This window comes from Kiritimatiellia bacterium (assembly GCA_026417735.1).
Classification (GTDB): domain Bacteria; phylum Verrucomicrobiota; class Kiritimatiellia; order PWTM01; family PWTM01; genus CAACVY01.
In genome coordinates, this window is sequence record JAOACR010000019.1 from 1 (window position 1) to 57671 (window position 57671).

General features: G+C 68.0%; 44 protein-coding genes, 1 tRNA gene and 2 pseudogenes (1 of these 47 running past the window's edge). 28 read left to right on the forward strand and 19 right to left on the reverse strand.

The annotated features are described in order from the left end of the window. The first annotated feature begins 378 nt into the window (after positions 1–378). The 6 genes from N2652_09665 (at position 379) to N2652_09690 (ending at position 7213) form a co-directional block, all read left to right on the forward strand. Complete coding sequence (locus N2652_09665) at positions 379–1779, forward strand: Gfo/Idh/MocA family oxidoreductase (GenBank protein ID MCX7819454.1); 1401 nt, start codon at positions 379–381, stop codon at positions 1777–1779. Further along, positions 1776–3155, forward strand: coding sequence for an L-alanine-DL-glutamate epimerase (locus N2652_09670; protein MCX7819455.1), 1380 nt, complete (start codon positions 1776–1778; stop codon positions 3153–3155). The genes N2652_09665 and N2652_09670 overlap by 4 nt, the downstream gene beginning before the upstream one ends. Before the next feature lie 180 nt (positions 3156–3335). Further along, positions 3336–3680 carry a metal-sulfur cluster assembly factor gene (locus N2652_09675; protein MCX7819456.1) on the forward strand — a complete coding sequence of 115 codons (345 nt, stop codon included), beginning with the start codon at positions 3336–3338 and terminating at the stop codon, positions 3678–3680. Positions 3681–3689: 9 nt separating this feature from the next. After that, complete coding sequence (gene sufC / locus N2652_09680; protein ID MCX7819457.1) at positions 3690–4469, forward strand: Fe-S cluster assembly ATPase SufC; 780 nt, start codon at positions 3690–3692, stop codon at positions 4467–4469. 3 nt (positions 4470–4472) lie between these two features. Further along, entirely contained in the window at positions 4473–5903 is a 1431-nt protein-coding gene (gene sufB / locus N2652_09685) for a Fe-S cluster assembly protein SufB (protein ID MCX7819458.1), read from the forward strand. Further along, the gene (locus tag N2652_09690; protein MCX7819459.1) at positions 5900–7213 is read left to right on the forward strand and encodes a SufD family Fe-S cluster assembly protein; all 1314 of its coding nucleotides are present in this window, start codon (positions 5900–5902) and stop codon (positions 7211–7213) included. The genes sufB and N2652_09690 overlap by 4 nt, the downstream gene beginning before the upstream one ends. Before the next feature lie 9 nt (positions 7214–7222). Here N2652_09690 and hisS read toward each other — a convergent pair whose 3' ends face one another. Both hisS and N2652_09700 read right to left on the reverse strand, forming a co-directional pair. After that, on the reverse strand, positions 7223–8476 hold the full coding sequence (hisS, locus tag N2652_09695; GenBank protein ID MCX7819460.1) for a histidine--tRNA ligase: 1254 nt from the start codon (positions 8474–8476) through the stop codon (positions 7223–7225). A gap of 18 nt (positions 8477–8494) precedes the next feature. Further along, positions 8495–8776 (reverse strand): integration host factor subunit beta, encoded by a 282-nt coding sequence (locus N2652_09700; GenBank protein MCX7819461.1) that lies wholly within the window; start codon positions 8774–8776, stop codon positions 8495–8497. 855 nt (positions 8777–9631) lie between these two features. Here N2652_09700 and N2652_09705 point away from each other — a divergent pair. Further along, a pseudogene (locus N2652_09705) lies at positions 9632–9721 on the forward strand (cold-shock protein). A gap of 1380 nt (positions 9722–11101) precedes the next feature. On the opposite strand, the gene N2652_09710 reads toward N2652_09705, so the two are convergent. From N2652_09710 to N2652_09735, 6 genes are all read right to left on the reverse strand, one after another. Beyond that, a complete protein-coding gene (locus tag N2652_09710; GenBank protein ID MCX7819462.1) occupies positions 11102–11914 on the reverse strand; it encodes a serine protease in 813 nt (270 codons plus the stop codon). Continuing rightward, positions 11911–13944, reverse strand: a complete 2034-nt coding sequence (locus N2652_09715) for a PDZ domain-containing protein (GenBank protein MCX7819463.1) — start codon at positions 13942–13944, stop codon at positions 11911–11913. The genes N2652_09710 and N2652_09715 overlap by 4 nt, the downstream gene beginning before the upstream one ends. Before the next feature lie 107 nt (positions 13945–14051). Further along, positions 14052–16754, reverse strand: a complete 2703-nt coding sequence (locus N2652_09720) for a glycosyl hydrolase (GenBank protein ID MCX7819464.1) — start codon at positions 16752–16754, stop codon at positions 14052–14054. Beyond that, entirely contained in the window at positions 16751–17248 is a 498-nt protein-coding gene (gene smpB / locus N2652_09725; GenBank protein MCX7819465.1) for an SsrA-binding protein SmpB, read from the reverse strand. Before smpB ends, N2652_09720 begins: the two co-directional genes overlap by 4 nt. A 95-nt stretch (positions 17249–17343) precedes the next feature. After that, on the reverse strand, positions 17344–17601 hold the full coding sequence (gene rpoZ / locus N2652_09730) for a DNA-directed RNA polymerase subunit omega (GenBank protein MCX7819466.1): 258 nt from the start codon (positions 17599–17601) through the stop codon (positions 17344–17346). 78 nt (positions 17602–17679) lie between these two features. After that, positions 17680–18333 (reverse strand): queuosine precursor transporter, encoded by a 654-nt coding sequence (locus tag N2652_09735; protein MCX7819467.1) that lies wholly within the window; start codon positions 18331–18333, stop codon positions 17680–17682. Positions 18334–18751: 418 nt separating this feature from the next. Here N2652_09735 and N2652_09740 point away from each other — a divergent pair, with 418 nt between their 5' ends. After that, positions 18752–19207, forward strand: coding sequence for a L,D-transpeptidase (locus N2652_09740; protein ID MCX7819468.1), 456 nt, complete (start codon positions 18752–18754; stop codon positions 19205–19207). Positions 19208–19222: 15 nt separating this feature from the next. Here N2652_09740 and N2652_09745 read toward each other — a convergent pair whose 3' ends face one another. Next, positions 19223–20905 carry a hypothetical protein gene (locus tag N2652_09745; GenBank protein ID MCX7819469.1) on the reverse strand — a complete coding sequence of 561 codons (1683 nt, stop codon included), beginning with the start codon at positions 20903–20905 and terminating at the stop codon, positions 19223–19225. A gap of 380 nt (positions 20906–21285) precedes the next feature. Between N2652_09745 and N2652_09750 the strand changes: the two genes are divergently transcribed. The 4 genes from N2652_09750 to N2652_09765 are packed head-to-tail and all read left to right on the forward strand — an operon-like array spanning position 21286 to position 25110. Next, the gene (locus N2652_09750; protein ID MCX7819470.1) at positions 21286–22875 is read left to right on the forward strand and encodes a 2-isopropylmalate synthase; all 1590 of its coding nucleotides are present in this window, start codon (positions 21286–21288) and stop codon (positions 22873–22875) included. After that, positions 22872–23744, forward strand: coding sequence for a shikimate dehydrogenase (aroE, locus tag N2652_09755; GenBank protein ID MCX7819471.1), 873 nt, complete (start codon positions 22872–22874; stop codon positions 23742–23744). Before N2652_09750 ends, aroE begins: the two co-directional genes overlap by 4 nt. Beyond that, positions 23741–24568 carry a prepilin peptidase gene (locus tag N2652_09760; GenBank protein MCX7819472.1) on the forward strand — a complete coding sequence of 276 codons (828 nt, stop codon included), beginning with the start codon at positions 23741–23743 and terminating at the stop codon, positions 24566–24568. Before aroE ends, N2652_09760 begins: the two co-directional genes overlap by 4 nt. Further along, positions 24556–25110, forward strand: coding sequence for a shikimate kinase (locus N2652_09765; protein ID MCX7819473.1), 555 nt, complete (start codon positions 24556–24558; stop codon positions 25108–25110). Before N2652_09760 ends, N2652_09765 begins: the two co-directional genes overlap by 13 nt. A 99-nt stretch (positions 25111–25209) precedes the next feature. On the opposite strand, the gene N2652_09770 is transcribed toward N2652_09765, so the two are convergent. Continuing rightward, the gene (locus N2652_09770; protein MCX7819474.1) at positions 25210–26379 is read right to left on the reverse strand and encodes a Gfo/Idh/MocA family oxidoreductase; all 1170 of its coding nucleotides are present in this window, start codon (positions 26377–26379) and stop codon (positions 25210–25212) included. 64 nt (positions 26380–26443) lie between these two features. Between N2652_09770 and N2652_09775 the strand changes: the two genes are divergently transcribed. The 4 genes from N2652_09775 to N2652_09790 are packed head-to-tail and all read left to right on the forward strand — an operon-like array spanning position 26444 to position 30063. Next, entirely contained in the window at positions 26444–27373 is a 930-nt protein-coding gene (locus tag N2652_09775; protein MCX7819475.1) for an ABC transporter substrate-binding protein, read from the forward strand. Continuing rightward, on the forward strand, positions 27370–28848 hold the full coding sequence (locus N2652_09780; GenBank protein ID MCX7819476.1) for a hypothetical protein: 1479 nt from the start codon (positions 27370–27372) through the stop codon (positions 28846–28848). Before N2652_09775 ends, N2652_09780 begins: the two co-directional genes overlap by 4 nt. Positions 28849–28906: 58 nt before the next feature. Further along, positions 28907–29896, forward strand: coding sequence for an AmmeMemoRadiSam system radical SAM enzyme (gene amrS, locus N2652_09785; protein MCX7819477.1), 990 nt, complete (start codon positions 28907–28909; stop codon positions 29894–29896). Continuing rightward, complete coding sequence (locus N2652_09790; protein MCX7819478.1) at positions 29893–30063, forward strand: hypothetical protein; 171 nt, start codon at positions 29893–29895, stop codon at positions 30061–30063. Before amrS ends, N2652_09790 begins: the two co-directional genes overlap by 4 nt. 112 nt (positions 30064–30175) lie before the next feature. Here N2652_09790 and N2652_09795 read toward each other — a convergent pair whose 3' ends face one another. Both N2652_09795 and nadA read right to left on the reverse strand, forming a co-directional pair. Then, on the reverse strand, positions 30176–31135 hold the full coding sequence (locus tag N2652_09795; GenBank protein ID MCX7819479.1) for a hypothetical protein: 960 nt from the start codon (positions 31133–31135) through the stop codon (positions 30176–30178). After that, complete coding sequence (gene nadA, locus N2652_09800; GenBank protein ID MCX7819480.1) at positions 31132–32172, reverse strand: quinolinate synthase NadA; 1041 nt, start codon at positions 32170–32172, stop codon at positions 31132–31134. Before nadA ends, N2652_09795 begins: the two co-directional genes overlap by 4 nt. Positions 32173–32282: 110 nt before the next feature. Here nadA and N2652_09805 point away from each other — a divergent pair. Next, positions 32283–32359 (forward strand) — tRNA-Ala (locus N2652_09805). A gap of 22 nt (positions 32360–32381) precedes the next feature. Here the strand turns inward: N2652_09805 and N2652_09810 are convergent. Both N2652_09810 and fucP read right to left on the reverse strand, forming a co-directional pair. Further along, positions 32382–33941, reverse strand: a complete 1560-nt coding sequence (locus tag N2652_09810; protein ID MCX7819481.1) for a hypothetical protein — start codon at positions 33939–33941, stop codon at positions 32382–32384. Between the two features lie 237 nt (positions 33942–34178). Beyond that, complete coding sequence (fucP, locus tag N2652_09815) at positions 34179–35501, reverse strand: L-fucose:H+ symporter permease (GenBank protein MCX7819482.1); 1323 nt, start codon at positions 35499–35501, stop codon at positions 34179–34181. Between the two features lie 186 nt (positions 35502–35687). On the opposite strand from fucP, the gene aceE reads away from it, so the two are divergent. The 11 genes and pseudogenes from aceE (at position 35688) to N2652_09870 (ending at position 51307) form a co-directional block, all read left to right on the forward strand. Next, the gene (gene aceE / locus N2652_09820; protein ID MCX7819483.1) at positions 35688–38354 is read left to right on the forward strand and encodes a pyruvate dehydrogenase (acetyl-transferring), homodimeric type; all 2667 of its coding nucleotides are present in this window, start codon (positions 35688–35690) and stop codon (positions 38352–38354) included. Positions 38355–38390: 36 nt separating this feature from the next. Next, positions 38391–39974 carry a 2-oxo acid dehydrogenase subunit E2 gene (locus tag N2652_09825; protein MCX7819484.1) on the forward strand — a complete coding sequence of 528 codons (1584 nt, stop codon included), beginning with the start codon at positions 38391–38393 and terminating at the stop codon, positions 39972–39974. 64 nt (positions 39975–40038) lie between these two features. After that, a complete protein-coding gene (locus N2652_09830) occupies positions 40039–40434 on the forward strand; it encodes a hypothetical protein (protein MCX7819485.1) in 396 nt (131 codons plus the stop codon). 50 nt (positions 40435–40484) lie between these two features. Then, positions 40485–41687, forward strand: coding sequence for a glycosyltransferase family 4 protein (locus N2652_09835; GenBank protein ID MCX7819486.1), 1203 nt, complete (start codon positions 40485–40487; stop codon positions 41685–41687). Between the two features lie 106 nt (positions 41688–41793). After that, positions 41794–42474, forward strand: coding sequence for a hypothetical protein (locus N2652_09840; GenBank protein MCX7819487.1), 681 nt, complete (start codon positions 41794–41796; stop codon positions 42472–42474). Beyond that, a complete protein-coding gene (locus N2652_09845; GenBank protein ID MCX7819488.1) occupies positions 42474–46043 on the forward strand; it encodes a hypothetical protein in 3570 nt (1189 codons plus the stop codon). Before N2652_09840 ends, N2652_09845 begins: the two co-directional genes overlap by 1 nt. Beyond that, positions 46040–48244, forward strand: coding sequence for a hypothetical protein (locus N2652_09850; GenBank protein ID MCX7819489.1), 2205 nt, complete (start codon positions 46040–46042; stop codon positions 48242–48244). The genes N2652_09845 and N2652_09850 overlap by 4 nt, the downstream gene beginning before the upstream one ends. After that, positions 48241–48984: a hypothetical protein gene (locus N2652_09855; protein MCX7819490.1), complete on the forward strand. Its 744-nt coding sequence runs from the start codon at positions 48241–48243 to the stop codon at positions 48982–48984. Before N2652_09850 ends, N2652_09855 begins: the two co-directional genes overlap by 4 nt. Before the next feature lie 6 nt (positions 48985–48990). Continuing rightward, positions 48991–49266, forward strand: a pseudogene (locus N2652_09860) (FHA domain-containing protein). 123 nt (positions 49267–49389) lie between these two features. Continuing rightward, positions 49390–50385 (forward strand): MoxR family ATPase, encoded by a 996-nt coding sequence (locus tag N2652_09865; protein ID MCX7819491.1) that lies wholly within the window; start codon positions 49390–49392, stop codon positions 50383–50385. Further along, positions 50360–51307: a PmoA family protein gene (locus tag N2652_09870; GenBank protein MCX7819492.1), complete on the forward strand. Its 948-nt coding sequence runs from the start codon at positions 50360–50362 to the stop codon at positions 51305–51307. The genes N2652_09865 and N2652_09870 overlap by 26 nt, the downstream gene beginning before the upstream one ends. Positions 51308–51742: 435 nt before the next feature. On the opposite strand, the gene N2652_09875 is transcribed toward N2652_09870, so the two are convergent. From N2652_09875 to N2652_09895, 5 genes are all read right to left on the reverse strand, one after another. Beyond that, the gene (locus N2652_09875; protein MCX7819493.1) at positions 51743–52645 is read right to left on the reverse strand and encodes a glycosyltransferase; all 903 of its coding nucleotides are present in this window, start codon (positions 52643–52645) and stop codon (positions 51743–51745) included. Further along, positions 52642–53583, reverse strand: a complete 942-nt coding sequence (locus tag N2652_09880) for a glycosyltransferase (GenBank protein MCX7819494.1) — start codon at positions 53581–53583, stop codon at positions 52642–52644. Before N2652_09880 ends, N2652_09875 begins: the two co-directional genes overlap by 4 nt. A 41-nt stretch (positions 53584–53624) precedes the next feature. Beyond that, positions 53625–54797 (reverse strand): glycosyltransferase family 2 protein, encoded by a 1173-nt coding sequence (locus tag N2652_09885; protein MCX7819495.1) that lies wholly within the window; start codon positions 54795–54797, stop codon positions 53625–53627. 384 nt (positions 54798–55181) lie between these two features. Continuing rightward, positions 55182–57446 carry an NAD-dependent DNA ligase LigA gene (gene ligA, locus N2652_09890; GenBank protein MCX7819496.1) on the reverse strand — a complete coding sequence of 755 codons (2265 nt, stop codon included), beginning with the start codon at positions 57444–57446 and terminating at the stop codon, positions 55182–55184. A 72-nt stretch (positions 57447–57518) separates the two neighbouring features. After that, positions 57519–57671: the end of a glutamate synthase subunit beta gene (locus N2652_09895; GenBank protein MCX7819497.1), read on the reverse strand. 1314 nt of this gene lie beyond the right edge of the window; the window shows 153 of its 1467 coding nt (coding positions 1315–1467); its start codon lies beyond the right edge, outside the window — the gene reads right to left on this strand; it ends in the stop codon at positions 57519–57521.

Genomic DNA, 57671 nt, shown 5'->3' on the forward strand with positions numbered 1-57671 from the left:
AGAGCCGGTACCCGAGCTGGGCGTGCGGGGCCTCCGAGACCCCGCACGCCTCTGACCGCGATGTCAAAGAGCACCGCCGGTCGTCGTCAACCCCAGGGCGTCCGAAACCGACCCCCGAAAAGTCCGAACCGACGCTCCGAATGGAGGCGATCATAGTTTAGGTGGGCGCGGGTGTCAAGAGGGTGATTTCGGGCGAGGCGGGCGAGGGGGCCAGGGGGTTTAGGCGGTAGGGATGGACTCGAGGGAGAGGGAAGCCGAGCAGGCACTTTTCACGCGAGCGAAACCGGGTGATGGTTGTGCGTGTTCGAGGTGTGGGCGGTTGAGCGCATGCGGGCAATGCGGTTACCCTAAGAGTGTGTCGGAACCAGGAGGCGTGCAATGAAGCGGAGCTGCAGCGGCGAAGGGACGGGTGGGGGTGCGATCCGTGGGTTGGTGCGGCGTCGACAGTTTTTGAGATCGTGCGCGATCGGGTGGGCGGCGGGCTGTGCACCGCAGATTGTTCGAGCGGAGGTGGTGCGGTGGCCCGGACCGAACTCGCGAGTGGCGTTGGGTGTGATCGGGTGTGGAAATCAGGCTCCGGTCGATTTGGGGGAGTTTCTGCCGATTGAGCAGCTGCAGGTGGTGGTGGTGTGTGATGTGAATCGCGCCAGTCACGGCTACAAGACGCCGGACCAGTATTTGGGGCGTGAGCCGGTGCGGGATTTGGTGAATTCGTACTACGCGAAATCGACGCGGTCGGGGCAGTATCGCGGCTGTGACATGACGGGGGATTTTCGGGAGGTGCTGTCGCGCAAGGATGTGGATGCGGTGGCGATCATTACGCCGGATCACTGGCATGCGATCATGGCGATCCGGGCGGCGGCGGCGGGGAAGGACATTTACTGTCAGAAGCCACTGGGTCTGACGGTGCGGGACGGGCAGGAGATGATACGGGCGGTGCGTCGGCACCAGCGGATTTTTCAGACGGGGAGTCAGTGGAGGTCCACGCCGGTGATTCGGCGGTTTTGCGAGGCGGTGCGCAACGGAGCGGTGGGGCGGCCGTTGCGCGTTCGGACGCTGGTGGCGCCGAACAATTTCAAGGGGCCGGGGCCGGGGTGGAAGCCGGCGCCGGTGCCGGATGGGTTTGACTACGAGATGTGGTTGGGGCCAGCGCCGATGGCGCCGTATCATCCGGACCGGTGTCTGTATCGTTTCCGGTTCATCAGCGACTATTCGGGCGGACAGACGACAAACTTTGGGCATCATTCGAACGGTGTGGCTCTCTGGGCGCTGGGGCTGGATGATACCGGGCCGGTGGAGGTATGGAACCTGGGAGCGGAATGGCCGCCGACGGGTGATTTGTTCGACACGGCGACGAAGGTGCATTTTGGGTGTCGGTTTGAGAACGGTGTGGAGCTGGAATGCGTGACGGACCCGCGGCAGTTTGGTGTGCGGATTGAGGGGACGGAGGGATGGATTGAAACGGATGGGCGGCGGATCACGGCGTCGTCGCCGGCGATTGCGGAGTGGCGGCCGGGGCCGGATTCGATTCGTCTGTATGAGAGCGCGAATCACTACCGGAACTTCATCGAGTGCGTGTTGACGCGGAAGGAGCCGGTGGAGCCGGTGGAGGTGGGGCATCGGGTGACGACGGTATGCCATTTGGGGAACATTGCGATGAAGCTCGATCGGCGGCTGAAGTGGGATCCGAGGGCGGAGCGTTTCATCGGGGATGATGAGGCCAACGCGATGTTGAGCCGTCCTCATCGGGCGCCGTGGAGTTACGAGGTGCCGGCATGAAGCGGCGGGAGTTTCTGGGCGCGATGGCAGCGCTGGGGGGCGCGGGAGTGTTGGGCGGGACGCATTGGGGAGCGCTGAAGCCGATCCGTATTCGTGCGACGCGGTCGAACTTCGAGCGGTGCCCGTTGGTGCGTCCGTTTGGCTTCAAAGGCGGGTACATGTCGGAAATCTGGCAGGTCGTGGTTCGGATGGAGAGCGAGTCGGGGGCGTTCGCGACGGGGATCGGGACGCAGAGTGTGTTGTGGAGCGATGCGGCGGTATTTGAGGCGAACGCGGAGGCGGCGGGGAACGCGCTGATGTATGCGATGACGGAGCATGCGCTGCGGCTGGCGCGCGGGAGGGAGTTCCGTCGACCGGACGAGCTCATGGATCAGCTGTATCCGGAGGTGCTGGAGTATGGGCGGCGGATCACGGGCCGGGCGAATCTGCGGCCGACGTTTGCGCTGAACGCGCTGGTGGCGGTGGATCATGCGGCGTGGTTGCTGTTCGCGAAGGAGAACGGTTTGCGGTCGTTTGATGATTTCATTCCGCCGGAGCACCGCGAGGCGCTGGGGTGGCGGCATGAGCGGGTGGCAGCGATTCCGCTGATCTCGTATGGGCTGCCGGTCGAGGAGATCCGCGCGGCGGTCGAGCAAGGCTATTTCTTCCTGAAGATCAAGATTGGGCAGCCCGGCTCGCAGTCGGAGATGCTGGAGAAGGACAAGGCGCGGATCTCCGCGATTCATTCGGCGATCGGCGGGATGCGAACGCCCCACACGAAGGACGGGCGGCTGCCGTATTACTTTGATGCGAATGGGCGGTACGAGAAGAAGGAGACGTTTCTGCGGCTGCTGGATCATTTACAGGCGATTGGCGCGCTGGAGCAAGTGGCGGTGATGGAGGAGCCGTTTGCGGAGGAGTCAGAGATTGACGTGCGGGACATTCCGGTACGGCTGGCGGCGGACGAAACTGCGCACACGGATCGTCACGCGGTGGAGCGCATTGAGATGGGCTACCGCGCGATCGCGGTGAAGACGATCGCGAAGACGCTGAGCATGACGATGCGGATAGTGTCCGCGGCGCATGCGCGTGACGTGCCGTGTTTCTGTGCGGATTTGACGGTGCATCCGATTCTGGTGGACTGGCACAAGAATTTTGCGGCGAGGCTGGCGCCGTTTCCGGGGCTGGGGTTGGGGCTGTTGGAGAGCAATGGGCATCAGAACTACCGCGACTGGGCGGCGATGGTGTCGCAGCATCCGCGGGGAGAGGCGCCATGGACGCGGGTGCGGGGGGGCGTGTACGAGCTGGGGCCGGAGTTTTACGCGGAGAGCGGCGGTATTTTCGAGCCGTCTCCGCATTTTGAGCGGCTGGTGTCGCCGCCGGTGGCCGTCTCGTGAGCTGAGGGGTGGAGACCCGCCGGCGGCTTACTGGGAGCCGGCGGAGGGTCGGCGGTTCGGCCTTTGGGAGAGGGCGCGGGCGCCGGCGGTGGCAGGGGGATCATCGGCGTGGCCGCGCCGTTGATTTGCTTTTGGTGAGGGGTATTGTAGCGCTTACCGGATGCTGTGGGGTGTATGCGCGTGAGTGAAGCGGTGAATGGCCCAGCGGTGACCGATGCGGATGCGGCGACGGCGCAACGCATTTGGGAGGCGTTGACGCGTGTTCAGGATCCGGAGCTGCATGCGGACGTGGTGAACCTTGGGTTGGTGTATGGGGTTGAGGTGAAGGACGGGGTGGCACGGGTGCGGCTGACGTTCACCTCGCCGGGGTGTCCGTATGGGCCGTATTTGGCGCATCTGGTGCGGGAGGCGGTGCGGGGGGTGCCGGGGGTGCGGGAGGAGTCGCTGGAGCTGGTGTTTGAGCCGGCGTGGAGTCCGGCGATGATGAGCGAGGATCTGCGGTTGGAGCTGGGATTTGACGTGTGAGGGTGGGCAATGAGTGAACGCGATCCGATTCTAGAGATTGAGAATCTGGAGGCCGCGGTGGCGGGCCGGCCGATTCTGCGCGGGGTGTCGCTGACGGTGTGCGGCGGCGAGGTGCATGCGCTGATGGGGCCGAACGGATCGGGGAAGAGCACGTTGTCGAACGTGCTGATGGGTCATCCCGACTACGAGGTGACTGGCGGTACGGTGCGGTTGCGGGGGGAGGATGTGCTGGGGCTGGCGCCGGAGGAGCGGGCGCGGCGGGGGTTGTTCCTCGCGTTTCAGTATCCGGTGGCGATTCCGGGGGTAACGACGGTGCAGTTTCTGAAGGCGTGCATTGAGGCGGTTCGGGGGCGGGATGCGGCGAGGGCTGGGGTGTTTCTTCGTGAGCTGCGGGAGACGGCGCGGTTTTTGGAGATGGACGAGTCGTTTTTGAACCGGCCGATCAACGAGGGGTTTTCGGGCGGCGAGAAGAAGCGGATGGAAATTTTGCAGATGTTGATGCTGAAGCCGAAGATGGTGGTGTTGGACGAGACGGATTCGGGATTGGACATTGACGCGTTGAAGGTGGTGGCGCGGGGTGTGCAGCGGGTGGTGGGTCCGGAGGTGGGGGTGTTGATCATTACGCACTACGAGCGAATTTTGAACCATCTGCCGCCGGACCACGTGCACATTTTGGTGGACGGGCGGATTGCGCGGTCCGGCGGACCGGAGCTGGTGCGCGAGCTGGAAGCGCGAGGATACGACTGGCTGCGGGAGCCGGCGGGTGCAGAGGTGGCGGGGGAGGGCTGAGGGATGCCGACGCTACCGGACGACAACCGTTTGCTGCGCGAGTACGAGCACGGGTTTGTATCGGCGGTGGAAGAGGAGCTGGTGCCGCCGGGGCTGAACGAGGACATTGTTCGGCTGATTTCGCGCAAAAAGAACGAGCCCGAGTGGCTGTTGGAGTTTCGGCTGAACGCGCTGCGGGCCTGGCAAAAGAAGAGCGAGCCACGGTGGGCGCGGGTGCAGTATCCGCCGATTGACTATCAGGCGATTCGCTACTATGCGGCGCCGAAGCGGCTGCGGGCGGGGGAGGAGCTTGATCCGGAGATCGTCAAAACGTTTGAGCGGCTGGGGATTCCATTGGATGAGCGGCGGCGGTTGGAGGGGGTGGCGGTGGATGCGGTGTTCGACAGCGTTTCGGTGGCGACCACGCACCAGAAGTTGCTGGAGGAGCAAGGGATCGTGTTTTGTTCGTTTTCGGAGGCGGTGCAGCGGGTGCCGGAGCTGGTGCGGCAGCACCTGGGCAGCGTGGTGCCGCCGGCGGACAACTTTTTCGCGGCGTTGAACTCGGCGGTATTCAGCGATGGTTCGTTCTGCTACATCCCGCCCGGCGTGAAGTGTCCGGTGGACCTTTCGACTTATTTTCGGATCAACGCGGCGGGGACGGGTCAGTTTGAGCGCACGCTGTTGATTGCGGACCGGGGCAGCCAGGTGTCGTATCTGGAGGGCTGCACGGCGCCGATGCGGGATGAGAATCAGCTCCATGCGGCGGTGGTGGAGCTGATTGCGTACGAGGATGCGACGATCCGGTACTCGACCGTTCAGAACTGGTACCCGGGCGATGAGGAAGGGCGGGGTGGCATTTTCAACTTTGTGACGAAGCGAGGTGAGTGCCGTGGTGCGCGCTCGCGGATTTCATGGACCCAGGTGGAGGTGGGCTCGGCGATTACGTGGAAATATCCCTCGTGCGTGCTGCGGGGGGATGACAGCGTGGGAGAATTTTATTCGGTGGCGTTCACGAACCGACGGATGCAGGCGGACACCGGCACAAAGATGATTCACATTGGCCGCCGGACGCGCAGTACGATCGTGTCGAAGGGTATTTCGGCGGGCGAGTCGGTGAACACCTATCGAGGGCTGGTGCAGGTGCTGGCGAGTGCGGAGCGCGCGCGCAACCATTCGCAGTGCGACAGTCTGCTGATTGGCGACCGGTGCACGGCGAACACGTTCCCGGTGGTGGAGTCGGAGAACAGCACGGCGATCATCGAGCATGAGGCGACGACGTCGCGGATCAGTGAGGACCAGCTGTTTTACCTGCAGAGCCGCGGAGTGGAACCGGAAACGGCGAGGTCGCTGATTGTGAACGGATTTTGCCGGGAGGTCTTCAAACAGCTGCCGCTCGAGTTTGCGGTGGAGGCGGTGAAGTTGCTGGAGATCAAGATGGAGGGGAGCATTGGATGAGCGACGGCGTGGCGATGGTCGGTGCGCCGGCGGTGCTGGTCGAGGGGGTGGAGCGACTGGCTGCCGGGGAGCCGGCGGTGCTGCGCGGGTGGCGGCAGGGGGCGTTCGAGGCGGCGCTGGCCCGACCGATGCCGCGGCCGACGGACGAGGAGTGGCGGCGGACCGATCCGCGGCGGTTTGATCCGGAGCCGTGGCGGCCGGTGATCGCCGAGCCAGTGCCGGTGATGGAGGGGCGAGGGGGGGAGCCGGACGCGCTGGAGGAGCCGTTTGATGCGATTGTGACGGTGTGTGCTGGTGGTTGGAGGGTGACGGACCGCACGGGGGTTTTGGGTGGTGGCGGTTTGCGGGTTCGGCCATTGGCGGAGGTGGTGAGGACAGAGGAGGCGGGCGCAGCCGAGTTGTGGGAGTTAGCGCCGTCGGTGGGAACGCGTGACCGTCATGAGTTTTTTGGGATGGGGCTCGCATCGCCGGCGATTGTGGTGGAGGCGGCCGCGGGCGCGCGGTTTGAGCGGGGCGTGCTGATTCGGATGCGGATGCCAGCGGGGGTGGTGTGGTGTCCGTGGCTGGGCGTTCGGGTGGGTGCGGGGGCGATGTTGCACTTGACGGAGCGGGTGGAGGGGGTGCCGGACGCGGATGGGTTGCTGATCGAGACGGTGCGTTTTGTGGTTGCGGCGGAGGGGCGGCTGCGCTGGGCGCGTCTTCAGCGGCTGGGTGCGGGGGTCGCCGGGATGGACTACGTGTTCGGGCGGCTGGGGCGGGATGCGCAGGCGGAGCTGGCGAGCCTGCAGATTGGTGGTCGTGCGGTGCGCAGTCGCGTGGGTGCGGAGGCGGCCGAGCCGGGTGCAACCGTGAGGCTCGGGGGGCTATCGGTGGGCGTGGGCCGGCAGCATCTGGACCAGCAAACGGTACAGGTGCATTCGGCGCCGGATACGTCCAGCGATCTGCTCTTCAAGGTGGCGGTGCGTGATCGGGCACACTCGGTGTACCGCGGATTGATCGGCGCGCGTCGCGGTGCAGTGCGGATTTCAGCGTTACAGAGAAATCACAATCTGGTGTTGAACGACGGCGCGAGGGCGGATTCGCTTCCGGGTTTGCTGATTGACGCGGACGACCTGACCTGCACGCACGGCGCGACGATCGGGAGTTTGGATCCCGACCAGATCCACTATCTGCGGGCGCGCGGGTTGTCCGAGCCGGCGGCTCGGCGCCTGTTGCTGGAGGGGTTTTTCGAGGAGATTGTGGGGCGTCTTGCGTTGCCCGCGGTGCGTGCGGTGGCGCGGGAGGACCTGCGCACTCATCTCGCCAGCTGAGGTGGGGCGTTAGGACGCACCACGCGAGAGGATCGTGGGCAGTTCGCCCAACGCGACCGTTCGCTCTTCTCCGCTTTTCATATGTTTGAGGCGGCAGGTGCCGCCGGCCAACTCGTCGTCGCCGCGGATTGCCGCCCACGTTGCGCCGGCGCGGTGCGCGGCGCGCATCTGCGCTTTCACGCTGCGGCCGGACCAGTCGGCGCCGCAGCGGACGCCGGCGGACCGCAGGCGTTCGGCGAGCACGAGATTCTCGGCCGCAGCGCGGTCGCCCACGGAGACCAACCAGACGGCGGGGGGCGGATCGGCGGGGGTGGCGATACCCTTCGCCTGCATCGCGAGAACGACCCGCTCGAGCCCGATTGCGAAGCCGACGCCTTCGATTTGGCGGCCACCGGCCTCAATACGGTAGCGACCGCCGCCGGCGAGCGCATCCTGGGCGCCCAGCGCGGCATGGGTGGCTTCCCAGATGGTGTGCTCGTAGTAGTCCAGGCCGCGGACGAGACAGCCGTCGAGTTCGGCCTCAATGCCGAGCGCGGATAGCAGCGCGGCGACACGCTCCAGGTAGCGTCGAGAGTCTTCGCCGAGGAAGGAGGTCAGCGCTGGCAGCTTCGCGATCAGCGAGCGGCAACCGGGCTGCTTGCAGTCGAGCACGCGGAGCGGTTGGCGATCGCAGCGCCGTTGACAGTCCTCACAGAGCGAGTCGCGGACAGCGGCCAGGTGATGGCGGAGCCCCTCCCGCACGGCGGGCTGGTCGGCGGCGGTGCCGCGTGTATGGATGCGTAGCCGTGCGTCTCCCAGGCCCCAGGCCTCGAGCAATCTGCGCATCAGCGCGATGCATTCGGCATCGGTCTCCGGAGAGGGCGGGCCGAGCATTTCGACGCCGAGCTGGTGAAACTGCCGGCGGCGGCCGGCTTGCGGTCGCTCGGCACGGAACATCGGACCCAGGTAATAGAGTCGTGCGCCCGTATCTGCACCGGCGTTGCACAGCGCCCGGATGGCTCCGGCGGTGCCCTCGGGGCGAAGCGTCACCGAGCGTCCACCGCGATCCTCGAATGTGAACATTTCCTTTTGGACGACGTCGGTCTCCTCTCCAATCGCCCGGACAAAGAGGGACGTCCGTTCAAGGATCGGCGTGCGCAGTTCTTCGCAGCGGTAGAGGTGGAGGATGCGGCGAGCCTCGGATTCTAACTGCTGCCACAGACGAATTTCGGGAGGGCCGAGATCCGCCATCCCTGGCAGCGGCGACCATTCTGCGGAACTCATCCGAGGCACACGCGGCGCTTACCGTCCGGTAATGGTTTTCCGCATGATGCGGCCGGGCTTGAACTTCACGACCTTCCGACGCGGAATTTCGACGACCTGATCCGGCCGCTTTGGGTTGCGACCGATCCGGGGTTTGTGTTCCTTCACGCAAAAGACGCCGAAGTTTCGGAACTCAACAGTGTCGCCCTGCTGCAGCGCCTCGATGATGTGGTCCAGAGTTTTCTGGAGAACTTTCGCGACATCCAGTTGAGGCAGATTGGTCTCCTGCGCAATGCGAATGACCAGATCGCGTTTTGTCATGGCTACCTCTTTCTGGGTCCACCCACCGGAAATCAGTGGCTCCTTGACCCGCAATAATTAGAGCACATCGGGCGGTCCAAGGCGAGCCGGGTGCGACCGGCTTCGAGACGAGCAGTGCCGCCGGCCGGAGTGGGGCGAGAGGGCGGCGGGGTGGGCGGGAGGGAAGGAGGTGGGATCCGGTGCGGCTGCGTGCGGAAGACCGGAGGGCGCAGACGGAACCGGCTCTCCGCTTTCGCAAGAAAGATGATCAAAAATGGGGTTGTCATCGCTCGAGGAGACGGCGAGCGGATGAAACCTAGTACTTGGAAGGTGGCAGGGGTTGGACGGGGCGGAGTTTTTTGGGAGGGAAACAACGGCTCTGCGAAAGCGAACCGATTTCTCGCCGAGTGGTGGAGGACGGAGACAAGGGCGCTGGAGCTCATCGTGACGGGACGAGAATTCGCAAGATTGAAGAGATCGAAGAGTCTGGAATACTTCTTGCTCTGTTCGGAAGTTTGGCGTGAATGAACAACGAGCGATGAAAACGAGGCAAAGGGAGTGGGTGCTGGGGCTGGTGCTGGCCGTGGCGATTCCGATGGGGCGGGCGGGAGTGGTCGTGGCGCCGTATGCGAATGATTTCGGTGGTGGGGCAGAGGATTTTGACCGGCAGGCGTCGGCGCGGTGGTCCATTTCGCTCGGGCGACTGCGGTTTCAGGATACTGCGGTGGACACGACGAACGTCGTGGACTTTGCGACGGTGACGGTGACGAATCTGGGTGGTACGACGCCGACGAATTTTACGATCTCGGTGAAGTTTGAGGTGAGCGGGGCTTCCGAGGCACCGGCAGGCGCGGGTGAGCGGCTGAGCGTTGGACTGGTGGCGCTGGCGGATCCGGCGCTGACCTCGGGGTATTTTGCGGTGGTGGGGGTGGGGGAGGACATTCCGGGGTTCGAGGAGGGAATGGCGTTTTACAAGGATCGGCTATTTACGAACCAGACGGCGAACTTTTTCATTCAGGGGCCAGCTTCGGACGGCAGCGAGCGATGGAAGCTCACGCTGTTTGGCGAGTATTTGCCTGGCAACCAGCTCCGGCTGCGCTGCGTTGCGCAGAACCTCACCACCGCGGTAGCGGTGACGAATGAGTGGGTGGATGTCTCGGGCGAACTCCGAGCGGGACGCACGTTTGGGATTGTCGTGGCGCACGCGCGCTATGTGAGCACGGTTTTGTTCGACGATTTTCTGGTCTCACCCGGGCAGGGAGACGACTCGATCTTTCTGCCGGCGGGGGTGCGGTTCCGCGATGACTTCGATCTGCCCTTGGGGGTGAGCGGGTGGACGATTTCGGGCGGGCACTTCCCCATTTGGTACGGGGTGACGAACGGCCGGTGTTTTCTGCGTGCGCAAGCGGGCGACATGGCCGGTGCGGTGAACAATCATTTCAATCTCGTGCAGCGCGACCTGGCGGCGGTGTCCACGGGGGATGTCTGCTGGACGCTGGCGGTGGCCGCGTTTGAGCCAACGAATGATCACGCCCAGGTTGCGCTGCTGGTGGGGGATGATCCGGATAACTTTGTGCGGGCGGCGTACGGCCGCATGGATGGTGCCCGCCGCATTCGGCTGACGGAGGAAGCGGCCGGCGTGCCGGTGACGCGGGCGGACGAGCTGCGGGACTTCGGCGGACGAGCGTTCTGGTTGCGGTTGACGCGGCAGGGAGGAATCTACCGTGTGTACTGGAGCACGAACGGCGTATGGTTTCATCGGGTTGCCGGTGCCGCGACGCGTGACCCGGCGACGCCCGCGTGGTTTGGTTTCTGGGCGGGCGGGGACCTGACCTTCGTGGGGATGCCGCCGAACGTCGCCTGGGTGGAAAGCATCGAGGTGCGGGATTTTCCGGACATCCCGCGCATTGTGGGCGTGCCGGTTTCCGGTGTGGCGGCCGTGCAGGTTCGCAACCTTTATGAGGGTACCACTGCGGCGGTGGAGCGGTGTGTGCAGCTGGCGACCGGCATGTGGACCAACCTCGGCGAGTGGGTGGTTGGGAGTGATGCGACCAATTGGGTCGACGCCCTGCCGCCGGCAGGTTCGGGCCGTTACTACCGCGTTCGCGTGCGGCCCTGACTAGACTGGGCACGACGGCCCCCAAAGAGGGGCTCCCGCGGTGGGCCGGCGCCGAAACAAATTGGGTACAGCGGCCGCCGGGCAGCAGCGGCGGCGCCCGGCGGTCTTCGGCGACGATGAGGGCGGCGATCTGCGCGCCCATCCAGAGAGGTTGCTTCGAGCAAGCCTGATGCACTCCCGATCCGCGCGGCGGGCGGGAATTTTTGGGGAAGAGTTCCGGCTGGATTTTATCGGTCCGATTTCGGGCGGATGGCGGTCTCTTCAGCGCGGCGTGCGAGCAGGGCGACCTCGGCCGCCGGCACAATCACGGCGGCCTGGTTCATTGCGAAGCCGCGGCCGGCGCCGGCGGCCCGTTGCCGACGCATGACCACGAGGCCGAGCGGGCGGCCGTCGGCGGTGAAAGTCGGAGTGCCGACTCCGCCGACAAAGCCGGCGCTGAAGAGATAGAGGCGGCGGGGTTTTTCCACCCGCGCAATGATCCGGCAGGTGCCGACCGCCGGGGTCCAGTTGAACAGCTTGCCGGCGCGCCCCAGTCCGATGATCTCGTCCATCACCTCCGCCTCCGCGCCAGACGCAAAGTCCACGCCCTGCGGGAACGGGGGCGTTGAGGTGTTCGCGGCGGTGTCGGGGGCCAGAAATGCGAGGTCGAGATCGTCGTCGGTGAGAACCTGTCGCATGGTGACCTCGTCGCCGTCGGGCAGGCGCACGCGGATTTGGGAGACGGTGCCGCGCGGTGTGACACTTTGCACGCGGCCTCCGACCGGCAGCTCCATTGCGCCGAGTCCGCCGATCGGGTTCAGCGAGGTACTGGAGACGACCGTGAGCCCGTTGGTGGACAGCACGGTGCCGTAGGTTTCGATGGTTTGCTCCTGTGGGGGCGACTCCTCGCCGGGGACCTCGATTTTCAGCACTGCGGTGACCGGCACGATCGCGGCGGCGTGCTCGGCGAGAACGCGGCGAGCAACCGTTTCGAGTGTCCCGGCGGGCACGCGAGCACAAATCACCAGCCACAGCGCGGGCAGCAACGTGGTGCGTCTCATTGCGGTGTCTCCATGGGCGTGGGGGGCTCGGGCGGGGAATCGCGCCAGTCGGGTTCCAGTTCAATGAAGCGGGTGTGCACGCCGCGGCGGATGAGGAGCAATGCGAATCGGGGCCGGGCGGCGTGGAGCGCCTGCAGCGCGCGGCGGGCGGCGGCGACGTCGGGTGTGGGCGAGCCGTCCACGGAGAGAATCAGGTCGCCGGGACGCAGCTCGGCCAGCGCCGGCACACTCGCGGGCGCGACGCGGTCCACGAGTACGCCCGCCACATGGTCGGGGATCTTCAGCAGTGCGCGGTCGGTCATCGTAAGTTCGCGCACGGTGAAGTCGAGGTGCGGATCCTCGTAGCGTTCGGGCTCGTCGGCGGTGTCGGCGGCCTCCTCGAGGGTGAGGGTCAGCTCGATGCGCCCGCGGTCGCGCCAGACTTCGAGCGGGACGGTCCGGCCGATGGGGTACTGGCGCACCATCTGGACGAACTCGGTGACGTCTTCGGGGCGTGGGGCGCGGATGCGCTCGCCGTCGAACCGCAGCAGGATGTCGCCGGCGCGCAATCCGGCGCGTTCGGCCGCGCGGCCGGGGAACACATAGGCGATGCGGATGCCGTTGGTGCCGCGCAAGCCCAGCGCCTCGGCCAGCTCGTGGGAGACCGGCTGTAGCAGCGCGGGGAAGTCGGGCCGACGCGAGCGTTCCGGTGGCTGTGGCGGTGGCGGCAGGCCGACGCGCACCACCGTCAGGTAGCGGCCGCGACCGCGTTCAAAGGTGGTGACCACGGGGACCGGATCGGACCGGCCGTCGAGCCGCCGGCGCGTGTGGGCGCGCAGTTCGGCGACGGTGCGAACGGGTCGGCCATCGGCTTCGACGATGACATCGCCGGGGCGCAGCGCCGGCTCCGCACGCTCCGCCGGCCCGCCGGGGCGGACGCTTGTCACCCACACGCCGTCGCGGCTGTCGCGCAGCGCCTCGATCGCGGAGAAGAGCGTGAAGTCGCGCGCGGTGAGGCCCCATTCGCGGAACTCCTCGTCGCGGACAGTTGCCGGTTCCCGCGCGCGCGTGACGACCGTAAGCCGCTGCAGTGCGCCGTCGCGCAGCGCGATGAGCTCGACGCGTTTGCCCAGCGGCGTCGCCATCACCAGCGCGTTGAAGACCGGCAGATCTTCCGGCATGCGGCCTTGTACGGGGGTGCCGTCGAACTCCAGCAGCAGGTCGCCGGGTCGCAAGCCCGCCTCCGCGGCGGGAGAGCTCGGTAGCACCGAGGCGACCAGCGCGCCCTGGTCCACGCTGTAGCTTTTCGGACGGGGCTGCAGCGTCACCCCGATCCAGCTGCGTTCGACCGCACCGCGGCGGATGAGCTGATCGGCGACGGAGCGGGCGAGGTTGCCGGGGATCGCGCCGCCGAGGCCGGCAAAACCGATTTCGTTGATGCCGACGATGCGGCCGTCGAGCGAGACGAGTGGGCCGCCGCTGTTGCCGGGGTAGATGCGGGCGTCGTGGGCGATCCAGCGGACCAGCGCGCCGACGTCCTCGCCGTCGAGCTGAAGGCCGCCTGGCAGCAACAAGGCGGGGTTGCTGACCACACCGCGAGTGACCGACTGCGCGACGCCACCGGGGCTGCCCATCGCCAGCACCGGCATGCCGACGCGCAGGGCATCGGAGTCGCCGAACTCGGCGACCGGCAGTGGTTCGGTCGAGCGCCGCTGGTCGAGCCGCAGCCGGATCACCGCGATGTCGGACAGCGGGTCGCTGCCGACCAGATCGGCTTCGAGCTCTTCGCCGTCCGCGAGCCGGCACATCAGGCGGCGGGCGCGACCGGCAACGTGGTGGTTGCTGATGAGGTAGCCATCGCGCCGGATGATCACGCCGCTGCCGGCTGCGCGCAGCTTGTTTAGACGTCCACCTTCTGCCTCTTCGCGAATGACGTGGATGCGCACCAGTGCGGGGTACACCCGGCGGATCGCGGTGTCCAGATCGGAATCTTCGTGTGCGGCCGCGGCGACGGAAAGTGCGACGGCCAGCGCCGGCCAACGAGCGACCATGCTGCAGATGTTGGGGCGGGAACGCGAACAAGTCCAGCGCCTCGACAACCGTGGCCACGGGGTGAGGCGCCGGGGGAACGGCAGGGGCGGAAGCGGCGGCACGGTTTTCAGCGGGCGTTACTGGCGGGCGTTTCGCGAGCCAGCCACAGGCGTACCGGTCCCAGCAGCCCGGAGGTCTGCACGGGCCACTGGGAGGCGTCAAACGGCCGGTAGCGGATATTCACGAAATTGATGTCGTGAAAATTCTTCCAGCGCACGCCGCGCCGGTCGAGGTCCCGAATGCGGTTTGCGGCCAGGTTGGTCACCTCGATTTCGAGCGCGTTTTGGGCGGGGCGCAGCAGATCGGCGGGGAGGGTCCAGCGGTAGGGGCGTTGGAACCGCGCGCCGAGGTCGCGGCCGTTGAGCCGAACGCGGGCGATGTGGCGCACGTCGCCGAGGTCCAGCAGTACGGCGGCGCGATCTGCGCCGGTCCAAGCGTTGGAGGCGGTGGGAGCCTGGCGTTCCAAGCCTTGGAGATCGAAGAGCGTCGCATAGAGTGCGGTGCCGGCGAAGGCGTCGGCCGCCTCGTCACCGCGGCCGGTCCATGGCGCGGCGGATGCGGTTTCAAAGGGCGGGGGGATGGTGGGGCCGCCCGAGACGAACCGCACATGCCAACCCATCGGTTCCGCCAGCAAGCGATCCGGTTCGAGCCACTGCCATCGGGGCGCGGAGGAGGGGGCGTCGGCGCCGCGATCCCAGGTGCGCACGATGACCGAGTGACCGGGTTCGATACGGAGGCGGAGCCAAAGGACACCGTCGGGGTCGGACCGGCATTCGGTGATGCCGGACTCGCCGGTGAGGGGGTCGAGCACGCAGGCGACCGCGACGGGCGGTGGCAGTGCGATCTCGCGATCGAAGGGCGCGTGTCCGTGCCAGGCGAACCACAGCCAGCGCCCGTCCGAGACGCGACGACGAACAGACTGCAGGCCCTCACCGGCACCGACAGACGGGATGAAGATGGGGGCGGCGCGGAGAAGGACGTCGAGCGGTCCGGTGATGACGCGTCCTCTTCCTACGGCGCGTGTGACTGCGCCGGACGTGGGCGAGGGGGCGATGGGAGCCTGATCGAGCCGCGCGCGCAGCTCGACGAGCTGGCGGCGCCGGTCCTCGAGTTGGCCGAGGCCGGGCACATCCTGCGGCAGCGGTGTCTCCCAGAGTACGGTGGCGCCATCGGCGGCCAGATCAAGGAGGCGCGCCGCTGCGGTTGGGGGCAGGTAGCGGGTGGCCGGCACCAGTAGCGCGCGCCACTGTGTGCCGCCGGCGGTGGCGAGGGTGCCGGTCGCGGGGGCCGGGCGCAGCCGTGCAAGGCCGCGCTCGGAGACGTAGTCGAACGCGATCCCGCGGCGCCACAGCTCGCGCGCGACAGCGCCGACGCGCTGGCCGTGGAGCCAGTCACGCTGGTGCACGCCCAGCCAAAGGGGGGCGACGGATCGGCCGGGGTCGGGAGGTGTCATGAAGAGATCGTCCACCGGCCAGTACAGGAGCAGGTCGGCTTCGGGGCGTCCCTGCTGGAGTACGCTTTGTGTGCGTGTCAGGCACGCGTGGAGCGTCGCCGCCTCGCGCCAGAGCGGATTGCGAGGGTTCATCTGGGTCGCGGCATAGAACAGCCAGCCGGGCCAGGGCGCGTCGTCCGGCGAGTACACGCAGCCGTGCCAGAAGATATGGTTCACGCCCGAGGCGAAGAGGAGGTCGGCCAGACAGCGAAGCTCCTCGAATGTTTCACAAAAATGCTCGGCGATCCACGTGCCGGTTTCCGCAGAGACCAGCGGCCGATCCGCGAGGTGTGCGGCGGAGGAGGCAAATTTTGCGACGAGCGGGTCGCGGTCGCCCTCGCCGAAGCGCTCGTCGAATCCGGAGCGGAGCGGGTCGCGATCGCCACGGCCGAACATTTCGGTTTCCGGAATGTCGGCGAGCGCATAGAGGTCGAGCAGATTCGCGGCCGCGCCGTGGGCCTGCAGGCGGGTGCGCAGGCCTTGGGCGCGGCAAAGCGAGGTCCACTGAGTGATCACCTCTTCCACGGCGAGGTCGGAGAGTGTGGCGCGATAGTCTGCCGCGACGCGCGCGACGCGTTCGCTGGGACCGGCGCCGGCGAGGGCCTCGATCACCTCCTCCGGTGCGTAACCGCAGCGGCGGCGCCATGCGGCGGGCAGTTCGGGCGCCCAGGTGCAGCCGTAGTATTCGTAGGAGTCGTGGTAGAGCGCCCGCGGCATCACGCCGCCGGGCGGGACGAATCGTCGGCTCCAGTCCGACAGGTACTCTCGCATCGCGGCGGGCGAGAAAGGGTTGATCATCAGTCCCTCGCCGCCGGGGGCGGAGCGTTTGACTTTCAAATTCGTCGGTGTGATTTCGATGCGGCCGTTTCGTACTGACCACCGTAGCCCGCCGTGTTCGGGCCGGACGGCGGGTCCGCCGAAACACCAGCCGGTGCCGGTGGTCAGGTCTACGCCCAGATCGAGCTGTTCGGCTTCGCGGACGGTGAACGCGAACAGTTCTAGCCAACGGTCCGAGAGGAACGGCACGAAGCGGTCTTCCGCACCCCGCGCACCGTACACGGGGATGATATGCACGCCGCCGAGGCCGGCCTCGCGGTGCCGCGCGAGCTCGCGGCGGAGGTTCACCTCGTCGACTGCGCTGCCGGGCCACCAGTGGTAGGCCCACGGGCGGGCCTCGCGTCCGGCGACGGGCCAGAGGTTGGTGGCTGGCTGTGCGGTGGAGAGCGTTGCGGCCAGCAGTGCGGTGGGCAGGTGCGCGAGTGGGCGGCGCGGGTTCATCGTCGGCGCGCTGCGCGGATCGCGCGCGTCGCTTCCCGGTCGGCCTCGCGACGGCGGAGCGTCTCGCGCCGGTCCTCGTGGGTTTTGCCGCGGGCGAGGGCGAGTTCGACCTTTGCCCGGCCGCGGCGAAAATAGAGCTTTAGCGGAATCAAGGTCAGACCGCGCTGCTGCAGGCGGCCGGCGAGCCGGTCGATTTCCCGCCGGTGCAGCAGCAGTCGCCGCGGCCGGCGGGGCTCGTGGTTGTGGATGTTGCCGGCCGCGTAGGGCGCGATGTGGCAGTCGACCAGCCACGCTTCGCCCCGCTCGATCTGCGCGTAGCTGCCGGCGAGGCTTGCCTGTCGTGCGCGCAGCGATTTGACTTCTGTGCCGCGCAGCTCGAGGCCCGCCTCGAACGTGTCGAGGATTTCGTAGTCATGCCGGGCTCGGCGGTGTTCGGCCACCACCTGAATGCCGTCGGAGCGGCCGGGTGTTGAGGGTGATGGGACGCCACTCACGCGCGCAGTATCCGGCGCCGTTGCCCGGGCTGGCAAGCCTGCGCGGTCGCCGGGGATTCAGGGGATCGCGACCGGCAGGTCGAGGGCGCAGCGGCTCAGAGGGAGATGGTGGAGTCCCAGGTGGACTGCTCGCGGTGCCGGAGATCCTCCGCGGTGAACAGCATTTCAACGGTGAGTTTGCCCGTGGCGATCTCTTTCAGCGCGATGTCCATTTTCTCCATGTTCAGGTTGTCGGGTTTCACGAGCGGTCGCTGGCCGCTGATCAGCTGGCGCACACGCCGTGAGACCATGTTCACGAGCACCTGAACGTTCGGAACGCGTGTTTTCGCCTGTTCAAGATACGTGACGTTCATCCGTCGTCTCCGAATCACCCAAAACGCAGCAGTTTAGCGGCGATGGTGGGCGCGTCAAGCGGTCTGGCGCGTCGGGGTTTACGCGTTGTGCGGTCCGCGGTCGCGCGCCAGCCAGATGAGCGGGATGCTGGCGAGGGTCACCACGCCCTTCACGGCCAGGTTGAGCGTGAAGATTTCGAGGATGGTGTGCGATGGCAGCACACCACCGAAGGCGCCGAGGCAGAAGACCAGGTTGTCCAGCGGCACCGCGACCACATTGCTGACGAGCACTCGCGCCCACGGGTGGCGGCGGGTCACCCGGGTGACAAACCAGTGGTACACTTCGGTATCGGCGAGTTCGCTGAGCACCTCCGCGGCGATCGAGGCCAGCACGATGCGCCAGACGGGGCCGAGGATCGCCGCGAATTCTCGTCCGAGGCCCCAGGAAGGGTCGGCCGGTACCGCGGCAGCCCAGCGCAGGTAGCCGGCCATGGCCAGGTTGATCACGCCGGCCGCCAGCACGATCGCGCGGGCGCCGCGCCGTCCGGTTTCGCGATGCAGCAGGTCGCGCAGCGTGAAAGTCAGCGGGTACACGAAAGTGCCCATGTCCACCGCCAGTCCGGCGACGACGCCGATTTTCAGGCTGGCGATGTCGGAGAGCATTTGCGCGGCGATGTAGGCGGCGGTGACCAACAGGGCGGCGAGGGGCAGCCGCTCGGCGCGGTTGGGCAGGGTGGGGGCGATGGTGGTCATGTTGTCCTCGTTTTGTTGTGGCGGGTGTTCGGGGACCGCCGGCCGCCGCAGTGGCGGCCACCGAGAGCATAGCATCCGCCCCGGCGGTGGGGACAGGGCTTCGTGCGGGGTTGCACCGGTGCGACGTCCACGGCACCATCGCGCGCGCATGAGAGCGTGCGCATGGTTTTTCGTCGGGTTGCTGAGTGGCGCGGTGGCGGGCGGGGAGGAGACCGCGCAACTGGCTGCGCAACGGCGGCAGTTGCTCGGTGCGCTGGAGCGCGTGCCGACGGAGGCGCAACGCGCGGCGGTGCGCGAGCGGCTGGGGGAGGTGCAGTTCCGGCTGCTGGTGGATCCCGGCTGGACGGAGGGCAAGGTTGCGCACGTGGTCGCGCCGGGCGAAACGCTCGGGCGGATCGCGCGCCGCTACCGTGTGACGGTGGAGCTGCTGCAGCTGTGCAACCCCGGTGTGACGGGTCGGCTGGCGGTGGGTCAAACGTTGCTGGTGCCGACCGGCACCGTTGAACTGGTGATTTCGAAGGCCGCGAACACGCTGACGGTGCGGCGCAACGGTGAGTTTTTCCGCGAGTATCGGGTTGCGACGGGCGTCAGCAACTGCACACCGACGGGGGAGTTCACCATCACTGACCGGGTGGAACGGCCGACGTGGTGGCGGCCGGACGACAACCGGCCGATCCCGTACGGGCACCCCGAGCATGAGCTCGGTACGCACTGGCTGGCGTGGAGTCTGAAGGGGTACGGTATCCACGGTACGAACAGGCCCGAAACGATCGGCACGCAGGCCAGCCGCGGGTGTGTGCGGATGCGCAACGAGGACGTCGCGGAGGTGTATGCGCTGGCGCCGGTGGGCACGCGGGTGATCGTCCGCGAGTGAGGACGACGGCGCCGGTCAAGGGGTCGGCGGCGCGGGGCGTCGGGCCAGAGCGGCGAGCAGCGCGCCAGCCAGCAGCAGTGCGATGCCGGTGCTGGCGCTCAGCGGGGGTGGTGTTCCGACGACGAAGGTGAGCACCGCGGTGAGCAACAGAGCGCCCATCGTGGCCAATGCCGCCGCGACGAGCCGCAGGAACGAGTAATCCGGTGCGCGCGCGTCCGCGGCCGCGCCGGCCGACCGAAGGCGCTCGAAGAAGGCATCCACACGCGCGCGCGCCTCGCCGCGGTCCGGCCGCGCGTACGAGCCGGCGGTCAGGGCTGCGAGCGCGATGCCGCCGGTGAGGAACGTGAGCAGATCGGCGCGCCGCAGGAGGGGGTGAGCGGCGCCGAGCCCAAAGGCGGCCAGCCCCGCGGCGATGCCGCTCCAGAGCGCCAGCTTCGCGCCCGTTGCCGAGGCGCGCGGCCAGAGCATCCCGGCGAGCATCGGTATTGCGACCGGGGGCAGGAAGAGACCGAACACTTTGGCCATGGTGTCGAACAGGTCCCTCGACCCCTGCAGGCGGCTCATCAGCAGCGTCAGTGTGCTCACCGCGAGGCCGACCAGCACGGTGAACACGCGCCCGACGATCACCAGCCGTCGTTCCGGCACGTCCCAACGTGCCCATCGGCGGTAGAGGTCGTTGGTCAGCACCGATGCGACCGCGTTGTAGTCGCCGGCCAGCGTGGACATCGTTGCGGAGAACATCGCGGCGATCAGCATGCCGAGCATGCCGGCGGGCAGCACGGCGCGGCAGAGGAGCGGGTAGACCTCCTTTGTGTTGGCGAGTTCGGCGAGGAAGGCGCGTGCAGCCAGCGCGGGCGAGTAGAACAGCGCGGTGCCGACCAGGTAGAGCGCGGCGACGAGGTAGCCGACGCGCCGCGCGTGGTGGTCGCTGCTGCAGGAGTAATAGCGCTGCACGAGTGCCCACGAGGTGGAGTAGTTCAGGAAGAGCAGCACGAAGTAGCCGACGAGGTAGGGGAGGTTGTATGTGGTGTCCGGCCGCACCAGGCGCCAGCCCTCGGGGGGCATCGCGGCGAGCACGGCGGCCAGCCCGCCCGCGCGTTCCAATGCCAGCCACGGCAATGGCGCAACGGCGGCCAGCAGGATGGCGAACTGCACGAAGTCCGCGACGAGCGCGGCCCAGAGGCCGCCCATGAACGTATACGCGAGGATGATCGCCGAGCAGAGGAGAATGCCGGTGGTGAACGGGAAGCCGAGTCCAGCGGAGACGACCGTGCCAATCGCGAAGAGACGCAGCGAGTCATCGAGCAGACGGGTGGGCAGCCCGAGCCACACCAGCGACTGCCGCAGTCCGCCGCCGTACCGGGTCTGAAGGTATTCGAGCGGGCTGGTCTGCGCCACCCGCCGCCAACGGCGCGCGAACAGGCGGGCGCTGAGCACCGCGGCCGGCACCGACAGCCATCCGAGCGCGAGACCGACGAGTCCGTACTTGTAGACGAGCTCCGAGTACATGATGAACGCGAGCGCGCTGAAGCTCACCATGTAGAACGAGACGCCGCCCAGCCACCACGGCACCTGCCGGCCACCGCCGAAAAACTGCGACATCGTGCGCACCCGTTGGCCAAACCAGGCGCCGATGCCGAGCATGACCAGAAAAAAGCCCGCGATGATGGTGTAGTCGGCCGCTCCCAGCGTGTTCATGCGACGATCTGGCGCGACGCCTCCGGCACGAGGTCATCATGGAGCGCGGGCGGTGGCTGCCGCAAGCCGGCGATGCGAGGTCAGGGCAAGCTCAACGCGCCGCGGCCGCTCCGCCGGGTCCGCGGTGAGTTCCGGATTCGCTGGGGGAGACGTTTCTTGACGACGGGCGTAGGCGGGAGTAGGTTCACGGCGATGAAGGCTGGCGTCGCCACCGTTGCGTTCGGGGTTGGCCTTGGGCGGGTGAACCTGCTGGGGCTTCGCGGGCGCGCGGTGGGTCCGGCGCCGGGCTGAGCGTTTCCCGACGGACGGCATGAGGGCCCACCGCGGTGCGGTGGGTCTTTTTGTTGTGCGGGCCGGCGGGTAGCATGGAGCCAGCAAGAATGAACCGGGACGATCGGCGGGTTCGGATCTTCGATACGACGTTGCGCGACGGCGAGCAGTGCCCCGGCGCGTCGATGTCGCCGCGGGAAAAACTCGAGATTGCGCGGCAACTGGCCCGGCTCGGCGTGGATGTGATCGAGGCGGGGTTTCCGGTGATCAGCACGGGCGACTTCGGCGCGGTGGAGGCGATCGCACGGCAGGTACGGGGGCCGATCATCGCGGGGCTGGCTCGCTGCGTGCCGAAGGACATTGACGCCGCGGGCGCGGCGCTGAAGCCGGCCGGCCGGCGGGCGCGCATCCACGTGTTCCTTGCGACGTCGAAGATCCACCGCGAGTACAAGTTGGGCAAGCCGGAGGACGAGATCCTGCGGCTGGCGGTGGAGGGCGTCCGCCGGGCGCGGCAGTGGGTGGAGGATGTGGAGTTTTCTCCGGAGGACGCCTCGCGCACGGAGCGGGACTTTCTGGTGCAGGTGTGCCGCGCGGTGGTCGCGGCGGGTGCGCGGACGGTGAACATTCCGGACACCGTCGGCTATGCGACGCCGGACGAGTTTGGCGCGCTGATCCGTCACCTGCGGGAGCAGGTGCCGGAGTTCCAGCGGGGCGAGGCGGTGATCAGCGTTCACTGCCACAACGATCTCGGGTTGGCGGTCGCCAATTCGCTGGCGGCGGTCCGCAACGGCGCGCGTCAGGTGGAGTGCACAGTGAACGGCATCGGCGAGCGGGCGGGCAACGCGGCGCTGGAAGAGATCGTGATGGCGCTGAAGACGCGTGCGGATGCGTTCGGACAGCTGACCACCGGCATCCAGACGCGTGAGATTCTGAAGACGTCCCGGCTCGTCTCGCGGCTGAGCGGCATGGTGGTGCAGCGGAACAAAGCGATCGTGGGGGAGAACGCGTTCGCCCACTCCAGCGGCATTCACCAGGACGGCATCCTGAAGAAGCGCGAGACCTACGAGATCATGGACCCGCGCGACGTTGGCTGGGGGCACACGGAGCTGCCGCTGACCAAGCACAGCGGTCGCCACGCGGTCTCCGCGCGGCTGCGACACCTGGGGTTCCGGCTGTCCGAGCGGGATCTCGACGACATCTTCGCGAAGTTCAAAGAGATCGGCGACAAGAAGAAGTTCGTGTACGACGAGGATCTGGTGGCGCTGGTCGAGGCGCGGCTGGACGATGTGCCGCCGACCTGGTCGCTTGACTATCTGGGGTTCAGCAGCGGCAATCATGCGATTCCGACCGCGACGGTGCGGCTGCGCAGGGCGAAGCCGGCGGCGGTGGTGCAGGAGGCCGGCACGGGCGACGGTCCGGTGCATGCGGCGATCCGTGCGATTGACCGGATTGTCGGATTGGAGGGCGAGCTGCTTGAGTACGGGCTGCGGGCGGTGTCGCAGGGGACCGACGCGCTGGGCGAGGTGGTGGTGAAGGTGCGGTTTGACCGCGGCGAGCCGGTGGCGGGGCGGGGCTCGAGCACCGATGTGGTCGAGGCGAGTGCGCGAGCGTACCTGAGCGCGGTGAACCGCTACCTGTATGGCCGTGCTGCGGCGTTGCGGCGGGGCACGAAGCGCGGCGACGGTGGAGGGCGGCCGTGAGCGGTGGCGGGCGGGACTGGCCGAACGCGCAGACGCAGCTGTTCGCGGTGCTGGGGCATCCGGTCGCGCACAGTCTCTCGCCGGTGATGCACAATGCGGCGCTGCGCGAGCTGGGCCTCAACGCGGTGTACCTCGCGTTCGATGTTCGGCCGGAGGAGGTGCCGGCGGCGATCCGAGGTCTGGCAGCGATCGGTTGCGCGGGGGCGAACGTGACGGTGCCGTTGAAGGAAATCGCGGCGCGGTGTGTCGTCGCGCTGGACGAGAGCGCGCAGAGGGCCGGCGCGGTGAACACGATCCGGTTCACGCCAGAGGGGCCGGTGGGCCACAGCACGGACGGCGAAGGTTTCCTGCGCGGGGTGAGGGAAGCGTTCGACGTGTCGCCGAGGGGGCTGCGAGTGTTTGTGCTGGGCTGCGGCGGTGCGGGACGGACGGTTGCGCTGGAGTGTGCGCGGGCCGGTGCCGCAGCGGTCACGGTATGCGATGCGGCGGAGGAGCGGGCCGCACGGCTGCGGGCGGAGCTGCGCGCCGCTGCGCCGGCGGTGGCGGTGGCCGCGGTGCCGGTGGCGGAGGCCGCGCGGGCTGCGGCCGCCGCGGAGCTCATTGTGCAGGCCACACCGGTCGGGCTGCACGAGGGCGACCTCTCGCCGCTGCCGCCCGAGGCGTTTGCGCGGGGTGTGCTCGCGTATGACCTCATCTATCACCGGCCCGTCACGCCGTTCATGCGGGCGGCAGAGAGCGCCGGTGCGCGGGCCGCCAACGGGTTGGGCATGCTGCTGCATCAGGGTGTGCGCGCGTTGGAGCTGTGGACCGGCCGCACGGCGCCGGTGGACGTGATGCGCGCGGCGCTGGAGCGCGCGGTGTACGGATGATCGGGCCGTTCGAATGGCCGCCGGTGGCGATGGCGCTGGTGGCCGGTCTTTTCGGCGCCTGCGCCGGTAGCTTTCTGAACGTCTGTATCTACCGGATTCCGAAGGATCTTTCGATTGTGCGGCCGGGGTCGCGCTGCCCCGCGTGCGGCACGCCGATCGCGTGGTACGACAACATTCCGATTGTGAGCTGGCTGGTGCTTCGCGCGCGCTGCCGGCACTGTCGGGCGCCGATTTCGCCGCGCTACGTGATGGTGGAGGCACTCGTGGCGGCGCTTTGGGCGGCGCTCGCGTGGCGGTACGGTTGGAGCCCGATGTTCGGGCTCGGCGCGCTCGCAGTCGCCGGGTTGACGCTGGCGACGTTTGTGGACCTGGATGAGATGTACATTCCGGACCGCGTATCGCTGGGGGGTGTGGTGGTGGGGCTGGTGGCGGCGTGGCTGTGGCCGGAGCTGCACGATGCGGACCGCCGGTGGGTGGGGCTGGCGCGTTCGGCGGTTGGCGCGGCGGTGGGTGCCGGCGTGCTCGCGCTGCTGGCGTGGGCGGGGGAGCGGATCTTCGGGCAGGAGGCGATGGGAATGGGCGACGTGAAGCTGATGGGCGCGATCGGCGCCTGTTTTGGCTGGCCGGCGGTGCTGTTCACGTTTCTGGTCTCCTCGCTGTTCGGCGCGGTGGTCGGGCTGGGGCTGGTCGCGCTTCGCCGGCGCGAACTGCGCAGCGCGATCCCGTTCGGGCCGTTCCTGGCCCTCGGTGCGACGCTCTGGTTGCTCGGCGGGCAGGAATGGTGGGAACTTTACATGGCGACGGTGGGGCGGTGGCGGCCGTGAGTTGGGGGGCACCTTCATCGCCGGCGAATCTGGTGCTGGTGGGGTTCATGGGCACCGGCAAGTCCGCGGTTGGCCGTCGGCTGGCGGAGCGCTGGGGCCGGCGATTTCTCGACATGGACGTGATGATTGAGCAGCGCGAGGGGCGCACGATCCCGGAGATTTTCCGGGATTCGGGCGAGCCGTACTTTCGCCGCCTTGAGAGCGCGCTGGCGGCCGAGCTGGCCACGCCGTGCTCGCTGGTGATCGCGGCGGGTGGCGGCATTGTGTTGAATCCTGAAAATATCGCGCATCTTGGCCGGGGGGGCGTAGTGGTGTGCCTGCTGGCCAGTCCGGAGGCGATTCTGCAGCGGGTGGCGACGGACATGCACCGGCCGCTGCTGCAGGCGCCGGACCGCGAGCGGCGGGTCCGCGAGCTGCTCGAGGCGCGGCGGCCGTTCTACGAGGCGATTCCGCACCGCGTGGACACGACGGGCCGCTCGGTGGAGGAGGTCGCGGAGCTCGTCGAGCAATTGTATCGGCGCGCAGTTGCGACGCAGAACTGACGGCGCGCGGTGCGACCGCAAACGGAACCGCGCCGCTCCGCGGGGGCGGAGCGGCGCGGACCTGTTCGGCGGGCGGGCGGCCCGCCGCGAACGATCAGCTCAGGCGGTGGGGATCTTCACCCACTTCGCGCCCAGCTTTGACGACTTCACGACCGACTCGATGAAGAGCATCCCGCGCAGCCCTTCGTCCACGCCCGGGAAGTCGAGCTCCAGCTCCGTCGGCTTGCGCTTCTCGATACGCGCCTGCAGCACGCTCGCGAAGTTCAGGTAGTGGTTCGCGAACGCCTCGATGAACGCCTCCGGATGGCCGAACGGCAGACGCGTCGCGCGCGCGGCGGCGGGGCTCTTCTTGCCGATGTAACCATTGCCGCGCTTCCAGACTTCTTCCGGCGCGTCAATCCGCCGCACGTACAGGTAGTTCGGGTGCTCCTGATGCCACTCGAGGCTCGCGTTCTCGCCGTGCACCCAGATCGCGAGGTTGTTCTCCTCGCCGATCGACACCTGGCTGGCGTGCAACACGCCCTTCGCGCCGCCCTTGAACCGGAGCAGCACGTTGCCGTCGTCGTCGAGCTTGCGGCCCGGCACGAACGTGGTGAGGTCTGCGCAGACGGACTCGATCCGCAGGCCGGTGATGTACTCGGCGAGGTTCGCCGCGTGCGTGCCGATATCGCCCATGCAGCCGGCCGCGCCGCTCTGCTTCGGATCGGTGCGCCAGGCGGCCTGCATCTGCCCTTCGCGCTCGATCGGACGGGCGAGCCAGCCCTGCGGATACTGCACCACGACCTTCCGGATCGCGCCCAGATCACCCTGGCGGACCATGTCGCGCGCGAGCTTCACCATCGGATACCCCACGTAGTTATGCATCAGCCCGAACACGCGGCCGGTGGTCTCGACGAGCTTCTTCAGCTTGCGCGCCTCGGCGACGTTCAGCGTCATCGGCTTCTCACACATCACATCGAAGCCGGCCTTCAGAAAATCGGCCGCGATCGGATAGTGCCAGTTGTTCGGCGTCGTGATCGCGACGAAGTCAATGCGCTCCTCTGGCGGCAGCGCGCGCTCGCTGGCGATCATCGTCTTGTAGTCCGGATAGACGCGCTTCGGATCGAGATTCAGCGCCTTGCCCTGCTGAATGCTCTTGTTCGGATCAATGTCAAACGCGCCGGCAACCAGTTCGATCAGACCGTCCAGCCGGGCCGCCTTGCGGTGCACCTCGCCGATGAACGCGCCCGGGCCTCCGCCGACCATGCCCATTCGGATTTTTCTGCTCATGTTACGTCCTCCTGTGCGGTTGGTGTTTGGACCGTCCACGCTACTATAGCGGCGCGGCAAGGAGATGAAAAGAGGTCGCGGCCGGATCGGGCAGGCGGGGATGCTGGCAGCTGCACTGCTGGTGCAGGGGGAAACGTGCGGCGCAGCAGGCCCGCGGATCGTACCGGGTTCGCCGGCGCTGGCGGCGATCGCGTTCGAGATCGGTCTCACAGCGCAGGTGGTCGGAGTGACGCAGTGGACTCGACTGCCGCCCGGCGAGTCGCGACCGGTGGTCGGCGACGCGCATTCGTTGCACGTGGAAGCGCTGCTTGCGGTGCGGCCGGAGCTGATGGTGCTGCAGGGCGAGCCGCCCGCCGGGCTGGCGCAGGTGCGGCGACTGCGGCCCGGCTTGCGGGTGGAACGCGTCGAGCTCGAGCGCCTCGCCGACATTCCGCGCGCAGCGCGGCGGCTGCACGAGCTGGCCGGTGGCGATCCGGCGCGCCCGCCGGCGGCGGTGGAACAGTTTGAGCAAACGCTCGAGCGGTGCCGCCGACGCCCGCCGCGCGCGCACCGCCCGCGGGTGATCTTCGTCGTCGGCACGGAGCGGCCGCTGGTCGCCGGTGCGGGGACGTTTGTCGGCGAGTTGATCGAGCTGGCCGGTGCTGTGAACGCGGGCGCGGAACTGCCTGGCCGGGAGCGGTGGCGGCCGGCCGAGATGGAGCAGCTCTGGACGGCGCGGCCGGACCTGGTGTTGGTGCATGCGGCGGCCTCCGAGCGCACGGCTGCCGGCGCCTGGTGGCGACGGCGCTGGCCCGGTGCGGAGCGCGGAGCGCCGCGGATCGAAACAGTGACAGACCCGGGGTGGGTGCAACCGTCGCTTCGCACCCTCGCGCTGTTGGACGGGCTTGAGGCGTTGCTCGACGCGCAGTCGTTTCCTTCCGGCGGCGAAGGGGTTGCCCCCGGTGTCCGCGATGCGCAGGATTCGACGCGGAGCGAGGCAGGAGACGGACCATGAACACGGATCGACGGGGGTTTCTGATCTGCGTTGGGGTGGCCGCAGGCGTTTCGTGGCTGGGAGGCTGTCAAATGATTCGGCCCGTGGAACAAAGCGGGCCGGCGTGGAAGCTGCGCGTACGGCCGCGGGTGCGCGGCGCGTTTCTGTATCCGCCGGCCGAGGTGGTACTGGCCGGCCGCTGCGAGGACAGCTGGGCGCCGCAGCAGTGGTTCACCTGGCCGGGCAATCAGTTCGAGCCGGATGTGCAGCGGGCGAAGTTCGAGCGGCAGATCCGGACTATCGCCCAGCGATTGGAGGTGGACGTTCGGTTAGAACCCGGCTCGTTGTACACGGACGCGGCGATCGCCGGATGGCTCGAGGCGGCGATCGCGGACGCGCCCGACGCGCTGCTGCTGGTGAACTTCTGGAACAGTTTCAGCCCGAAGTTGAAGCCGGTACTTCAGCGCTGGACCGGTCCGGTGATCGTGTACCAGCCGGTCGGCGCGAACCATCAGCTGCCGCCGGAGTATCTGCGGCGGGCGCCTCGCGTGCAGTACATCCACTCGATCGAACACTGGGAGGCGATCGAACGGGGTCTGCGCGCAGTGCGGGCGCGGGTCGCGATGCGGGGGGCGCATCTGCTGCGCGTCAGCGGCCGCGCGGAGCGGAGGTCGGAGACCGCCGAGCCGTTCTTCGGCACGCGCATCACAACGCTACCGGCCGCAGAGTTCAACAGCCGGTTCGACGCGCAGCCGTTCACTCCGGAGCTGGAACGGCTGGTGCGGGAGGTGCGGGCGGGCGCGTCGCGCGTTACCGATCTGGGGCCGGGCGCATTCCGGGACGCGGCCCGGGCGCACCGCACTGTCGAGCGGATGCTCGAGGAGTTTGAGGCCGATGCGATCACGATCGAGTGCCTGTTTCTGAAACACCGCAAGCCGTGTCTGAGTTTTTCGCTGCTGAACAGCCGGCTGGTGGCCTGCGGCTGTGAGAATGACCTCAACGCGACGCTCACGCTGATGTTCGGCGCGGCGTGCTTCGGCCGACCGGGCTTCCAGCACAATCCCGAGTTCGACACCGAGCGCAATCTGTATTTCGGTGCGCACTGCACCTGTACGACGCGGCTGGGCGGACCCGCCACGCCGGTAATGCCCTACGCGCTGCGGCCGTTCTTCCACCAGCTGCCGAAGACCGTGGCGCTGGATGTGCAGTGGCCCGCCGGCGAACGGATCACACTGCTGAAATACCACGCGGACCGCCGCCGGCTGGACGTGTGGGGCGGGGAGTGCCTCGGATCGCCCGCCGCGCCGCCCACCGGCGGATGTGCGACCCGTGTGCTCGCGCGGCTGGATGGCCTCGCGGACGTCTGCGACGCGTACGGCGGACCGCACCCGGTGCTGTTTCTCGGTGACTTCGTCCGCCATGCCCAGACATTTGCGCGACTGTACGAGCTGGAGACGCGCGGTCCGACGCTCTCCGCGACCGTTTCGGTTGGCTGACGGAGGGCGGAGGGCGCCGCCGCCGTGCAGCGCGCCCCGCGTGTGGTAGATTGGACGTGTGCGGGAGCCGGCGTCCACGACGGTGATGTGCGAGCTCTGCCCCCGACAGTGTGTGCTGGGGCCGGGAGAGCGGGGGGATTGTCGGATCCGGGCGAACCTCGACGGGCGGCTCGTTGCCTTGACGTGGGGCGCGCCGTGCGCGATTCACTTGGACCCGATCGAGAAAAAACCGCTGTTTCACTTTCTGCCCGGCACCCCGATTCTTTCGATCGCGACGGCGGGCTGCAATCTGCATTGCAAGAACTGTCAGAACTGGGAAATTTCGCAGGCGAACCCGGAGGATCTGGATGTGGTGCCGCTGCCGCCCGCCGGGGTCGTCGAGCTGGCGCTGCGCGAGCGCTCCCCCTCGATTGCGTACACCTACACCGAACCGGTGGTCTGGTACGAGTACACGCTGGACACCGCGCGGCTTGCTCGCGAACGGGGGCTGCGCAACGTGCTGGTGACCGCCGGGTACCTTCGCGAGCCACCGTTGCGTGAGCTGGCCGCAGTGACCGACGCGGCGAACATTGACCTGAAATTTATGGATGATCGCCTGTACCGCGAAATCTGCGACGGCGAACTGACGCCGATCCTTCGCGCGATCGAGCTGTTTGCGGCGCTGGGCGTGTGGGTGGAGATCACGAACCTGGTGATTCCGACGCTGAACGACCGCGATGAGGACCTGAGGGCGGTCGCGCGCTGGGTGCGCCAGACGCTCGGTCCGGATACGCCGTTGCATTACTCCGCGTTCTATCCTCAGTATCGGCTGCGCCACCTGCCGCCGACGCCGCCGGAAACGCTGCGGCGGGCTCGCGACATCGGCCGTGCGGAGGGGTTGCGGTACGTCTATGTCGGCAACGTGCACGTGCCGGAGGGCGAAGTGACGCGCTGTCCCGCTTGCGGTGCAGCGGTGGTACGGCGCGTGCGCTACACGGTGCTGGAGAACCGCGTGGTGGGCGGCGCCTGTGGCGTGTGCGCGGAGAGCATCGCGGGGGTGTGGCGATGAAGCGGCGGACATGGCTTCGGCGGGTCTCGCTGGGACCGGCGCTGCTCGGAATGATCGCCGGCGTCCCTGCGCGGTGGGTCCGAGCACGGCCGGCGGACCCGCCGCTGGGACGCTGGCGGCAGCCCGACCCGATCTCCTGGCGACGTCCCGCGCGTTGGGCGGGCTGAGCCGACGGGAGGGTGGCGGCGCCGCGGTTGGGTCACTGCGACCCTGCGGGGCGGTCCAAGGATTGGAGATGAGCAGCGGAGAAGTTTCCCACCCTTGGAGGCGCTTCGCCGTCTACAGCGCGCCAAAGATCGCCTCGAAGACGAGTTCGATCCGCGGGTCGGGCTCGAAATCTCGCGCCTCCCGAAATGCGACGCCCGGCGCGACCTCGAGGAGCAGCCACGGGCGGCCGAGCGTGCGCCGGAACCCGTACGAGGCGCTGTAGGACGACTTTCCGCCGCGGGGCGTTTCGGGCCATTCCGCCGCCAGTGACAGACGATGGCCGCGCCCACTCTCCGGCTGCGCGCGCAGCCACTCGAAGACTTGCACCGGCGTGACGCCGTCCCGGCTTTCCTCCCACTCCAGCCGCGAGATCGAACGGAAGGACCAACCGTTGGACCAGTCGCGGCTCCAGCGCAGTTCGGTGGAGGCCCCGAAGCCGTCGGAGGTATACCAATACGCAGTTTCAGTCAGGCGAAGTTCCCACACGCCCAGTGGGAGACGGTACCGGAAGCGAAGGCGGCCGAAGGTCTGGGGAGTTTCGCTCAGCCGCGCGCCGACATCCGCCGACAGCCGCGTCCGGCGGCTTTCGCGCGCGATGTAGCGCAGGCCCGCGTCGGGCTGCGAGGCGTCCAACGTGTCGGCCAGCGGGCTGCGCTCCAGCGGATCGCCGGTTTCGGTCAGGTTGTCGAGGATGAGCTGGAGTCGCTTCTCCGTTTTCGGCAGGTCGAGCCGGCCGCGGAATCGGGTCACCAGCGACACTCCTTCCGCGCGGTCCCACCGCAGCCCGAGGCCGGCGCGAACCTGGGAGCCGCCAACGTCGTCTTCGATGCGTTCATCGCCGAAGAAGCGGTCCACGCGGTCGAGCAGCGCCAGCATGTGACGGCTGACATCGGCCTGCAGCCGGTCCACGGCGGTGGGTTCGGTGATCGCGGCCGCAGCGTCGTGGGGGACAGCGGGTTCGGCGGTGGCCAGGCGGGTCGAGAGCGCCGCAATCGCGCGCAGCGCCGCGGGACGGACGACGCCGCGCCTCATCCAATCGCGAGCATCCGCTCCACCGCGCGGCGCGCGCGGCTGCGGGTGGGCTCCGGCACATCGACCTCGTAGCGCAGGAACTTCAGCGCGTCGCGGGTGTCCTCCATCGTGATCTCGTTCATGTGCGGACAGCGGATGCTGCACATGCGGACCATCTCGCGATCGGGATGCGCGGCGGCGATATTGTCGCCCATCGCGCATTCGGTGAGCACCAAGTACCGCGGTGCCGGATGCTCCGCGACGTAGCGGATCATTGCGTTCGTGCTGCCGGCAAAGTCCGCCGCGGCGACGACCTCCGGACTGCACTCCGGATGCGCCAGCACGACGACGTCTGGGAACTGGCGGCGGGCGTTTTCGATATCGGCGACCGTGAACCGCTCGTGCACCTCGCATCGGCCGGTCCAACCGATCAACTGCACATCCAGCAGACCCTCCGTGCCGCTGATCGGCGTGTGCGAGGGGAAGATGATGTGTCGCCCCGTTTCGCGGGCGACGTTCATCGCCAGGTACTGATCTGGCAGGAAAATCACCGTGGGCGAATTCAGCGACTCGACCACCGCCGCCGCATTGCTCGACGTGCAGCAAATGTCCGACTCGGCCTTCACGTCCGCGTAGGTGTTCACGTAGCTGACCACCGGCACGCCGGGGAAGCGGGCGCGCAGTTCGCGGACCTGCTCGGCGGTGATGCTGGCGGCGAGCGAGCAGCCGGCACGGGGCGAGGGGATCAGCACGGTTTTGGAGGGGTTCAGGATTTTCGCGGTTTCGGCCATGAAGCGGACGCCGCAGAACACGATCACGTCTGCGTCGGTGCGGGCGGCCTTACGGCTGAGATCGAGCGAGTCGCCGCGGTGGTCGGGCACGGAGTAGAACAGCGCGGGCTCCATGTAGTTGTGGGCCAGGATCACCGCGTTGCGTTCGGCCTTCAACCGAAGGATCTCCTCTGCAATCTCGGCTTTGCGTCGGATCTCGAAATCCGGCAGCACCCGCCCGAGGCGTTCCCGAAGCTGCTCGTACAGGGATGGAGTGGTCGCGCTCATGCGCCGACGCCAACATACGAGCTGCGCGACGGGTGCGCAACGTGGGCGGGGACGGCGTCGGACTTGTCGGCTCGGCGCCGGCGGCGTATTCTGAAGTGCCCGTAAGGTGTGGGGCGGTAGCTCAGTTTGGGAGAGCGCCAGAATCGCACTCTGGAGGTCGGGAGTTCGATCCTCCTCCGCTCCACCAACCGGCGCGCGGCGTCGCTCTGTCAGCGCCGTTGGATCCGGATGCGCCGGACTTCTTCTGCACGGAGTTCAAGCTCTATGCCGGCGGCCAGTTCTCGGCCGGTCAGTGTCCGGTCGTCCAGCGCGTAGGTGGCGTCGGGTTCAACGGTGAACCATTCGGGGAACTGGTTGATGCGCGGGTAGTCGAGCGGCAGGCGCATCAGCTCGCGATGCCGGGGTGTGTCGAAGAGCAGCCGCCCGCGCCACGCCTGACGGGCGGCAAGATGCAACAGTAGACGCTGTCCGTCGCGGGCGGCGCCCAGCTGCAAGTCCTCACGCCAGGGGATCAGCCGGGCGCCCTGGGTTTTCCAGAGTGCGAACATCAGCGAGGTGCGCGTGAAGTTCCCATCTCCGTGCCAGCCCTCGACGACGCCATCCGGTTTTTGGAGTGCCCACATCGCACGGATTTCGCGCTCGACGTACTCGGCGGCGGCCGCCACGGGTTCGTGCCGCAAAAGTGTGAGCGCGCCCTCGATCGAATCGGCGAGGCTGTCCATGTCGCGGAAGTACCCTGCCAGACGGGGAAGATTCTGCAGCGCGCGTCGGACCTCGTCGCGCCAGTCAGGGATGTTCTCGAGCAGCTGAAAGGTGTAGATGCCGTCGTAGTTGTAGCCCCAGTTATCGGTGAGCCGCCCGCTTGGGGGGCCGTCGGGAAGGGTGATCCAGGTCCAGAAGAAGCCGTTCGTGTCGCGGCCCCGCCGGAGGATCGTCTCGTACAGTTCGCGGAGAGGCGAGCGGTAGGCGTCCCGGCGGTCGGGGCGGGCGTGTGCGACGGCGACGTAGAGTTCCGAAAGCCCGTTGACGATTTCGCAGCCGTGGTCGCTCAGCACGAGTCGGCCGGGCGTGCGCGCCGGGTGGCGATCGCCGAGGAGAAGGTGATCGCCGATGCGGATCGCCCACTCGAGGTGGCGCGGGTCGCCGGTGAACCGGTGGAGCCGTGCGCCAGCCTGCAGCAGATCGCCGAGCACCTCGAGATTCGCGGTCGGCAGCGGACCCTGGGGGCGCAGCGGCGTGTCGAGCGTCCAGATGTCCTGGATGATCCCGATCATCCGCTCCGACCACGGGGAGGGGCCGAGCCATTCGGTGATCGCCAGCAAGCCGTCTTTCACGTATTCGGCTCCGTCGAAGACGAGGCTGTCCCACTCCGGCCGGGCACGCCGCCAGCTGCCCGTGGCGAGGAGCCAGTCATCCGGCAGGCGGCCGACGCGTGAGGTGAGCCGCTCTTCGGTGCGTAACAACTCGAGGAGACGATGCCGGAGTGGCTCGTCGCCGAGCATGGCCGCAGTGAGCACCATGAACGGGTAGTTATCTGCGGCGGCATCGCGGCCGTTCCAGTAGGGCGAATCGCGGAGGTTGCGCGGGAACAGGCCGGTGGTTGGATCCGCGTGAGCGAGCCACCCCCGCACCTGTCGGTATGCGCGGGACCAGGCCTCCGCGGCGGCTTGCGCATTGCTAGCGGCGGCCGTGAAGAGGATTTCGTCCCGGGGGGCGGCGGCGCCGCACGCCGTGCTCAGCAGCCAGGCACCGAGAAGGGGGCGGCCCATCACCCACGGCGCTGAAGCACGGCCAGGGCGACGGCGAACGCCAGCCGGCCACCCGTTTCCGGCTCCGTAATCGCTGCTGCCATCGTCCTTGCGCCGTTCCGACGGGCTTGAGGTCGAAGCGGCCGGCAGCGGCAAGAGGCGCCTCACCATGTCGTGGAACCTGGCGCGCCCGCAACGCAAGATCAAACCTGCCGGCTCGGGTCAGTTGTTGGTGCGGGCGGAGAAGCCTCGCCGGGTTCAGCCGTAGTGGTGGCCGTGGATCTTGGAGGTACGGAAGCCATAGATCGCGATGACGATGAAGCAGATCAGCGGCAGCACGAACGAGGTGCGGGTGCTTGAGAGGACCGTGAACCCGAGGTTCAGCGGGCTCTGGTCCATGATCCAGCCCTGCAGGGGCGGCATGATCGCCCCGCCGCCGATCGCCATGATCAGGCCGGCCGCGCCGAGCTTTGCGTCGTCCCCGAGGCCCTTCAGCGCGATGCCATAGATCGTCGGGAACATCAGCGACATGCACGCGGACACTGCGACCAGACAGTACAGCCCCGCCATGCCCTTGAGGAAGATCGTACCCAGAACCAGCGCCCCACCGCCCATCGCCAGCGAGAGCAGCAACCCGCCGGGGCTGAAGAACTTCAGCAGATAGGTGCAGACGAAGCGGAAGGACACGAACATCGTCATTGCGATCATGTTGTACCACTGGCCAGTTTCTTTCTTCAGCCCCAGCTCGTTTTCCGCGTACTGGATGATGAAGGTCCAGCACATGATCTGCACGCCGACGTAGAAGGCCTGGGCGATGACACCCTCGATGTACCGGCCGTTGCGCACCAGCCGCTTCAGTGTGCCGAGAAAATCAATCTGCTTGTGGTCCTCGCCGGCGACTCGCGGCAGCCGGGAGACGACGAACAGAATCAGCACCAGCAGCACCACCACGCCCAGCCCCAGATAGGGGCCAATGATCACGTCCAGGTCGTGCTGGGCGATTTCGTGGAACTTTTCCGGGGCCGCGGCCAGAAGCTGCCGGCGTTCGGCCTCGGTGGCGGGGTTCAGCCGGCGCAGGATCATGTTCTTGGCGACGAGCATACCGCTCAGCGAGCCGAGCGGATTGAACGCCTGTGCAAAGTTCAGCCGCCGGGTCGCGTTTTCCTCCGCGCCCATCGCCAGCACGTAGGGGTTCGCGCTGGTTTCCAGGAACGAGAGGCCACAGGTCATGACGAAGTACGCCAGCAGAAACGCCCAGAACGCCATCAGCCAACCGGCCGGCGCAAAGAGGAAGCACCCCGCGGAGTAGAGTGCCAGGCCCATCAAAATACCTGCCTTGTACGAGAACCGTTTAATGAACAGCGCCGCCGGAATCGCCATCACGCAGTAGCCGCCATAGAACGCAAACTGCACCAGCGAGCTTTGAAAGTTGCTGATGAGAAGAATGTTTTTGAACGCCGCGACCATCGGGTTGGTGATGTCGTTCGCGAACCCCCACAGTGCGAACAGCGAAGTGACCAAAATGAAGGGCAGCAGGATCTCCCGCGCGACGACCGGCGGATGTCGGGGTGCCTCGTTCATGCCTGCGTTCTCCGTTGCCGGGCTGCCTCGGCGCGCCGGCAGTGTGCGGGATGATGGGCGCAGCGCCGTGTGCCGGTCAAGCCGGCCGCCGCACGGCGGCCGGCGCTTGCGGTGCGGCCGTGCGGGTGTAGAGTGTCGCTTTGATCGCGGCCCTCCCGCGGCCGCGCACCCGCGCGGGAGCTTCGGATGAACGAGATACCATTTCGCGACACGGACGCCGACCGTGAGGAGACGCAGGACTGGCTCGCCTCGTTGGATGAGGTGATCGAGCGGGCGGGGCCGGCCCGGGCGGTCCGGCTGCTGCGCGAGTTGTCGATGCGCGCGCACGAGCGCGGCCTTCGGCTGCCGTTCACTGCGAACACGCCCTACATCAACACCATCCCGCGATCGGAGCAGCCACCGTACCCCGGCAACCGTGAGATCGAGCGGCGGATCAAGAGTCTGGTGCGCTGGAACGCGATGGCGATGGTGGTGCGAGCGAACCGCGAGGAGGAGGGCATCGGCGGCCATATCTCCACGTACGCGAGTGCGGCGACGCTCTACGAGGTCGGCTTCAATCACTTCTTTCGGGCGCCCCACGGCGATCATCCTGGCGACCTGATCTACGTGCAGGGACACGCGTCGCCGGGCATCTATGCGCGCGCATTTCTCGAGGGGCGGCTGACCGCGGAGCAGTTGGCGAACTTCCGGCACGAGCTGCACGCGACGCCGGGGCTGGCTTCCTATCCGCACCCCTGGCTGATGCCGGACTTCTGGCAGTTTCCGACCGTCTCGATGGGCCTGGGGCCCATCATGGCGATCTATCAGGCCCGGTTCATTCGCTATCTCGAAGACCGGGGGCTGCGGCCGCCCACCGACCAGAAGGTCTGGGCGTTCCTCGGTGATGGAGAAACGGACGAGCCCGAGACGCTCGGCGCGATCACGCTGGCCGCCCGCGAGCATCTGGACAACCTGATCTTCGTGATCAACTGCAATCTGCAGCGGCTGGACGGGCCGGTCCGCGGCAACGGCAAGGTGATCCAGGAGCTCGAAGCCGCGTTCCGCGGTGCGGGCTGGAACGTGATCAAGGTGATCTGGGGCGGCGATTGGGACCCGCTGCTGGAGCGCGACCGCGACGGGGTGCTGGTGCGCCGGATGACGGAGGTGGTGGACGGCGAGTATCAGAAGTACGTGGTCGAGGGCGGTGCGTACATCCGGCGGCACTTCTTTGGCGCGGATCCGCGGCTGCTGGAGATGGTAAAAGGGATGTCGGATGAGCAGTTGCAACGGCTGCGTCGCGGTGGCCATGACCCGGAGAAGGTGTACGCCGCGTATGCGGCGGCGGTCGCGCACCGCGGGGCCCCGACGGTGATTCTCGCAAAGACGATCAAGGGCTACGGTCTGGGCGAGGCCGGCGAGGGCCGCAACATCACACATCAGCAGAAAAAGCTGAACGAGGACGAACTGCGCGAGTTCCGCAACCGCTTCGGCATCCCGATCAGCGACGATGAGGTTGCGAAGGTTCCGTTTTACCGGCCGTCCGAGGACAGTCCCGAGATCCGCTATCTGCTGGAGCGCCGGGCTGCCCTCGGCGGTTTTCTCCCCGCGCGCCGTCCCACGATGGTCTCGCTGCGCGCACCGCCGGACGACCTGATCGAGGAGTTCCGGCGCGGCAGCGAGCGGCCCGTTTCGACGACGATGGTGTTCGTGCGGCTGCTGTCGAAGCTGCTGCGCGACCCGGAACTCGGACCGCGCATTGTGCCCATCGTGCCCGACGAGGCCCGAACGTTCGGGATGGAGGCTCTGTTCCGGCAGTGCGGCATTTACTCGCACCCGGGTCAGCTGTACGAACCGGTGGACAAGGCGAGCCTGCTCTACTACCGCGAGGCGCGTGACGGTCAGATCCTCGAGGAGGGCATCACAGAAGCCGGTTCGATTTCGTCGTTCATTGCGGCCGGCACCGCCTACGCGAACCACGGGTTGCCGATGATCCCGTTCTTCATTTTCTACTCGATGTTCGGCATGCAGAGGGTCGGCGACCTTGTCTGGGCGGCGGGCGACTCGCGCTGCCGCGGGTTCCTGATCGGCGGGACCGCCGGACGCACCACGCTGGCCGGCGAGGGTCTTCAGCATCAGGACGGTCACAGCCACGTGCTCGCGCTGCCGGTCCCGAATCTCGAGTGTTACGATCCGGCGTTCGCGTATGAGCTGGCCGAAATCATCCAGGATGGTCTGCGCCGGATGTACGAGCAGCGGGAGGACGTCTTCTACTACCTCACCGTGATGAATGAGAACTACCCGCAGCCACCGATGCCGGAGGGCGTCCGGGAGGGGATTTTGCGGGGGCTGTACCGGTTCCGCGCTGCGCCGCAGGGGCGTGCGCCGGCGGTGCGGCTGCTGGGCAGCGGCGCGATTCTCAACGAGGTGACGCGCGCGGCGGACTGGCTTGCGGAGCACGCGGGCGTCGCTTCAGAGGTCTGGTCGGTGACTTCCTACAAGCGCTTGCACCGCGACGCGGTCGAGTGTGACCGCTGGAATCGCCTGCATCCGACGGAACCGCCGCGCGTGCCCTTTGTGGCGGCGCAGCTGGCAGGCAACGCGCCCGTCGTGGCCGCATCGGACTACATGAAAGTGTTGCCCGACATGATCGCCCGCTATGTGCCGGCGCCGTGGCAGACGCTGGGCACCGACGGGTTCGGCCGCAGCGACGGGCGCGAGGCGCTGCGGCGGCACTTCGAGGTGGACGCCGGCCACATCGCAGTCGCCGCGCTCGCCGCGCTGGCGCGACAGGGCGCGGTGCCTGCGGTGCGCGTGACCGACGCGATGAAGGCGTTCGACATCCGGGACGATCTGCCCGATCCGTGGCGCACGTGAGACGAGCAGGCGGCACATGAACGAGCAGGAGCCGACATGAGCGAGGTGTTTGCGATTCCTCCGCTCGGTGAAAATGTCGAGAGCGGGGACCTGGTGAAAGTTCTCGTGAACCCGGGCGACGCGGTTAGCGCGGGGCAGCCGCTGCTCGAAATCGAGACCGGCAAGGCGACCGTCGAAGTGCCCGCGCCGCGCGCGGGGCGGATTGGGCGGCTGCTGGTCAGCCCGGGCACGAAGGTGACCGTCGGCCAGCCGGTCTTCGAATGGGCAGGCGAGGGCGGGGACGCGGTGCAGTCACCCGTGGTGCCCACGGAGCCGCGCGAGGCTCCGTCCCGAGCGGAAGGGGTGGCCGAGACCACGTTCCCCTTGCCAGCGCTGGGGGAGAACGTTGAGCGTGGAACGATCGTGAAACTGCTGGCGGAGGCGGGCGCGGAGGTGCGCGAGGGACAGCCGCTGCTGGAAATCGAGACCGGCAAGGCGACGGTCGAGGTACCCTCGCCGCGCGCAGGTCGGATCGCCGAGTGGCTGGTACGGGCGGGTGAAACCGTGGTGGTGGGTGGGGCGGTGCTGCGGTGGGCCACCGGCGATGGGGCGCCCACCGTCCGCCCGGCGCCGAGCGCGGCGCCTCCCCCCGCTCCCGCGCCCCCGGCGCGGGCGGCCGTGGCCGCACCCGAGCCCGCGGTGGAGCCGCCGCCTGCGGCCGCTCGTGCGGGAGTGCCGGTGCCGGCGGCTCCCTCAGTGCGCCGTTTTGCGCGCGAAATCGGCGTGGATATCTCCGCGGTGAAGGGAAGCGGCGCGGGCGGCCGGATCACGATCGAGGACGTGAAACGGCATGCGCGCCAGATCAACACCGGCCGCGCGGTTCGTACGCACTGTGCGCTCGAAGCCGAACCTCTGCCGGACTTTACGCGATGGGGACCGGTCGAGCGGGAGAGCATGTCCACCATCCGCACGATCACCGCGGAACACCTGAGCCGGGCATGGGCAACGATCCCCCACGTCACGCAGCACGACAAGGCGGACATCACCGAGCTGGAGGCGCTGCGCAAGCGGTTTGCGCCGCGGGCGGAAGCGGCGGGCGGCCGGCTGACGCTCACCGCGATCCTGCTGAAAATTGTTGCGGCCGCACTGAAAGTGCACCCGAAGTTCAATGCGAGCGTGGACATGCCCGGCCGCGCCATCATTTACAAGAAATACGTCCACATCGGCGTCGCGGTGGATACTCCCCGCGGACTCTTGGTGCCGGTGGTCCGCGATGTGGACCGGAAAAACATCATACAGATCTCGATCGAACTGACCTCGTTGGCCCAGCGCGCACGCGAGGGTAAGCTTTCGCCGGACGAGCTGCAGGGTGGCACGTTCACGGTGACCAACCTGGGCGCGATCGGCGGTTCCTTCTTCACGCCGATCATCAATGCGCCCGAAGTCGCAATTCTCGGCGTCGGCCGGTCGGCGATGGAAAACGTGTGGAGCGGTCCGGAGAGCGTGTGCCGACCGCGCATGATGTTGCCGTTGTCGCTCTCCTACGACCATCGGTTGATCGACGGTGCCGACGGTGCGCGGTTTATGCGTTGGATCGTCGAGGCGATCGAGGAGCCCATGCTGATCTCTCTGGAGGGCTAGCGTCTCACCAGGAGCGGTAGCGCCTACTTGAGCGGCCGCTCTCGCTCCGGTAGAGTGGGCAAGGATGAAAGAGGAACTGGTCGACGCCATCAAGGCCGCGCTGCTGCCGGAGCTCACCCACATGCGCGAGGCGATTGTACACCTCACCGCAGAGGTGACGGTGATTCGGGGGCGTTTGGACCAGTTCGAGCGCCGATTTGAACTGATTGATCAGCGCTTTGACGACATGAATCGCCGGTTCGAAGACATTGACCGACGATTCGAGGAAATCGACAAGCGCTTTGAAGAGGTGAACAAGCGCTTCGAAGAGGTGAACAAGCGCTTCGAAGAGGTCAACAAGCGTTTTGAAGAGGTGAGCGGCTGGATTCGTGATGTGCGCGATGAAGTTCGAGAGGTTCGCACCTACTTGTTCTCGAGCGCGATGCAGGGCCGGCCGCTGGTCGTCAAAGAGCCCTCATAACTTCCCAGCTACCCACGCCTCGGCGGTTACCAAAGGGACGAAGCGAAGAAGTGGTCATCGCAGAGGGAGGTCCGGCACCCCCGGCAGATCCGCTGAGGATTCTTTTCCTGAGCTGGAACTATCCGCCGGCGCGGGGTGGCATCGAAGAGATGGTCAGCCACCTCCACCGGGGTTTGCTCGCCCGGGGCCACCACGTGCATCTGGTCACTGGCTGTTCGATGGAAGCTCCGTGCGAGCCCCATGTGGAGCGGGCGCATCGACCTGGGCTGGCGTGGTTCGAACTGGCGGCGGTTCGCCACGGTGTCCAGTGGGCACGGCGCCATCATGCCGAGGTGATTCTCTGCGGCAGCGTTGCGGCCGCGCCAGCGGCTTGGGCGGTCGCCCGCCTTCTTGGCGCACCGTATGTGGTGCCGGCGTATGGGAGCGAGCTGGCGCTGAAGGGATGGTGGCGGCGTGAGGCGGTGGGATGGTGGTTCCGGCGCGCGGCGCGCGTGCTGCCGATCAGCCGCGCATCGGCGCAACGGTTGCGCCGGCATCGGGTCCTCGAGGCCAACTGTACGGTCATCCCGCCCGGCGTCGATGTGGAGCGCTTTGAGCGGCTCGCGGCGGCCCTCCCGCCCGACGAACGGTGGCCGGGTCGCGACATACTGCTGAGCGTAGGCCGGCTCGTCCGCCGAAAGGGTGTTCTGGAATTGGTGGAGCAGGTGATGCCCACGCTCATCCGCTGGCGACCGAGCGTCCTGTTGGTGGTTGCGGGGGACGATGCCCGGCAGTCGCTGGTGCATGCCGGGGAGGGCATGCGCGCGAGGATTGAGTCGGCAGTGCGCCGACTGGGGTTGACCGACCACGTGGTGCTGCTGGGGGCGGTATCGGACGAAGAGCTGGTGGCACTGTACCGCCGGGCGGACCTGTTTGTGTTGCCGGCGCTGGATCTGCCGTACGACGTGGAAGGGTTTGGCATTGTGTTCCTCGAGGCGGCACTGGCGTCGGTCCCCGCCGTCGCGACGCGCGTGGGCGGTATTCCCGATGCGGTCGAGGATGGTCGCACGGGCCTGCTGGTGGAGCCGGGCGACTGGCCGGGGTTCGCGATGCGGGTTCTTGAACTACTCGCGGATCGGGTGCGACGAGCGGAGCTGGGCCGTGCGGCGGCGACACGGGCTCGGCAGCAGTTCGCGTGGCCGGCGATCGTCGCCCGATATGAACGGGTTCTCGCCGAGGTGGCCGGCCGCGGGGCGTCGTTCGGCGCGCGCTGACCGCACCACCGGCTTCGCGTCCTGCGCCAGCATGGCGCGCGCTGGCGCGCGAGGACTGCGAACGTTAGGATTGGGAACGGATACGGACCACAAGGAGGCGCAGAATGTGAGCGGCCTTGTGCGATGGATGCCCGCCATCCTCGGATTGACGGCGGTTGCCACGTTCGCGCGCACGAACCTGGTATTCAACGGCAGTTTTGACGCGCCGGGCGAGCCGCTGAAAGGATGGCGCACTCACTATGATCTGCCCGGAGAAAGCTGGTATGCCGAAAACCGCCAGCTGGTGTCGGTGATCTCGGAGGATGCGGGGCGGCGAAATGTGCTCCGGCTCCACGTCAAAACACGCGACCTCGCGATCAATCAAGGGGTGCGGGCGGACAGCGAGCCGATCCCCTTCGACCCGGCCGTGCGCTACCGGTTCTCCGCTGCAGCACGTTCCACCGGCCCGGACTGCCGGATCCTTCTGGAAGGTTATCGGTGGAAGCCCGGTATCCGGCCGCATGAACGTCCCGACTTTTCAGAACTGCGCAAGTGCTACAAGTTCGTGCAGCTCTACTTCGGGCCGCAAAAGGCGGGGGACATGGGCGGCGTCGGTCGGGCATGGTCCACGGCGAGCATGGAAATCCCGGGCGAATTGAGGTCGGATCTGCAGGGCGACATCTACAACACGATTCGGTTTGTCATCGTGCACGTGGTCGCGATCGGCGGACGGGAGGGCGATCTTTTCGTCGATGACGTCGTTCTGGAACCTCTGGGTCCAGTGCGGGGCGGAGGAGCGCGACGGTGATGAGCCCTGCGTCCGACACCGTGCGAGAGTTGCTGTGGTTGGGCCGACGGATGCGTGCGCGGGCGGCGACCCGGCTGGGCGCGATGGTGATCGGCGGGACGGCGACGGCGTTGGCGCTGCTGGCGGCCGGCGATCTCTGGTTGCGCTACGGCCCGGCCGGCCGCTGGGGCGGTTTTGCGGTGGTCGCCGCGGTCGGGGCTGCCGGCGTCGCGGCGGTGGTGCGGCGTCTCGGCGCGCCGCTGGTGCCCGACGCGATCGCCGCGCGGATCGAGCGCGCCTGCCCCGAGCTGGACAATCGACTCATCAACCGGGTCCAGTTGGCGCGGCTCGACAGTCCGGATGCGATGATTTTCGCCTACCTTCGCGAGCCGCCGCCCGCGTTGCATCGCATCCCGCCGCGACGGCTGGGTGATCCCACTGAATTCCGTGCCGCGGTCGGAGCGCTCGCGCTGGCACTGGCGGTGATGGGAGCGGGACGCTGGTGGGGCGGGGCCGCCTGGGTGAACGCAGCGCTCCGCGTGCTGAGCCCCTGGGCGGATCGCCCCGCGGCGACGCTGGCGACGATCCTCGAGGTGTCGCCCGGCGACGCACGGGCGTTGGTTGGGGAACCGCTGCGTCTGGCCGTGCGGGTGCGCGGGCGCGCCGGCGTTCCGGTTCGTCTCGATCTCTCGCCGGCCGATGACCGTCGGCGCCGGATCGAGGTGGGACGCGTACCGGCGACCGGCGAAGCGGCGTTCGAACACCTCATTCCGAGAGTGACCGCCGACCTTGCCTACCGTTTTCTTGCCGGCGATGCGGTGACGCCGGCCCATCGCATCGTCGCGCTGCCGCCCCCCGCGTTGATGCGGCTGGCCGTGCGGGTCGAGCCGCCCGCCTGGCGGCGAATGGAACCGCGGGAGTGGAACGCACTCGCGGAACGTGTCATTGCGCCGGAGGGTGCAACGCTGGTGGTCAGCGCGGAGGCGAACCGCCCGATGGCCGCTGCGGAGCTGGTCGGGCCGCTGGCGACCAACTCGATGGAGGTGCAGGCCGGCGGGCGCCGCTGGGCCGGTTCGATGCCAGCGGGGGGACCGATCACCGTCGCGATTCGGGACTCCGACGGGTTCCGCGCCACCACGACCGTGCAGGTGGACATTCAGCCCGACCCGCCTCCGGTGATTGAGTTGATCGCGCCCGCCGGCCGCGTGCGGTTGGATGCCGGCGCCCGGCCGCGCATTCAGTTCCGCGTTCATGACGACAGCGGTGTGGCGCGGGTTCAGCTGGAACAACTGACCGCTGCGGAGACGGCCGCGCCTGCTCGTGTGGTCGCGCAGTGGAACGGCTCGGGCGCGCCCGAGTTCGAGCAGAGCTGGACACCGGACGATGCCCCCCGCCCCGAGCCGGGCCGGCCACTGGTGTATCGGATTGCGGCGTGGGACACCCATCCGCTCGCAGGGGATCGTCCGCGCAGCGTCTCTGCGCCGATTGTGTTCGACGCGTTCTTTGTGCCCACCGGCACCGTCGCGGAGAGCTTGCAGCGCGCCTCCGCCGTAGCGGCGTCCCTCGGCCGGATCGTAGAGCTGCAGCGGGGCAATCTCGAAACCAGCCGCGCGCTCGCGAATGCGTCTGGCCCGGAAGCGTCGGGCTGGGCAAAAGTGGAGGCGGTGCAGCGGGAGATTTTCCAGATCGCAGAGTCACTGCTGGCGGATCCGTCGCGACCGCTCGGCGCGATGGCGGCGATCGTGCGCGATCTTCACGCGGGGCCGATGCGCGAGGCGATCGGGCTGGCCGCGCGGGTGCCGCGAGCGGCGGACGCGGAGCGGCCGCGACTCGCCGCGCGGGCGGTCGCGGTTCAGAGCGCGATTCTGCGCGCATTGACCGCCGCCGAACAGGGTGCGGAGCGGGTCGCCGCACACCGCGCCGCGACTGGTCTGCTGACCATGCTGGACGGGCTGGTGCAGGCGCAGGGTGAGGTGCTGGCCGCAACGCGCGGGCTGACCACCGCCCCGCCGCCGCGCGCGCTGGTGACGCGGCAGGACCGCCTCGCGGAGGACACTGTGGAGTTTGTGGGGGCGGCGCGGCGGGAGGCCACCGAACTTGCCAAGATCGAGGCGGAGTTTGCGCGGCGCGTGGCGCAGGTGGCGGACGAATGCGAGCGCCGGCAGGTCGCACGCACCATGCTGGCCGCGGCCGGACACCTCGAGTCTGGCACACCGAGCGCCGCGCTCCCGCTGCAGGAACAGGCGTTGGCGCATCTTCGTGAGTTCCAGGCCCTGCTCAACCAGTGGCGCGCGACGGAGGCGCAGCAGCGGGAAACCGCGCTGCGCGAGGTGGTCGAGTCCGCGCGAGAGGCGATGAAACGGCTCGCGGAAGTGCAGGGGAAAGTGGTCGAGGCGATTCGGCAGACCGAACAGCAGAAAGATCGCGCCGACCGCGATATGGAGGAGTTCCTCGAGGAGCTCGGCGAACTGAAGACGAACATGGCGGAAGCTTTGCTGAAAATCGCGACGGACCTCCACATCTTTCCGGAACTGCCGGTCGGCAACGATCTGGTCGCCGACGTGTACCAAATTTATGAGGAAGTTGCTCAGGTGCCCGGCTCCGAGTCTACCGCCGCGACCGAGCTGGGGTTGCAAAAGGAGGATTGGATTCTCGAAGCGCTCGAGACCGCCACCGAACGGCTCGACGACATGGAGATGTGGCTGGTCTCGCAACCTGACGCGGTGAAGCGCAACACCGAGAACTTCGACCAGCAGGAACTGCCCCAGATTCCGGTCATTCCCCTCGCGAGCGAGATCGAGGACATTATCGGCGATCTGCTGGAGCAGGAAGAAGACATCATGAGTCGCGCCGACGATTCGGCGACGAACCAAGGTTCCGCGGACATGCCCGCCGGCTGGGGCATCGCGGAGGGCGAGTTTGCGAACTTCAGCGCGAAGGGGAAATCCGGCAACGAGCGGCCCGACCACAAGGACCAGGATGGCCGCTCCATCGTGGGCCGGCAGGGCATGTCGGATGGTGAGACGGTGGCCGGCTCGGGCAAGATTCACGAGGGGGACAGGAACATCGAGGCCCGGCGCACGCAGGACTCGCCGCAGTCGGGCCAGGTGCAGGAGGAGGGCCATGCGGAGGCGAAAGCGACCGGCGGCGGCAAGGGTTCCGGCTATAGCGATCGGTTGGGCATGGCCGGCACCGGTCGTCGGGAGGACGCGAAGACCTCTGCGCGTTCCGAGCTGGGGCTGCAGGCGATGCTGCGCCGGCAGGCCGAAGCGTTGTATGCGAAGGCCTCGCTCGCGCACGTTCGCACCGGTTCGCTCGAAGACGCGGTGCGTGCGATGCAGCAGGCGGAAGACGCATTGCGGCGTGGGGCGCCAATCCGCGAAGTCCGGGAGTTTCAACGCCGGGCGGTCGAAGCCCTGGCCCGCACGCGCGCAGAACTGGACGGTGGTCTGTACACGCCCGTGCCGCAGCCGGCGGCCGCGCCGCCGCCGATGGGCGCGGACGAGGCGACCGCGGCCGATGCTGCGCCGCCGGCCTATCGCGACCTTGTTGCAGAGTACTTTCGTTCGCTGAGTGAGGGGACCCCGTGACCGACCGCCGTGTGCAGCGTCACCGCCCTGTGCGGCGGCCGATCGTCGTAGCCTCGATGTTGATGGCGAAGCTGCTGACCACGAACGCTGCCGCGCCGAGCGGGTGGGTCGTCAGCGCGGCGACGCATCGGGTACGGGTCGAAATTGTCCAACCGCCTTCCAAGCCCGAGGCGGGCGTGGTGGCGATCATCCCCGATGGCGGGGTGCTGCCGGCGCCGGCGGTGCGCGTGGACGCCCGGGATCGAAACGGCCGTCCGCTCGGCGCCGGCGTGATCTGGCACAACCCCCGCGAGGGACTGGGCATCGTGTTCGAGGCGCCCACGGATGCGGCGGGCCCCGTGGAGCTCTATTTGCAGTCCGTGCCGAAGGCGGAGAGCTTTTCTGCGGCGGTGCGGCATCTCAAACCCTCGTTGCTGATGTACACCGCTGCCGCGGGCGCGTCGCCGACCCTCAACGACGCGGAGGCGATCGGCCGCGAGACGCCGGCCGGCCGGCGCTCGCGGATGGCGGTGGTACCGATTCTGGGGCAGGCCGAGAACCGACTCGGACCGGACGATCACTACGTGTCGTGGTACACCGGCTGGCTCGATATCCAGACGCCGGGCCGCTATCAGCTGTGCAGTGTGTTTGACGAGGCCTGCGAGGTTCGCCTGAACGGCCGGTCGATCATCAAGGTATCCGGCCGTCACGTCCGCCGCGAAAGCGCAAAGGGTGAGTACGGCGAGTGGGTGCACCTGGACCGCGGCCTCCACTCGATCGAATATCTGCACTACGAAATCGACGGTCCTCAGGAGGCACACCTCTGCTGGCGGGCGCCGGGTGCCTCTGACGCGGCGCTGCCGGTGACCATTCCGGCGGGCGCATGGCTGCGTTCCGGTGCCGCGCGCCTGCTGGAGGGCACCCTCCGTGACGGCACGCCCTTGGCGCTTTGGGAGGCTGAACCCGCCGCGTATGTCTGGACTGCCGAGAAGCCCCTGAACATCTTCCGTTTCCGTGCCGTGGCGCCCGCTCCGCTGCCGGCCGACCTTGCGGTCGAATGGACGTTCGACGGCCGCTCAACGGTTGCGCTGGCCGCGCCGCTGTGGTTCTGGGAGGACGAGGAGCCGCACAAGGTGACGCTGCGAGTGTCACGCGGCCGCGCGGTGAGCACCGCGTCACGCGAGGTGCAGCTGCCGTGGTACCCCCGGCGACTTTCGATGAACGAAGCGGAAGACCGCCAGCTCGTCCGCGATGCGTTTGAGACGCGGCTACTGGCCGGCCCCGCCGACCGCCGTCCCTGTGCCGACTGGTCCGCGAACATGTGGTCGACCCTGTTCGATGCGCTGGAACTGTACGCCCCGACGCGGGTGCCCGAACTGATCCTCACGCGTTCGCGGGCTGATCTGCAGCGTCAGCCGCCGGAGCGGCGCTGGAGGGTGGAAGATCTGTACGTCGAGTCGGTCCGGCGGACCAACGCGGTTGCAGCGCTCGGCTGGATGGAGCAGGCGGCGCGCGAGGAGACCCACAGTGCTCGGCGGATCCACTGGATGGTTGAGCGGGTTCGGGTGCTTGCCTTCGACCTTGGCCGTCTGGACGAGGCGCGTGCGCTCGCGCGCGAGGCGGCGGCGCTGCCGCTGGAGGGTGAGCTGGCGGTGCGGGTGGCGGTCGCCGCTGGCGACGTGGAGCGGTTGGCGCTCAACCGTGACGCGGCTGCCCGCGCGTACGCGGCCGCGCAGGACCGCTACCGCGCGCTTCAGAAAACTGCCGCGCAGCTGGCGACGGTGCGCCGCGAGGCCGATGCGCACCGTTCTCTTGCCGCGCGGCTGGGCGGTGACTGGCGCACCGCGGCGGTCCGCGAGGGGCAAAACCTGGTCACGGTGGACAATCTGATTCGCCAGGCCGCCTGGGACGAGGCGTACGCGGTGCTGCGCCAGTGGGAACTGGAGTTCCCACTGAGCCGGCTCGACGGAGACCAGCCGCTCGCGGAGGCGGCGTTTTGGATCGCCGTCGGCGACACGACCCGCGCGCTGCGAATTCTGCGGACGTACCGGCAGCTGGTGGACATGAACAGCCAGCTGGCACGCGCGATGGAAATGGAACGCCAGTGCTTGATCCGGCTCGATCGCCGCGCGGAGCTGGACGAGCTGGCCAAAGAAATCGAGCGGCGGTTCTCTTCCGCCGGTGGCGGAGGCGGGCCGCGGCGGCGGGAGATGGCGCGATGAAACGGTGTTGGCCGCTGCTGCAGCGTGCCGCCGTGGTGGCGCTCGCGGATGCGGCGCTCGTGACGGGGGGGCCGGTCACCGGCACGAAGCAATCCACCCGCCTCTACACCGCGCCCGATCCCTCTGCGGGCGGCGGAATTGTGCTGCGCCTGCCCGCCACCGCCCCGCCGCTGAGGGCGGCGATCGCGGTGCCCGGGCTCTCCCGCGAACGCGCCTATCTCGGCCGTCTCGGGACGGACGCTCGCAGCGCCGAATTTGCCGGCCTTCCCACCGACCGCTACGACCTCATGTTGGTGTTCGACGACTGGTTTGCGGAAGGGCTGCTGCTCTCCCGGGACCCCGACTCGCTCGGCGAGGCCGACCGACGGGCGATCCGCGAGACGGTGGACCGCTCGGTGCCGTTTTTCGACACGAAAGTGATCCATCGCTGCGAGGGCGTGGGCGGCCGGGGCGGGCGCGCGGCAGCGGTGTTGCAGGAGGTCCGCACGCGGCCGATTACGCTGCAGGACGCCAGCGTCCGCACCGATATCCAGATCCGGAGCCTCAAACTGGCGTTTTTCGAGGAGGTCGGACCCGGCTGGCATCTTGTGCGCACGCGGGAGCTGCTGCGGCAGGAGGTCGGGCCCGGCGAGACGAAGGGCGTACTGCGGCATGCGTTCGTGCCGGTGCTGCAGGGCGTCCGCGTGATGGATTCAGTGCGAGATCTCGGCGAGATCCAGTTGCCGCCGAGCCGGAGGTAGCACGAGATGGCCAGCATTATCATTGTCAACGGTCCGCGGGCGGGAGAAACACATGCGCTGAAGCCGCGCGGGCTCGTAATTGGCCGCGGTGACCTCTGTGATCTGCGGCTGCCGGACGACCTGGCGGTGTCCACCCTCCATGCGCGGATCGAGCAGCACGGGGAGCGGTGGGTCATCCGCGATCTGGAGAGCGCGAACGGTACCGAGGTCAATGGCGAGCCGGTCACCGAACGGCCGTTGAACGATGGCGACCTGATCGCGGTCGGCGAGACCCGTTTCCGGTTCAGCGCGGAGACCGGTGCCGCGCCCGCGCGTCCGGTGGTGGTCGAGCCACCCGCCGCGCCACGATGGCAGCCGCCGCCTGCTGCGCCGGCCACCGAAGAGGAGGTGCGCCTGGTCTCCGAAATGAGCCGCCGCACCGCCGCGATTCGGGCCGAGGTCGCGAAAGTGATTGTGGGCCAGCAGCGGGTGCTGGAGGAGATCCTGATGGCGATGATCGCTCGGGGGCACGCGCTGCTGGTCGGCCTGCCCGGCATGGCGAAGACGCTGATGATCCGCACGATCGCCGACGTGCTCGACCTCAAGTTCAAGCGGATTCAGTTCACACCCGACCTGATGCCGACCGACATCACCGGCACCGACGTGCTCGACACCAACCGCGAGACCGGCGAGAAGGAGTTTCGCTTCGTCCCCGGGCCGGTGTTCTGCAACATCCTTCTTGCCGACGAAATCAATCGCACTCCGCCGAAGACACAGGCCGCCCTGCTCGAAGCGATGCAGGAGCATCGCGTGACGGTTGGCAACCGGACCTATCCGCTGGAGGAACCGTTCTTCGTTCTCGCCACGCAAAACCCAATCGAACAGGAGGGCACCTATCCGCTGCCCGAGGCGCAGCTGGACCGCTTCATGTTCAACATCTGGGTCGACTACCCCGCGGAGGAGGAAGAGGAGCAGATCGTCCGCACCACCACCATCGCCAGCGCCGTGCAGCCCGCGAAGGTGCTCGGACGGGACGAAGTGCTGAAGCTGCAGGAGGTCGTGCGCAAGGTGCCGGTCTCGGAGCATGTGGTGAAGTTCGCGGTGCGGCTCGTGCGGGCGACTCGTCCGACCTCCGATCGGGCGCCGGACTTCATCCGCCAATACGTCACCGTCGGTGCCGGCCCCCGCGCCTGCCAGTACCTGGTGCTGGCGGCAAAAGCGCGAGCGGTGTTGGAGGGCCGGATCCATGTAAGCTGCCGCGACGTGCGCGCCGCCGCGCTGCCGGTGTTGCGCCATCGCATCTTCACTAACTTCACCGCGGACAGCGAAGGCATCACCCCGATGAAACTGATTGAACGGCTCCTTCAGACCGTGCAGGAACCCTCCGAGGAAGACTATGCGCCCGTGGCCGCCCGCTCTTGAAATCTGTCTTGCTGCCGCGCTGTACCGCGCGGCGCTCGCTGCCCCCTGGACCTGGAAAGAGGAGCCGGGAAAGCTCGAGCTGTACGACATCGGAAGCGGCGCGGTGCTCTGGGGCTTTCACTACGGCGCCAGCGCGACCAAGCCGTTCCTTCATCCGTTGAGCGTCGGTGGCGGCTCGCCGTTGACGGCGCTTCGACCGCCGGACCACCCGTGGCACCTCGGTTTGTGGTTCTCGTGGAAATTCATTAACGGCGTGAACTACTGGGAAGAGGACCGCGCCAGCGGGCTAGCTGCCGGCCGTACCACTTGGACCAATGTGGTGCTTGAGCGCAGACCGGACGCTTCCGCGGTTGTGACGATGGAGGTCGCCTACCGGCCCGGCGTCGGTGCCCCGGCGGTGCTGAGCGAACGCCGACGTCTGCAGTTCGGGGCGCCAGCGACCGATGGCAGCTGGGCGCTCGATTGGGAAGCGGAGTTCACCGTCGGCGAGATGCCCATCGAGCTGGCGGCCTCGCCGGTCAATCCGGCTCGCACCGCGGGGGGGTATGCGGGGCTGCTCTGTCGCATCTCTGCGGACACGACGGACTGGCACGCGGTGGATGATCGCAACCGAACTGATCTGGCGATTCACGGTGAACCAGCGCTCGCGGTGGATTTTCAGATGCGCGCAGACGGAAGGCCGGCGGGGATTGCGATGCTCGACCATCCCGATAACCCCGGTTCCCCGGTACCGTGGTTTTTGCGGCTTGATTCCAAGAAGCGGTACGGCCTGTCCGGTCCGGGATTCCTGTTCGCGGGTCCCCGAACGTACGCGCCGGGGCAGCGGTGGCGTTTGCGTTACCGGGTGATTGTGCATCCAGAGTGGTGGTCCGTTGACCGTCTGCGTCGGGAGCTGGCCAAGTTCAGCTCACCGCCGAACTAGTGGTGTGCCGGTCCCGCCGCCTTTTTTGCGAGTGTTCTCCGGGCGCGCGGCTCCCCCTCCGGTGGCTTGCTTCCGCTGATCCAGGTTCCGGACGCGGTTGGACTGCGGCGTCTGCGGAACGGACGTCCTTCGAGGTTGGAAAGCGCGGTTTTACCCGCGCCGCGACGACCCCCGCTGGCTGGGCACGACGGACGGGCGGCACTCGCGCGCCGGTGAGCCGTGGGGCGGGGCTTCGAATGCATTTCTGTGCCGGGCATGGGGGCCAGGTTTGGCGCATTGAAGGACCGGGTGCCCGCCCGGCTGCGACGCCGGCGCACAGTCATCGTGACATCTTGCTGGACAACCGGGCGCCTCCGGCTGCCGATCATCGCCGCAAGCGTGATACGGCCGCGCAGGACGGGCCCGTGGCCCGATCGTTCTACGTGCCGGTCGTGTTCAAACCCAATAGCCGGGATGGTAACTGAGCCGACGCACCCACGAGCGCGGCAGGCGGTCGGCGCGATGGCCGAGGATCGTCCCGAGCGCCCGTGCCGCGTTGTATGCGGCGTAGTACGGCCACCAGCGCACCGACTGACGCAACATGTGCCGCGCCTCCATTCTCAGATATCGACGGCCGGCTCGGACACTGTCGCCGAGCGTGTGGCCGTCAAACACCTGGCGGAGCGCAAACGCGCTGTCGAAATAGCGGCGGAAGGTTTGCGAGAGGGTGTAGTGGTGGGAATGCAGCACGATCGAGTCGGCCGCGTAAACGATCGCATGTCCTTCCCGCAGCAGATCACGCGAGAGCTGCTGGTCCTCGCACATCAGCAGGTTTTCGTCGAACGGATGTGCCTGCCAGGCGGAGCGCCGCACTGCGGAGCTGACATTGGAAAAGAAGACCGCGGTCAGGTCCAACGGTTGGCCCGGCTGCGCACGGCGCACGACCGGCGGGCCGGGCGGAAAGTGAAACGCGATCTGAAACGCCTCGACCGGATCCACCGGGCCGCGGGGCAGCCACCTCGAATAGGCCGCCGCGACGGTCGGATCCTCGAACGGTGCGATCAATCGATCGAGCCAGCGGCCATTGGCGGGCAGCGCGTCCTGCGTCAGAAACACCAGCAGTTCGCCGATGGCCTCGCGGGCGCCGAGGTTGCGAGCGCGGCCGTGCCGAAACTTTGTGATCGGCAGCGTGCGCACGCGCTCAAACCGCCGCGCAATCTCCAGCGTGCGATCGCGCGACATCGAGTCGACCAGAATCACCTCCTCGGGCGGGGCGGGTTGCTGGGACAAGATCGCGGCCAGCAACTCGGGCAGCCAGCGCTCCGCGTTCCACACCGGAATGATCACCGAGACTTTCATACCGCCCCTTCGTGACTCGCCGGCGTCGCGCGGGCACGTCGCCGTGCCAGCGCGCGGTCGAACACTCGTGACCAGACGATATATCGCGCACAATTCAGCGGTCCTGCGTGTGCGGCCGTCGTCAGCAGGCGTGCCCACGGTACCCTCTGGCGGTGCGCCAGCGCCAGCAGACACCGATAGGCGGCCCGGGAGAGCGGAGCCACGCGGTCGAGCCAAGCCGCGGAAACCCCCGAGGTGGGCGCCAACTCTCGGAGACGGGACTGAACCCGAAGGAACTGCCGCTCCACGTCGTCCGCGTCGCGGGTGCGCACGGACGACTGGGAGGCCGGATGAATGCGGAAATCAGCAAGCGGGGCGTCGAGGTATACCATCGGTGCCGCGGCCGCGAGCCGGATCCAGAGATCCCAGTCGGCGAGATACCACAAGGTGTCATCCATCGGCCCGACCTGTTCGAGCAGCGTGCGGCGCGCACAGACTCCGGGCAGCGGAATCGGGTTCTGCATCGCAAGTCGGCGCAGCGAGCCCGGCGCGGAGAGCGGGCGGTCCGCCGGGAACGGGCAGCGCCAGCGGCCCAGTGGGCGGCCGGCATCATCCACGAAGCGCGCCGCATGCACGATCCAGCCGGCCGCCGAATGGCGAGCGGCCGCCTGCCGCAGCGCCGAAAGGCGCCCAGGCGCCCACGCGTCATCCTGGTGCAGGAAGCTCACCCACTCTCCCCGCGCCAGTTCGAGGCCGCGCTGGGTCGCGGCGACCCAGTTGCCCGAGCGGGGCCCGCTCACCACGCGCAGCGGCAGCCGGCGCGACCACTCGTCGAGCAGCCGGGGCGAGTCGTCCGTCGAACCGTCCTCCACCGCGATGATCTCCATCGGCTCCCCGGCCGCGGGGGCAAGCGAGTGGAGTGCGGCGGACAGATGGCGCGCCCCGTTGAATACCGGCATGACGACCGAGATCCACGGCGACGCGGATGGTGCAACTCCCTTCACCGCCGCCGGCGCATGCCCAGAATGCTGACGAACGCGCCGCTGAAAAGCGTCTGCGTACCCAGCGCAATCAGCGTCGCGCCGGGGATCACGACGCGCATCGTTGCGGAGTAGTCGAGTTGGCCGAAACCGACCCGCAGCCAGCCGCGGACGGCGAGCGCAATCAACACTACGCCGATCAATCCGGCCGCGGCGCCGATGGCGAGACCTCGTTCGAGGTTGATGCGCCGCAGCCAACGCTCCAGCATCGGGTCGGGTGGGAGGAACCCCTCCTGAATGCCAAATAACCGCGTCATCATCGAGAACAGCACGGACTGGTAGCCGAGCATGACCAGCAACGATCCGATCAGCAACGAGTGCGCGTCCGGGCGAATGCGACCGACCTGGACTCGCCCGTAGACGAGCGCAGCGAGGGCCGTTCCAGTCAGCATCAGTGCGAGCCCTGGACAGAGGAACAACCGCCGCGGCGAGGACACCAGAAACAGTCGCAACGTCCGCCATCCGTCGCGGAAGGTTTTCAGGTGCGGCCGCCGCACGCGGCGGCCGTCGGGGTACAACGTGATCGGAAGCTCGCACAGGCGAGCACGGGCCATCGCCGCCTTGATCACCATCTCGGTTGCGAACTCCATGCCGATGCACCGCAGCTCGAGGCGGTCGTACAGAGCCCGCGTGAACGCGCGCATGCCGCAGTAGACGTCGTGAATCGGTACTTGGAACCATCGCCGCGCCAGCGCAGAGATCGCCGGATTGCCCAGATGGCGGTGCAGCCACGGCATCGCGCCGCGCTCAATGCGACCGCCACCGGCGGGCAGCCGACAGCCCTGGACCAGCTCCCAACCCTCCCGCAGTCGGGCAAGAAAACGGGGAATCTCGGTGAGGTCGTAGCTCTGATCGGCGTCGGCCATCAGAATGAACGGCGCGCGCGATTGCTCGATGCCGGCCATCAGCGCCGCGCCATAGCCGCGTTCGGCCACGCGAACGACTCGCGCACCTGCCGCCAGCGCCAGCTCCGCGGAGCCGTCCTCGCTGCCGTTGTCGGCGACGATCACCTCGCCGGCAATGTGGTGACGGTCGAGCGTTTCCCGGGCGGTGCGGACGACCGCGCCCACGGTCTCCGACTCGTTGAGGCAGGGGATGACAATGCTGATTTCGGGCGTCGGTGCGGCCGTCACATCCGCGATGATAGGGAGGCTTCCGCGCCTGCGCCAAGCTGAACCGTCTCGGCGAAGTGGATTGAAGCCTTGTTATGGGCCCACAAGGTGGGCGGATCGGCAAGCATCTGTGCCCTCGTGGGCAGCCCGCGCGCATGTGTGTGTCGAGCCACCGAGAGTGGGGATGCCGATCTGCTCCGATCGAACAGGCCAACGGCGTATGCTCGACGATGGGCATTGGCCGAGCCGGATTTTCCCGAAGACCGGATTTCGCTCGAACAAGTTTTGCCGAATCCCCTCGCGTCGGGTTGCCGAGGTTCGCGCGCAAGCAGCGGAGCAACCCCGCAATGATTCGTTACTGGCGCCTCCGCCCTTGAGGAGGCAATGGCCGGGCATGTCAACGACCTAGAACAGCTCGCGCTGAGAGGGCTGCGGACGCGAGGCGGGCGGCACACCGACCATTTGAAGGAACGCGGCCTCGTCCATCGTCGGGATGCCGAGTTCCGTGGCCCGCCGAAGTTTTGTATCGCCCGGCTCTCGGCCAACGATCAGCGCGGTGGTGCGACGGCTGACCGAGTCGGTCACCGTACCGCCCAGCGCACGGATTCGCTCGGCTGCCTGCTCACGGCTCATCGAGTCGAGTGTGCCGGTCAGCACGAACGTTTTACCGTCCAGCGGTCCGCCAGGTGCGGTTGCGGCGCCGGCTTCCGGCGCGGGGGCACCGCGAGGTTCGATACCCAATTGTGCCAGTCGGCTGAGAATCGTTCGGCCTCTCGGCGACTCGAAGAAGCGGAGCACTGAGGCGGCCTGAACCGGTCCGATGGGGCTGCGACCGCCGGGGCCGATTAGCGCCGCCAGTTGCGCGAGCTCCGCGTCGATTTCCCGGACGCGGGCTGTCCGGCGGTCCCGCTCGGCGGCATCGGCCGGCGTCTGCGCACGGGAGCGCAGCCGGCGCCGCTCCGCCAGCAGCTCATCGCGGCGCACGATCGCGCGAAGCCAGGGTGAATTGGCGATCTCGGCCAGCGTGCGATGGCGAGCAGCCAACTCCCTCGCGGTGACGTCGCCCACCTCGGGGATGCCAAGCGCGGTGAGCCACCGGTCCAGCGGTGCAGAGCGGCTGCGCAGGAGCGCCGCGAGCACACGCTCCGCGTTTTTCTCGCCGAACACGCGGGGCTCCGTCTCCGTGCCGAGGTTGAGCCGCGCGAGTTGGGCGGGTTGGAGCTCGTAGAGATCCAACGGATCGTCCACCAGGCCATGTTCGATGAGGCGGTCGGCCACGATGCCGCCAATCCCCTCGATATCGAGACCGGCGCGTCGGCAGAAGTACTCGAGCCGTCGCGCCTTTTGTGCGGGGCAATCGAGGTTTTCGCAGCGCAGCGCGACCTCCTCGCCCTCGCCGCCGCTCAGGCGTCCGCGAGCCACTGGGCCGCCGCAGGCGGGGCAGCGGTCGGGCATCTGAAACCTTCGTTCGGCGCCGGTGCGCAACTCGGGAAGCGAGCGGACGACCGCGGGAATCACCATGCCGGCCTTCTCGACCACGACGACATCGCCGATCCGGATGTCCTTGCGCTCGATTTCGTCCGCGTTGTGGAGCGTCGCGCGGCTGACGGTGGAGCCATCCAGAAACACCGGCTCGAGCTCCGCCACGGGGGTCAGCACGCCGCTGCGGCCCACTTGCACGGTGATGTCGAGCAGACGTGTGCGGGCTTGTTCGACCCAATCGCGCGGCTTGTAGGCGATCGCCCAGGCGGGATGTTTGGGTTTCAGGCCCAGTCGTCGCCAGTGGTCGAGACGGTTCAGCTTGACGACCGCGCCGTCGATGTCGTAGGGCAGCTCCGCCTCGCGCGCCCGCAGCTCGCGGCAGCGGTCGAGCACCTCCGCGACCGAGCGGCAAACCGCGGTGAACTGGGGCGTCGGCAGGCCGGCCGCGCGCAACCACGCCAGCGCCGCGGAGTGGGTGTCGAACTCGCGGCCCTCGCAGCGGGCGACCGCGTACATCACCGTCCGCAGCGGCCGCGCGGCCACCAGGCGGGGGTCGAGCAGCTTCAGCGAGCCGGCCGTCGCGTTGCGCGCGTTCGGGAATGGTTCCTCTCCGCTTTCGCGCAGGCGGCGGTTCAGCTCCGCGAAGCCGGCACGATCCATGTAGACTTCGCCGCGGACTTCAATCAGCGCCGGCGGATGGTCGGCGCGCAGACGCAGCGGCAGACTTCGGATCGTGCGGGCGTTGGCGGTGATGTCGTCGCCGGTTTCACCGTCACCGCGGGTCGCGGCCAGTTCGAGCACTCCGTCGCGGTACACCAGTGTGATCGAGACGCCGTCGATCTTCGGCTCGACGTGGTATTCGACCTCCTCGTCGCCGAGCGCCCGGCGGACGCGCGCGTCGAACAGCTGCAGGTCATGATCGGTGCGCGCCTTTTCGAGCGAGAGCATCGGCACCAGATGGCGCACGTGGCGGAAGCCATCCAGCGGTGCGCCGCCCACCCGCTGGGAGGGGGAGTCGGGCGTGACGAGCTCGGGGAATTGGCGCTCCAGATCGAGCAGTTCGTCGTAGAGCCGGTCGTACTCTGCGTCGCTGATCGTGGGACGGGCGAGCACGTAGTAGCGGTAGTCATGCTCGGCGATCTGGCGGCGGAGCTCGGCCAGCCGCTGGCGGGCCTGTTCGCGGTCCATGCGGCCATCATAGCGGGCCGGCGGAGTGGCGCAACGGGAGAAGATGGCATGGCTGGCGGGCGGCGCGGAGGTTCACACGCGCGGCAGATCGCCCTCGCCCTTCGTCGGCAGGCGGGTGTCGCCGCTCAGGTGGGCATCCACCGCGCGGGCACACTCGCGGCCCTCCGCGATCGCCCACACGATGAGCGACTGGCCGCGCCGACCGTCCCCGGCCGCGAAGATGCC

Bases quoted from the DNA above. Each gene is read 5' to 3' on its own strand.
- N2652_09665 (MCX7819454.1), top strand. From the start codon at position 379: ATGAAGCGGAGCTGCAGCGGCGAAGGGACGGGTGGGGGTGCGATCCGT.
- N2652_09670 (MCX7819455.1), top strand. From the start codon at position 1,776: ATGAAGCGGCGGGAGTTTCTGGGCGCGATGGCAGCGCTGGGGGGCGCG.
- sufC (MCX7819457.1), top strand. From the start codon at position 3,690: ATGAGTGAACGCGATCCGATTCTAGAGATTGAGAATCTGGAGGCCGCG.
- sufB (MCX7819458.1), top strand. From the start codon at position 4,473: ATGCCGACGCTACCGGACGACAACCGTTTGCTGCGCGAGTACGAGCAC.
- N2652_09690 (MCX7819459.1), top strand. From the start codon at position 5,900: ATGAGCGACGGCGTGGCGATGGTCGGTGCGCCGGCGGTGCTGGTCGAG.
- hisS (MCX7819460.1), bottom strand. From the start codon at position 8,476: ATGAGTTCCGCAGAATGGTCGCCGCTGCCAGGGATGGCGGATCTCGGC.
- N2652_09700 (MCX7819461.1), bottom strand. From the start codon at position 8,776: ATGACAAAACGCGATCTGGTCATTCGCATTGCGCAGGAGACCAATCTG.
- N2652_09710 (MCX7819462.1), bottom strand. From the start codon at position 11,914: ATGAGACGCACCACGTTGCTGCCCGCGCTGTGGCTGGTGATTTGTGCT.
- N2652_09715 (MCX7819463.1), bottom strand. From the start codon at position 13,944: ATGGTCGCTCGTTGGCCGGCGCTGGCCGTCGCACTTTCCGTCGCCGCG.
- N2652_09720 (MCX7819464.1), bottom strand. From the start codon at position 16,754: ATGAACCCGCGCCGCCCACTCGCGCACCTGCCCACCGCACTGCTGGCC.
- rpoZ (MCX7819466.1), bottom strand. From the start codon at position 17,601: ATGAACGTCACGTATCTTGAACAGGCGAAAACACGCGTTCCGAACGTT.
- N2652_09735 (MCX7819467.1), bottom strand. From the start codon at position 18,333: ATGACCACCATCGCCCCCACCCTGCCCAACCGCGCCGAGCGGCTGCCC.
- N2652_09745 (MCX7819469.1), bottom strand. From the start codon at position 20,905: ATGAACACGCTGGGAGCGGCCGACTACACCATCATCGCGGGCTTTTTT.
- N2652_09750 (MCX7819470.1), top strand. From the start codon at position 21,286: ATGAACCGGGACGATCGGCGGGTTCGGATCTTCGATACGACGTTGCGC.
- N2652_09760 (MCX7819472.1), top strand. From the start codon at position 23,741: ATGATCGGGCCGTTCGAATGGCCGCCGGTGGCGATGGCGCTGGTGGCC.
- N2652_09770 (MCX7819474.1), bottom strand. From the start codon at position 26,379: ATGAGCAGAAAAATCCGAATGGGCATGGTCGGCGGAGGCCCGGGCGCG.
- N2652_09775 (MCX7819475.1), top strand. From the start codon at position 26,444: ATGAAAAGAGGTCGCGGCCGGATCGGGCAGGCGGGGATGCTGGCAGCT.
- N2652_09780 (MCX7819476.1), top strand. From the start codon at position 27,370: ATGAACACGGATCGACGGGGGTTTCTGATCTGCGTTGGGGTGGCCGCA.
- N2652_09790 (MCX7819478.1), top strand. From the start codon at position 29,893: ATGAAGCGGCGGACATGGCTTCGGCGGGTCTCGCTGGGACCGGCGCTG.
- N2652_09795 (MCX7819479.1), bottom strand. From the start codon at position 31,135: ATGAGGCGCGGCGTCGTCCGTCCCGCGGCGCTGCGCGCGATTGCGGCG.
- nadA (MCX7819480.1), bottom strand. From the start codon at position 32,172: ATGAGCGCGACCACTCCATCCCTGTACGAGCAGCTTCGGGAACGCCTC.
- N2652_09810 (MCX7819481.1), bottom strand. From the start codon at position 33,941: ATGGGCCGCCCCCTTCTCGGTGCCTGGCTGCTGAGCACGGCGTGCGGC.
- fucP (MCX7819482.1), bottom strand. From the start codon at position 35,501: ATGAACGAGGCACCCCGACATCCGCCGGTCGTCGCGCGGGAGATCCTG.
- aceE (MCX7819483.1), top strand. From the start codon at position 35,688: ATGAACGAGATACCATTTCGCGACACGGACGCCGACCGTGAGGAGACG.
- N2652_09825 (MCX7819484.1), top strand. From the start codon at position 38,391: ATGAGCGAGGTGTTTGCGATTCCTCCGCTCGGTGAAAATGTCGAGAGC.
- N2652_09830 (MCX7819485.1), top strand. From the start codon at position 40,039: ATGAAAGAGGAACTGGTCGACGCCATCAAGGCCGCGCTGCTGCCGGAG.
- N2652_09845 (MCX7819488.1), top strand. From the start codon at position 42,474: ATGAGCCCTGCGTCCGACACCGTGCGAGAGTTGCTGTGGTTGGGCCGA.
- N2652_09855 (MCX7819490.1), top strand. From the start codon at position 48,241: ATGAAACGGTGTTGGCCGCTGCTGCAGCGTGCCGCCGTGGTGGCGCTC.
- N2652_09865 (MCX7819491.1), top strand. From the start codon at position 49,390: ATGAGCCGCCGCACCGCCGCGATTCGGGCCGAGGTCGCGAAAGTGATT.
- N2652_09870 (MCX7819492.1), top strand. From the start codon at position 50,360: ATGCGCCCGTGGCCGCCCGCTCTTGAAATCTGTCTTGCTGCCGCGCTG.
- N2652_09875 (MCX7819493.1), bottom strand. From the start codon at position 52,645: ATGAAAGTCTCGGTGATCATTCCGGTGTGGAACGCGGAGCGCTGGCTG.
- N2652_09880 (MCX7819494.1), bottom strand. From the start codon at position 53,583: ATGCCGGTATTCAACGGGGCGCGCCATCTGTCCGCCGCACTCCACTCG.
- ligA (MCX7819496.1), bottom strand. From the start codon at position 57,446: ATGGACCGCGAACAGGCCCGCCAGCGGCTGGCCGAGCTCCGCCGCCAG.